Annotated in this window: 56 protein-coding genes, 1 tRNA gene and 4 pseudogenes (1 of these 61 cut by a window edge); 38 read left to right on the top strand and 23 right to left on the bottom strand. The window is 66.6% G+C overall.

Annotated features, from left to right (window positions below):
* Window positions 1-687 carry the 3' portion of an SGNH/GDSL hydrolase family protein gene (locus tag ADBZ6K_RS11095; RefSeq protein WP_526346471.1) on the top strand. 291 nt of this gene lie to the left of the window's left edge, so only the last 687 of its 978 coding nucleotides appear in the window; the start codon falls outside the window, past its left edge; its stop codon occupies window positions 685-687.
* A gap of 33 nt (window positions 688-720) precedes the next feature.
* On the top strand, window positions 721-1938 hold the full coding sequence (locus tag ADBZ6K_RS11090) for an acetyl-CoA C-acetyltransferase (protein WP_526346469.1): 1218 nt from the start codon (window positions 721-723) through the stop codon (window positions 1936-1938).
* Between the two features lie 64 nt (window positions 1939-2002).
* Here the strand turns inward: ADBZ6K_RS11090 and ADBZ6K_RS11085 are convergent, their stop codons facing one another.
* Window positions 2003-2770 carry a hypothetical protein gene (locus ADBZ6K_RS11085; protein WP_526346467.1) on the bottom strand — a complete coding sequence of 256 codons (768 nt, stop codon included), beginning with the start codon at window positions 2768-2770 and terminating at the stop codon, window positions 2003-2005.
* A gap of 115 nt (window positions 2771-2885) precedes the next feature.
* Window positions 2886-3731 (bottom strand): Bax inhibitor-1/YccA family protein, encoded by an 846-nt coding sequence (locus ADBZ6K_RS11080; RefSeq protein WP_526346465.1) that lies wholly within the window; start codon window positions 3729-3731, stop codon window positions 2886-2888.
* Window positions 3732-3905: 174 nt separating this feature from the next.
* Between ADBZ6K_RS11080 and ADBZ6K_RS11075 the strand changes: the two genes are divergently transcribed.
* The 3 genes from ADBZ6K_RS11075 (at window position 3906) to ADBZ6K_RS11065 (ending at window position 7492) form a co-directional block, all read left to right on the top strand.
* On the top strand, window positions 3906-4961 hold the full coding sequence (locus tag ADBZ6K_RS11075; RefSeq protein WP_526346463.1) for a 3-hydroxyisobutyryl-CoA hydrolase: 1056 nt from the start codon (window positions 3906-3908) through the stop codon (window positions 4959-4961).
* Window positions 4958-5734: an enoyl-CoA hydratase gene (locus ADBZ6K_RS11070; RefSeq protein ID WP_526346461.1), complete on the top strand. Its 777-nt coding sequence runs from the start codon at window positions 4958-4960 to the stop codon at window positions 5732-5734. Before ADBZ6K_RS11075 ends, ADBZ6K_RS11070 begins: the two co-directional genes overlap by 4 nt.
* A gap of 75 nt (window positions 5735-5809) precedes the next feature.
* Entirely contained in the window at window positions 5810-7492 is a 1683-nt protein-coding gene (locus ADBZ6K_RS11065; RefSeq protein ID WP_526346805.1) for an alpha/beta hydrolase, read from the top strand.
* A gap of 23 nt (window positions 7493-7515) precedes the next feature.
* On the opposite strand, the gene ADBZ6K_RS11060 is transcribed toward ADBZ6K_RS11065, so the two are convergent.
* The 3 genes and pseudogenes from ADBZ6K_RS11060 to ADBZ6K_RS11050 form a co-directional block, all read right to left on the bottom strand.
* Window positions 7516-7899, bottom strand: coding sequence for a rhodanese-like domain-containing protein (locus tag ADBZ6K_RS11060; RefSeq protein WP_526346459.1), 384 nt, complete (start codon window positions 7897-7899; stop codon window positions 7516-7518).
* The gene (locus ADBZ6K_RS11055; RefSeq protein ID WP_526346457.1) at window positions 7899-8450 is read right to left on the bottom strand and encodes a cysteine dioxygenase; all 552 of its coding nucleotides are present in this window, start codon (window positions 8448-8450) and stop codon (window positions 7899-7901) included. The genes ADBZ6K_RS11060 and ADBZ6K_RS11055 overlap by 1 nt, the downstream gene beginning before the upstream one ends.
* A gap of 263 nt (window positions 8451-8713) precedes the next feature.
* Window positions 8714-9320 (bottom strand): annotated as a pseudogene (locus ADBZ6K_RS11050) (Gfo/Idh/MocA family protein); the annotation flags it as partial.
* Between the two features lie 493 nt (window positions 9321-9813).
* On the opposite strand from ADBZ6K_RS11050, the gene lpqV reads away from it, so the two are divergent.
* On the top strand, window positions 9814-10239 hold the full coding sequence (lpqV, locus tag ADBZ6K_RS11045; RefSeq protein ID WP_526346455.1) for a lipoprotein LpqV: 426 nt from the start codon (window positions 9814-9816) through the stop codon (window positions 10237-10239).
* Between the two features lie 204 nt (window positions 10240-10443).
* Entirely contained in the window at window positions 10444-11406 is a 963-nt protein-coding gene (locus ADBZ6K_RS11040) for a patatin-like phospholipase family protein (RefSeq protein WP_526346453.1), read from the top strand.
* A gap of 130 nt (window positions 11407-11536) precedes the next feature.
* On the opposite strand, the gene ADBZ6K_RS11035 is transcribed toward ADBZ6K_RS11040, so the two are convergent.
* Together ADBZ6K_RS11035 and ADBZ6K_RS11030 are read right to left on the bottom strand one after the other, a co-directional pair.
* A complete protein-coding gene (locus tag ADBZ6K_RS11035; protein ID WP_526346451.1) occupies window positions 11537-12397 on the bottom strand; it encodes a class II glutamine amidotransferase in 861 nt (286 codons plus the stop codon).
* Window positions 12397-12870, bottom strand: coding sequence for an SRPBCC family protein (locus ADBZ6K_RS11030; RefSeq protein ID WP_526346449.1), 474 nt, complete (start codon window positions 12868-12870; stop codon window positions 12397-12399). Before ADBZ6K_RS11030 ends, ADBZ6K_RS11035 begins: the two co-directional genes overlap by 1 nt.
* Window positions 12871-13135: 265 nt before the next feature.
* Here ADBZ6K_RS11030 and ADBZ6K_RS11025 point away from each other — a divergent pair, with 265 nt between their 5' ends.
* The gene (locus ADBZ6K_RS11025) at window positions 13136-13468 is read left to right on the top strand and encodes a hypothetical protein (protein WP_526346447.1); all 333 of its coding nucleotides are present in this window, start codon (window positions 13136-13138) and stop codon (window positions 13466-13468) included.
* Between the two features lie 56 nt (window positions 13469-13524).
* Window positions 13525-13830, top strand: coding sequence for a hypothetical protein (locus ADBZ6K_RS11020; RefSeq protein WP_526346445.1), 306 nt, complete (start codon window positions 13525-13527; stop codon window positions 13828-13830).
* A gap of 189 nt (window positions 13831-14019) precedes the next feature.
* On the opposite strand, the gene ADBZ6K_RS11015 is transcribed toward ADBZ6K_RS11020, so the two are convergent.
* The gene (locus ADBZ6K_RS11015) at window positions 14020-15411 is read right to left on the bottom strand and encodes a dicarboxylate/amino acid:cation symporter (RefSeq protein ID WP_526346443.1); all 1392 of its coding nucleotides are present in this window, start codon (window positions 15409-15411) and stop codon (window positions 14020-14022) included.
* Window positions 15412-15551: 140 nt separating this feature from the next.
* Between ADBZ6K_RS11015 and ADBZ6K_RS11010 the strand changes: the two genes are divergently transcribed.
* Both ADBZ6K_RS11010 and ADBZ6K_RS11005 read left to right on the top strand, forming a co-directional pair.
* Window positions 15552-17135 (top strand): ATP-binding protein, encoded by a 1584-nt coding sequence (locus ADBZ6K_RS11010; RefSeq protein ID WP_526346441.1) that lies wholly within the window; start codon window positions 15552-15554, stop codon window positions 17133-17135.
* On the top strand, window positions 17132-17821 hold the full coding sequence (locus ADBZ6K_RS11005; RefSeq protein WP_526346439.1) for a response regulator: 690 nt from the start codon (window positions 17132-17134) through the stop codon (window positions 17819-17821). Before ADBZ6K_RS11010 ends, ADBZ6K_RS11005 begins: the two co-directional genes overlap by 4 nt.
* 20 nt (window positions 17822-17841) lie before the next feature.
* Here ADBZ6K_RS11005 and ADBZ6K_RS11000 read toward each other — a convergent pair whose 3' ends face one another.
* Entirely contained in the window at window positions 17842-18918 is a 1077-nt protein-coding gene (locus ADBZ6K_RS11000) for an MmpL3/TtfA transport complex stabilizer (protein ID WP_526346437.1), read from the bottom strand.
* Window positions 18919-19296: 378 nt separating this feature from the next.
* Complete coding sequence (locus ADBZ6K_RS10995; protein ID WP_526346435.1) at window positions 19297-20193, bottom strand: peptidoglycan recognition protein family protein; 897 nt, start codon at window positions 20191-20193, stop codon at window positions 19297-19299.
* 75 nt (window positions 20194-20268) lie between these two features.
* Between ADBZ6K_RS10995 and ADBZ6K_RS10990 the strand changes: the two genes are divergently transcribed.
* The 7 genes from ADBZ6K_RS10990 to ADBZ6K_RS10960 all read left to right on the top strand — a co-directional run bounded on the left by ADBZ6K_RS10990 (window position 20269) and on the right by ADBZ6K_RS10960 (window position 26349).
* Complete coding sequence (locus ADBZ6K_RS10990) at window positions 20269-20478, top strand: hypothetical protein (protein WP_526346433.1); 210 nt, start codon at window positions 20269-20271, stop codon at window positions 20476-20478.
* A 64-nt stretch (window positions 20479-20542) separates the two neighbouring features.
* Window positions 20543-21376, top strand: a complete 834-nt coding sequence (locus tag ADBZ6K_RS10985; RefSeq protein WP_526346431.1) for an acyl-CoA dehydrogenase family protein — start codon at window positions 20543-20545, stop codon at window positions 21374-21376.
* Window positions 21377-21505: 129 nt separating this feature from the next.
* Entirely contained in the window at window positions 21506-21862 is a 357-nt protein-coding gene (locus tag ADBZ6K_RS10980) for a hypothetical protein (RefSeq protein ID WP_526346429.1), read from the top strand.
* 133 nt (window positions 21863-21995) lie between these two features.
* The gene (locus tag ADBZ6K_RS10975; protein WP_526346427.1) at window positions 21996-22277 is read left to right on the top strand and encodes a hypothetical protein; all 282 of its coding nucleotides are present in this window, start codon (window positions 21996-21998) and stop codon (window positions 22275-22277) included.
* A 170-nt stretch (window positions 22278-22447) separates the two neighbouring features.
* Window positions 22448-23914 carry an amino acid ABC transporter substrate-binding protein/permease gene (locus tag ADBZ6K_RS10970; RefSeq protein WP_526346425.1) on the top strand — a complete coding sequence of 489 codons (1467 nt, stop codon included), beginning with the start codon at window positions 22448-22450 and terminating at the stop codon, window positions 23912-23914.
* The gene (locus tag ADBZ6K_RS10965; RefSeq protein WP_526346423.1) at window positions 23911-24684 is read left to right on the top strand and encodes an amino acid ABC transporter ATP-binding protein; all 774 of its coding nucleotides are present in this window, start codon (window positions 23911-23913) and stop codon (window positions 24682-24684) included. Before ADBZ6K_RS10970 ends, ADBZ6K_RS10965 begins: the two co-directional genes overlap by 4 nt.
* A 129-nt stretch (window positions 24685-24813) precedes the next feature.
* Window positions 24814-26349 (top strand): amino acid permease, encoded by a 1536-nt coding sequence (locus ADBZ6K_RS10960; RefSeq protein ID WP_526346421.1) that lies wholly within the window; start codon window positions 24814-24816, stop codon window positions 26347-26349.
* A gap of 15 nt (window positions 26350-26364) precedes the next feature.
* Here the strand turns inward: ADBZ6K_RS10960 and ADBZ6K_RS10955 are convergent, their stop codons facing one another.
* The 3 genes and pseudogenes from ADBZ6K_RS10955 to ADBZ6K_RS10945 form a co-directional block, all read right to left on the bottom strand.
* The gene (locus ADBZ6K_RS10955; RefSeq protein ID WP_526346839.1) at window positions 26365-26586 is read right to left on the bottom strand and encodes a hypothetical protein; all 222 of its coding nucleotides are present in this window, start codon (window positions 26584-26586) and stop codon (window positions 26365-26367) included.
* Window positions 26585-27812, bottom strand: a pseudogene (locus tag ADBZ6K_RS10950) (MMPL family transporter); the annotation flags it as partial. The pseudogene ADBZ6K_RS10950 and the gene ADBZ6K_RS10955, both read right to left, overlap by 2 nt.
* A gap of 23 nt (window positions 27813-27835) precedes the next feature.
* Entirely contained in the window at window positions 27836-28528 is a 693-nt protein-coding gene (locus tag ADBZ6K_RS10945) for a FadR/GntR family transcriptional regulator (RefSeq protein ID WP_526346419.1), read from the bottom strand.
* Window positions 28529-28665: 137 nt separating this feature from the next.
* On the opposite strand from ADBZ6K_RS10945, the gene ADBZ6K_RS10940 reads away from it, so the two are divergent.
* Window positions 28666-29040, top strand: coding sequence for an FCD domain-containing protein (locus tag ADBZ6K_RS10940; RefSeq protein ID WP_526346417.1), 375 nt, complete (start codon window positions 28666-28668; stop codon window positions 29038-29040).
* 21 nt (window positions 29041-29061) lie between these two features.
* Here the strand turns inward: ADBZ6K_RS10940 and ADBZ6K_RS10935 are convergent, their stop codons facing one another.
* Window positions 29062-29640 (bottom strand): helix-turn-helix domain-containing protein, encoded by a 579-nt coding sequence (locus tag ADBZ6K_RS10935; protein ID WP_526346415.1) that lies wholly within the window; start codon window positions 29638-29640, stop codon window positions 29062-29064.
* A gap of 153 nt (window positions 29641-29793) precedes the next feature.
* On the opposite strand from ADBZ6K_RS10935, the gene ADBZ6K_RS10930 reads away from it, so the two are divergent.
* The 12 genes from ADBZ6K_RS10930 (at window position 29794) to ADBZ6K_RS10875 (ending at window position 41615) form a co-directional block, all read left to right on the top strand.
* Window positions 29794-31314 carry an amino acid permease gene (locus tag ADBZ6K_RS10930; RefSeq protein ID WP_526346413.1) on the top strand — a complete coding sequence of 507 codons (1521 nt, stop codon included), beginning with the start codon at window positions 29794-29796 and terminating at the stop codon, window positions 31312-31314.
* A gap of 83 nt (window positions 31315-31397) precedes the next feature.
* On the top strand, window positions 31398-32195 hold the full coding sequence (locus ADBZ6K_RS10925) for a serine/threonine-protein kinase (RefSeq protein ID WP_526346803.1): 798 nt from the start codon (window positions 31398-31400) through the stop codon (window positions 32193-32195).
* Complete coding sequence (locus ADBZ6K_RS10920) at window positions 32195-32515, top strand: hypothetical protein (RefSeq protein ID WP_526346411.1); 321 nt, start codon at window positions 32195-32197, stop codon at window positions 32513-32515. The genes ADBZ6K_RS10925 and ADBZ6K_RS10920 overlap by 1 nt, the downstream gene beginning before the upstream one ends.
* A 786-nt stretch (window positions 32516-33301) precedes the next feature.
* A complete protein-coding gene (locus tag ADBZ6K_RS10915) occupies window positions 33302-34681 on the top strand; it encodes a PE-PPE domain-containing protein (protein WP_526346409.1) in 1380 nt (459 codons plus the stop codon).
* A gap of 91 nt (window positions 34682-34772) precedes the next feature.
* A complete protein-coding gene (locus ADBZ6K_RS10910) occupies window positions 34773-35252 on the top strand; it encodes a nitroreductase family deazaflavin-dependent oxidoreductase (protein WP_526346407.1) in 480 nt (159 codons plus the stop codon).
* An 18-nt stretch (window positions 35253-35270) separates the two neighbouring features.
* A complete protein-coding gene (locus ADBZ6K_RS10905) occupies window positions 35271-35801 on the top strand; it encodes an AMIN-like domain-containing (lipo)protein (RefSeq protein WP_526346405.1) in 531 nt (176 codons plus the stop codon).
* Between the two features lie 275 nt (window positions 35802-36076).
* Entirely contained in the window at window positions 36077-36637 is a 561-nt protein-coding gene (locus tag ADBZ6K_RS10900) for an OsmC family protein (protein ID WP_526346403.1), read from the top strand.
* A 26-nt stretch (window positions 36638-36663) separates the two neighbouring features.
* A complete protein-coding gene (locus tag ADBZ6K_RS10895) occupies window positions 36664-37896 on the top strand; it encodes an NAD(P)-binding domain-containing protein (RefSeq protein WP_526346401.1) in 1233 nt (410 codons plus the stop codon).
* A gap of 11 nt (window positions 37897-37907) precedes the next feature.
* Entirely contained in the window at window positions 37908-39074 is a 1167-nt protein-coding gene (locus tag ADBZ6K_RS10890; protein WP_526346399.1) for an NAD(P)/FAD-dependent oxidoreductase, read from the top strand.
* Between the two features lie 11 nt (window positions 39075-39085).
* Window positions 39086-40357, top strand: coding sequence for an MFS transporter (locus ADBZ6K_RS10885; protein ID WP_526346397.1), 1272 nt, complete (start codon window positions 39086-39088; stop codon window positions 40355-40357).
* Window positions 40287-40721 (top strand): MaoC family dehydratase, encoded by a 435-nt coding sequence (locus ADBZ6K_RS10880; protein ID WP_526346395.1) that lies wholly within the window; start codon window positions 40287-40289, stop codon window positions 40719-40721. Before ADBZ6K_RS10885 ends, ADBZ6K_RS10880 begins: the two co-directional genes overlap by 71 nt.
* Before the next feature lie 81 nt (window positions 40722-40802).
* Complete coding sequence (locus tag ADBZ6K_RS10875) at window positions 40803-41615, top strand: glycoside hydrolase family 16 protein (RefSeq protein ID WP_526346393.1); 813 nt, start codon at window positions 40803-40805, stop codon at window positions 41613-41615.
* A 21-nt stretch (window positions 41616-41636) separates the two neighbouring features.
* Here ADBZ6K_RS10875 and ADBZ6K_RS10870 read toward each other — a convergent pair whose 3' ends face one another.
* Complete coding sequence (locus ADBZ6K_RS10870; protein ID WP_526346391.1) at window positions 41637-42953, bottom strand: MFS transporter; 1317 nt, start codon at window positions 42951-42953, stop codon at window positions 41637-41639.
* A gap of 148 nt (window positions 42954-43101) precedes the next feature.
* Here ADBZ6K_RS10870 and ADBZ6K_RS10865 point away from each other — a divergent pair, with 148 nt between their 5' ends.
* Complete coding sequence (locus tag ADBZ6K_RS10865; RefSeq protein WP_526346389.1) at window positions 43102-43248, top strand: hypothetical protein; 147 nt, start codon at window positions 43102-43104, stop codon at window positions 43246-43248.
* Here ADBZ6K_RS10865 and ADBZ6K_RS10860 read toward each other — a convergent pair.
* Window positions 43238-44128: an LLM class flavin-dependent oxidoreductase gene (locus ADBZ6K_RS10860; protein ID WP_526346387.1), complete on the bottom strand. Its 891-nt coding sequence runs from the start codon at window positions 44126-44128 to the stop codon at window positions 43238-43240. The genes ADBZ6K_RS10865 and ADBZ6K_RS10860 overlap by 11 nt on opposite strands.
* 33 nt (window positions 44129-44161) lie before the next feature.
* Window positions 44162-45301 carry a zinc-binding dehydrogenase gene (locus ADBZ6K_RS10855; protein ID WP_526346385.1) on the bottom strand — a complete coding sequence of 380 codons (1140 nt, stop codon included), beginning with the start codon at window positions 45299-45301 and terminating at the stop codon, window positions 44162-44164.
* Between the two features lie 490 nt (window positions 45302-45791).
* Here ADBZ6K_RS10855 and ADBZ6K_RS10850 point away from each other — a divergent pair, with 490 nt between their 5' ends.
* Window positions 45792-46676, top strand: a complete 885-nt coding sequence (locus ADBZ6K_RS10850; RefSeq protein ID WP_526346383.1) for an AIM24 family protein — start codon at window positions 45792-45794, stop codon at window positions 46674-46676.
* Here ADBZ6K_RS10850 and ADBZ6K_RS10845 read toward each other — a convergent pair.
* From ADBZ6K_RS10845 to ADBZ6K_RS10820, 6 genes are all read right to left on the bottom strand, one after another.
* Complete coding sequence (locus tag ADBZ6K_RS10845) at window positions 46673-47059, bottom strand: hypothetical protein (RefSeq protein ID WP_526346381.1); 387 nt, start codon at window positions 47057-47059, stop codon at window positions 46673-46675. The genes ADBZ6K_RS10850 and ADBZ6K_RS10845 overlap by 4 nt on opposite strands.
* Complete coding sequence (locus tag ADBZ6K_RS10840) at window positions 47056-47763, bottom strand: hypothetical protein (protein WP_526346379.1); 708 nt, start codon at window positions 47761-47763, stop codon at window positions 47056-47058. The genes ADBZ6K_RS10845 and ADBZ6K_RS10840 overlap by 4 nt, the downstream gene beginning before the upstream one ends.
* A 51-nt stretch (window positions 47764-47814) precedes the next feature.
* Window positions 47815-48912 carry a serine hydrolase domain-containing protein gene (locus ADBZ6K_RS10835; protein ID WP_526346801.1) on the bottom strand — a complete coding sequence of 366 codons (1098 nt, stop codon included), beginning with the start codon at window positions 48910-48912 and terminating at the stop codon, window positions 47815-47817.
* A gap of 43 nt (window positions 48913-48955) precedes the next feature.
* Window positions 48956-49078 (bottom strand): hypothetical protein, encoded by a 123-nt coding sequence (locus tag ADBZ6K_RS10830; protein WP_526346377.1) that lies wholly within the window; start codon window positions 49076-49078, stop codon window positions 48956-48958.
* Window positions 49079-49657: 579 nt separating this feature from the next.
* A tRNA-Leu gene (locus ADBZ6K_RS10825) sits at window positions 49658-49731 on the bottom strand.
* 20 nt (window positions 49732-49751) lie between these two features.
* Window positions 49752-50963, bottom strand: coding sequence for a site-specific integrase (locus tag ADBZ6K_RS10820; RefSeq protein WP_526346375.1), 1212 nt, complete (start codon window positions 50961-50963; stop codon window positions 49752-49754).
* 182 nt (window positions 50964-51145) lie between these two features.
* On the opposite strand from ADBZ6K_RS10820, the pseudogene ADBZ6K_RS10815 reads away from it, so the two are divergent.
* The 5 genes and pseudogenes from ADBZ6K_RS10815 to ADBZ6K_RS10795 all read left to right on the top strand — a co-directional run.
* A pseudogene (locus ADBZ6K_RS10815) lies at window positions 51146-51247 on the top strand (helix-turn-helix transcriptional regulator); the annotation flags it as partial.
* Window positions 51248-51381: 134 nt separating this feature from the next.
* Window positions 51382-52689 (top strand): AICE element replication initiation protein, encoded by a 1308-nt coding sequence (locus ADBZ6K_RS10810; RefSeq protein WP_526346373.1) that lies wholly within the window; start codon window positions 51382-51384, stop codon window positions 52687-52689.
* 22 nt (window positions 52690-52711) lie between these two features.
* Window positions 52712-54085 (top strand): annotated as a pseudogene (locus ADBZ6K_RS10805) (ISL3 family transposase).
* Window positions 54022-54426: an AICE-type RepA C-terminal domain-containing protein gene (locus ADBZ6K_RS10800; RefSeq protein WP_526346371.1), complete on the top strand. Its 405-nt coding sequence runs from the start codon at window positions 54022-54024 to the stop codon at window positions 54424-54426. The pseudogene ADBZ6K_RS10805 and the gene ADBZ6K_RS10800 overlap by 64 nt, the downstream one beginning before the upstream one ends.
* A 437-nt stretch (window positions 54427-54863) precedes the next feature.
* Window positions 54864-55523: a hypothetical protein gene (locus tag ADBZ6K_RS10795; RefSeq protein ID WP_526346369.1), complete on the top strand. Its 660-nt coding sequence runs from the start codon at window positions 54864-54866 to the stop codon at window positions 55521-55523.
* Window positions 55524-55597 lie beyond the last annotated feature (74 nt).

Here is a 55597-nt window from a genome sequence, read left to right as displayed (position 1 = left end):
GCCGACGAGGTCCCCGGGGTGCTGATCGCGCGTGGCCTCGCCGAAGCATCCGGCAAGCGAATCCGGTTGAGCACCAAGGCAATCGTCGGAGCGTCCTCGAAGGGGCTGTCGGGTCAGATCGACGCCATGTTCGTGGCGGGGCCGCCGCCGGGCGCGGCGGTCATCATGATCGGGGCCAACGACGTGACCAAACCCAACGGTGTCGGGCCATCGGCGCGGCGCCTCGGCGCGGCGGTCCGTCGACTTCGTGCCGCCGGCGCCGTGGTGGTCGTCGGGACCTGCCCCGACTTCGGCGTGATCACCGCGATTCCGCAGCCGCTGCGGTGGGTGGCACGCGGCAGGGGGCTGCGGCTGGCCCGCGCGCAGGCGGCGGCGGTGCGCGCGTCCGACGGGGTCCCCGTGCCCCTGGCCGACCTGCTGACTCCCGATTTCCGCAAGGCGCCCGAGCTGCTGTTCTCCCAGGACATGTTCCATCCGTCGGCGGCCGGCTACGCGCTGGCCGCCACGCAGCTGCTGCCCGTGCTGTGCCGCACGCTGCAGGATCGACTGGGCTGCACCGTCCCCGAACCGCCGCTGCGGTCGCGGACCGCCGAGGAGTCGACGCTGCTCGCGCGGCTGGGCGGGGTCAGCCGGTTGTGGCGGCGCACGACGGGGGTGCCCGCGCCGGTCGTCGCGCCCGCAGGCTAGCTTCGGTGCAGTCCGCCCAGCCAAGGAGCCGCCATGCCCGAAGCCGTGATCGTGTCGACCGCCCGCTCCCCGATCGGCCGGGCCATCAAGGGATCGCTGGCCAGCATGCGGCCCGACGACCTGGCCGTGCAGATGATCCGCGCCGCGCTGGACAAGGTGCCCGCACTGGACCCCCACGACGTCGATGACCTGATGCTGGGATGCGGCTCACCCGCAGGTGAGGCGGGCTTCAACATGGGCCGCGCGGTCGCCGTCGAGCTGGGCTATGACTTCCTGCCCGGCACCACCGTCAACCGCTACTGCTCGTCGTCGCTGCAGACCACGCGGATGGCCTTCCACGCGATTAAGGCCGGCGAAGGCAACGCGTTCATCTCCGCGGGTGTCGAAACGGTGTCGCGGTTCGTCAGGGGCAGCGCCGACGGCTGGCCCGACACGAGGAACCCGCTGTTCGCCGAGGCGCAGCAACGCTCCGCGGAGGCCGCAGCTGGCGCGACGGAATGGTACGACCCGCGCCGCGACGGCGCGCTGCCCGACGTCTACCTCGCCATGGGACAGACCGCCGAGAACGTCGCCCTGTACACAGGCATCAGCCGCGAGGAGCAGGACCACTGGGGCGTACGCAGCCAGAACCGCGCCGAGGAGGCGATCGAACGCGGCTTCTTCGAACGGGAGATCGTGCCGGTGACGCTGCCGGACGGCACGGTCGTCAACAAGGACGACGGTCCGCGCGCGGGTACCACCTACGAGGCGATCAGCCAGCTCAAGCCGGTGTTCCGGCCGAACGGCACGGTGACGGCGGGCAACGCGTGCCCGCTGAACGACGGCGCCGCGGCGGTGGTGATCACGTCGGACGCCAAGGCCGCGGCGCTCGGGCTCACGCCGCTTGCGCGCATCGTCGCCACGGGTGTGTCCGGCCTGTCGCCGGAGATCATGGGCCTCGGCCCGATCGAGGCGACCAAGAAGGCGCTGGCCAGCGCGGGGATGTCGATCAACGACCTCGACCTGTACGAGATCAACGAGGCGTTCGCCGTCCAGGTGCTCGGTTCGGCCCGCGCGCTGGGGATCGACGAGGACAAGCTCAACGTGTCGGGCGGCGCCATCGCGCTGGGCCACCCGTTCGGAATGACCGGCGCGCGGATCACCGCGACGCTGCTGAACAATCTGCAGACCTACGACAAAACCCTCGGGCTGGAGACGATGTGCGTCGGCGGCGGCCAGGGCATGGCGATGATCGTGGAGCGGCTCTCCTGAATTCGTCGGGTCCGCGATGCGTCCACAGTGCGTAGGGATCGCATTTGCGGCCTGATCGACGATCTCAGCGCACTCTCGAGGACCATGCGTGACGCACGCGTCGGATGATGTTGGCCGGATGGTTCCGCTTGACCACCCTGATCCGCAGCCAGCCGAGTTCGGCGAGGTCTTCGGCCCGCTCGATGTCGTAGGCGTACAGCGCCGGGTCCACGCGATGTTGGTCGCCGTCGTATTCGACGGCGACCATCACGTCTTCCCACCCCATGTCGAGGTAGTACTGCCGCCGCCCGTCGGCGCTCACCACCGGGATCTGGGTGCGCGGACGTGGGAAACCGGCGTCCATCAGCAACAGCCGCAGCCACGTCTCTCTTGGCGACTGGGCTCCGGAGTCGTGCAGGTCGAGCGCCTGCGCCAACCGCCGGAGGTGTCGCGCACCGCGATGCCTGCGGGCGACGGCCATGACATCGCCGACATCGAGGAGGGCGGCGTTGCCCAGGGCATCGAGTCTGGCCACCGCGTCACCCCGCTGCAGCCTGCGCCCCAGATCGAAAGCGGTTCGGGCGCGCGACGTGACGGCCATCCCCGCGATCATCGTGACTTCGCCGCCGGCCAACGAGTCGCGATGGGTGACGATGCCCTCCGGAGCTCGAAGATTCGACCAGATCAGCTCGATCGGGACATCGTCGCCGACCCATTTGGCGCCGTGCAGTGCCGACGCCGCCCGCCCGGAGATGACGCCCTGGCGATGCGACCACGGCCACGCAGCCAACGTCCGCCGCCCCAGATTGGGGCGCACCCCGATCGGCAGGTAGACATCGGGGAAGAGCGCCACATAGCACTCCGATCGCGATCTGTGGACAGATGGCGATCTGTGCACACTCTCGGCCGGGGCGCAGGCAAAGAGAAAGCCCGGCACCGCCTATGCCGGGCTTTCGGGGGGAAGGCTGCTAGTCGTTCTGGAAGTAACTAAGCAGCCGCAGGATCTCGAGGTACAGCCAGACCAGGGTGACGGTGAGGCCAAGGGCGATGCCCCATGCCGCCTTCTCCGGCGCACCGGCGCGGATCAGCTGGTCGGCACTGTCGAAGTCGGTCAAGAAGAAGAACGCCGCGAGGCCGATCATCACCAGCGAGAACAGGATGGCCAGCGGGCCGCCGTCACGAAGCGGTCCGGCACCGCCGGAGACCATGCCGATCACCAGGTTGACGAGCATCAGCACCACCGCGCCGAAACCGGCGGCGACGAGGAAGCGGGTCAGCTTCGGCGTCACCCGGATGGCGCCGGTCTTGTACACGACGAGCATCCCGAAGAACACACCGAAGGTGCCGACGATGGCCTGGCTGATCAGCGCACCGGCGCTGACACCGGACACCATGAAATTGGCGACCACGAACGAGAATGAGCCGACGAGCATGCCCTCGAAGACGGCGTAGCCCAGCACGATCGCGGGGTTGTCCTGCTTACGCCCGAAGAGGGCGATCAGCAGGAGCACCGTGCCGCCGATCATGCCGCCCCACAGGAACGGCATGGCCAGTCCGAGGTTCTGGGCGATCATGAAATAGGTGGCGACGGCGACGGCAGCAAGAACCGCCAGCGTGATGCCGGTCTTCATGACGACGTCGTCGATGGTCAGCGGCCGGGAGACACCGGTCTGCCGCTGATCGGGGTACTGCGTTACGTAGGGCTCGGCGTGCGCCTGCTGGGCACCGTAGCCCGCGGCGCCGGTACCGAACGACGCATACCCACCCTCGTTCTTGGGCAGGGAGCGAAATACCGGATTGCTGGTCTCGCGCACCGTCGGGTTCCTCTCGTGTGCTGTGGTTCGTCTGCTGACGAATACCGGATCAACGAACGCGGCTCAGGCTGGGTTCCCGGCCACAGAAATGTTTCTGGGAACTTCCTGTACGCATCTGAGCGAAACCTTACCCGCGGTGACTCCGGCAGGTGCGGCGATCTAGATTGCATTACCGTGACAGAAAACGAGGATATCCTACTAAGCGTCGACAACGGCGTCGGCCTCGTAACCCTGAACCGTCCACGGGCGCTCAATTCGCTCACCCACCCGATGGCCAGCACCCTGGCGGCGACGCTGCAGAGGTGGGCCGACGACGACGCGGTGCACACCGTCTTGATCAGGGGGGCCGGCGACCGTGGCCTGTGCGCCGGCGGAGACATCGTGGCGATTTACCACAGCGCCAGGACCGACGGCGGCACCGAGGCGCGCGAGTTCTGGCGCGACGAGTACCGGCTCAACGCCTTCATCGGCGGCTACCCCAAGCCGTACGTGGCGTTGATGGACGGCATCGTGATGGGCGGTGGCGTCGGCGTCAGCGCGCACGGCCGGGTCAGGATCGTCACCGAGACCACGAAGATGGCCATGCCGGAGGTGGGCATCGGGTTCGTCCCCGACGTCGGGGGCACCTACGTGCTGTCCAGGGCACCGGGCCGGCTCGGCCTGCACCCCGCGCTGACCGGGGCGCCCTTCACCGGCGCCGACGCCATCGCGCTCGGGTTCGCCGACCATTTCGTGCCGCACGACGCGCTCGGCGGCTTCACCCGCGATCTCATCGCCGACGGCGTCGACGCCGCGCTCGCGGCGCACGCGGTCGAGCCGCCCGCGAGTCAGCTTCTGGCACAACGTGATTGGATCGACGAGTGTTACGCAGGCCCGACGGTGATCGACATCGTCGCGGCGCTGCGCGGACACGGCGCCGGGCCGGCCAACGACGCCGCGAACGTCATCCTCTCCCGCTCCCCCATCGCCGTGTCGGTGGCGCTGGAAGCGCTGCGCCGCGCCGCCGACCTCGGGACACTGGAAGACGTGCTGCGGCAGGAGTACCGGACGGCGTGCGGCGCCTTGCGCTCGCCTGACCTGGTCGAGGGCATCCGCGCCCAGATCATCGACAAGGACCGCAATCCGGCGTGGTCACCCACGTCGCTGGCCGCGGTCACCCCCGGTGACGTCGAGGCCTACTTCGCCCCCGCCGAGCCGGACCTGACGTTTCCAGATGAGGAGCAGCCATGACCAGCTACGAGACCATTCTCGTCACCCGCGACGAACGCGTCGGCACCATCACGCTGAATCGGCCCAAGGCGCTCAACGCGCTCAACAGCCAGGTGATGAAGGAGGTCACCGCCGCCGCGGCCGAATTCGACGATGACGCGGGCATCGGTGCAATCATCGTCACCGGCAACGAAAAGGCATTTGCGGCGGGCGCCGACATCAAGGAGATGGCCGCCCTGTCCTACGCCGAAGTCTTCGGCGCCGATTTCTTCGCGCCGTGGGCCGATTTCGCGGCGACCCGGACGCCGACGATCGCCGCGGTCGCCGGCTACGCCCTCGGCGGCGGCTGCGAACTGGCCATGATGTGCGACGTGCTGATCGCCGCGGACACCGCGAAATTCGGGCAGCCGGAGATCAAGCTGGGTGTGCTGCCCGGCATGGGCGGTAGCCAGCGGCTCACCCGCGCGGTCGGTAAGGCCAAGGCGATGGATCTGATCCTCACCGGCCGCACCATCGACGCGCAGGAGGCCGACCGCGCCGGGCTGGTGTCGCGGGTGGTGCCCGCCGACCGGTTGCTCGACGAGGCCAGGAAGGTGGCGACGACGATCTCGCAGATGTCGCTGCCCGCGGCGCGGATGGCCAAGGAGGCCGTCAACCGTGCCTTCGAAGCCACCCTCGCCGAAGGGCTGCTGTACGAACGGCGGCTGTTCCATTCGGCCTTTGCCACCGACGACCAGACCGAGGGCATGGCGGCCTTCACCGAGAAACGGGCCCCCAACTTCACACACCGCTAAGGTTCACTCGTGACAGAACCCGCCGCAGCAAAGCCGAGCGAGGACGAGCCAGACTTGACTGCGGGTGCCGCCGCGATCGCCACCAAGGAGCGCGAAGCCGAGCCCGAAACCGCCCCGGAGGTCAGGCCTCCCCTGTGGTTGCGGCATTACACGTTCTTCGGCACCTTCGTCGGGTTGATCTTCGTCTTCCTGTCACTGACCCCGTCGCTGCTGCCGCGCGGTCCGCTGTTCCAGGGTCTGGTCAGCGGCGCCGCCGGCGCCATCGGCTACATGATCGGCGTTTTCGGCGTCTGGCTGGTGCGCTACATGCGCGGCAAGGACACCAGCCCGCCCGCGCCACGATGGGCGTGGATCGGACTCACCGTGTTCGGGCTGATCGGCATGGTGGTCATGCAGTTCGCGTTCCGCCGCTGGCAGGACGACGTGCGCGATCTGATGGGAGTCCCCCACCTCAAGTGGTTCAACTACCCACAGGCGGCGATCATCGCGGTCGTCGTGCTGTTCGTGTTCGTCGAGATCGGCCAGCTGGTCCGCAAAGTGGTGCTGTTCCTGATGCGCCAGCTGGAGCGCATCGCGCCGCCGAGGGTGTCGGGGGTGGTGGCCGTCGGGCTGCTCCTGGCGTTGACGATCGCCCTGCTCAACGGCGTGGTCGTGCGGGCTGCGATGGACTGGCTCAACCAGACTTTCGAGTCGGTGAACAACGAAGACTCGCCCGACCGGTCGGCCCCGACGACCTCGCTGCGGTCGGGTGGCCCGGAGTCACTGGTGTCCTGGGCGTCGCTGGGCCATCAGGGCCGGATCTTCATCTCCGGAGGACCGACGGTCGAGGAGTTGACGACGTTCAACGGCGCACCGGCCACCGAGCCGATCCGCGCCTACGCCGGTATGGATGCAGGCGACGACATCCGCGCCACCGCGGAGATGGCCGCCCGAGAATTGCTGCGTACCGGCGGTCTGCAACGCGATCTCGTCGCGGTGGCCACCACCACCGGCACCGGCTGGATCAACGAGGCCGAGGCGTCGGCGCTGGAGTACATGTACAACGGCAACACCGCGATCGTCTCCATGCAGTACTCCTTCCTGCCCAGCTGGATCTCGTTCATCGTCGACAAGGAGAACGCCCGCCAGGCCGGCCAGGCGCTGTTCGAGGCGGTCGACGAACTCATCCGCACGATGCCCGAAGCCGACCGGCCCCAGCTGGTGGTGTTCGGTGAGAGCCTGGGCTCCTTCGGCGGCGAAGCCCCATTCCTGAGCCTGAACAATCTCGTCGCCCGCACCAACGGGGCGCTGTTCTCCGGCCCGACGTTCAACAACACCATCTGGACCGACCTGACCAGCAACCGCGACCCGGGATCGCCGATGTGGCTGCCGATCTACGAGGACGGTGAGAGCGTGCGATTCGTCGCGCGCCCCGAGGACCTCGGCCGCCCCGATGCGCCGTGGAGCGCCCCGCGGGTCGTCTATCTGCAGCACGCGTCGGATCCCATCGCCTGGTGGACGCCGGATCTGCTGTTCCGGGAACCGGATTGGTTGCGCGAGCCGCGCGGGTACGACGTCTCACCGAGGATGAACTGGATTCCGGTGGTGACGTTCCTTCAGGTGTCCGCCGATATGGCGGTGGCTGTCGACGTGCCCGACGGGCACGGACACCGTTACGTGCGCGACGTCGTCAACGGCTGGGCCGCGGTGTTGGAGCCGCCGGGCTGGACCTCGGAGAAGACGGAACGGCTGCGGCCCGTCATGCACTCCGACGAATAGCGCGGGCGCGATCAGGCACGCGATCACAGGAGTGCGGCGAGCACCCCGTCGGCGACCAGAGCGCGGTAACCGCCGATGACGTCGGTGGCCCGGTGCAGGCCGAGGTCCTGCAGTGCGGCGGCGGCCAGGCTGGAGGTGTAACCCTCCGAGCACAGCACCACCCACTCCACATCGTCGCCGACGGCCTGCGGCAGCCGGGCATCGCTGGTGGGGTCGCATCGCCACTCCAGCACGTTGCGTTCGATGACCAGCGCTGCGGGCACCTCACCCTCGAGCTCGCGCTGGGCCTCCGGCCGGATGTCGACGAGCAGAGCGCCGCGCCGCAGCGCGGCGGGCACCTCCGCGGCCGACAGCCTGTGCAATCGGGCGCGGGCGTCGTCGAGCAGGCTGTCGATGCGGCTTCCCATCAACCCTCCGGCGCGTCGGTGAGCTCGGTGCGGCGGCGGCGCAACGTATTTCGGCCGGTCACCTCGTAATACGACATCGCGGTCAGCGGCGGTGAGTAGGCATGCACGCTGAGCGTGGCGGCCCCGGGACCCCCGTCGGGCGCCGGAGCCCACACGACGTCGTGCACCCAGCCGAGCGGAAACGCCGCCTGGTCACCGGCATTCAACCGCCGGGAGCGCAAAGCCTCGCCGTCCCAACGGGTTTCATACAGCGCTCCGGACAGCACGGTCAGCGCGCCGAGCGACCCGCCGTGATCGTGCAGTTCGGTCGAGCGATCGGGTACCCAGCTGATCAGCCAGACGTCGAGTTCGTCGTCGCCGCGCAGGCGGGTGTACCAGCGGTCCTCCCGCGGGATCCCGGCCGCGGGCAGCAGGTGGTCGTATCGGCCGCTGAGCACGTCGTCGGCCGCGAGGTCGGTGGCACGCAGCAGGTCGGGTAGGCGCAGCCGGGTGGGTGCGGACACCGCGGGTGGCACGGCTGAGCGAAGGGCAATGGACGGTGCGGTGGGCATGCGAAGGGCTCCAGGAATGACGTGCGGTTGGGAGGGCGTTGGGAAGGGCCCATGGGGACGGCATGGTGAATCACCAAGCCCGACAACACTCCCGAGATCCGCACTGCTCCGTCACGGCCGCCAGTGTGACACAGTTTTCCGGCCCGCTCCAGACCGTCCGCCTTAACCTCACGATGATTCTGGAAAACCCCAGCCCGTCAGTTGTTCTCCGGCAGCCCGCTTCAGCGGTGTTTGGTGAGGTAGTCGGTGATGGCTTTGAGTTGGTGGCCGTAGGTGACGCCGACCGGGACGGGACGCTGGTTGACCAGGGTGGCGAACGCGGCGCCACCCACCTCGACGATCGGCCCGCATACGAACTCGCTCAGATCGATCAAGTGACTGCCGACATCGGCCGGTGCGCCGGTGCCGGGTCCTCCGCGATAACGCCAGGTGATCGGCGACGTGGGATCCAGGGCGTAGTCGCACCAGTAGTGCCCGTTGAAGTGGATCAACTCTTCGATGGTTCCTGCGGCCAGTTCCCGGCGGATCTGCTCGACCGCCGGCGAGCGGCGGTAGGTGTAGCCCACCGCACTGAGCCGGTCAGACCCCTCGGCGGCGGCGAGCATCGCCTGGGCATCGGCCAGCGACCCGGCCAACGGCTTTTCACACAGAACGTGCTTGCCCGCCGCCAGCAGGCCCTCGACGATCTCGCGGTGCAGGTGGTTGGCCATCCGCAACAGCTTCCACACCGAGATCGCCGAGAACATCGTCGCGGCGGCCGACCGGGCCGGCTACGAAGTCGTGCTCGGCGCGGTCACCCCCACCCACGACGAAGCCCACGTCATCGACACGCTGATGGACTTCCGCTGCGAGGGCCTGCTGCTCATCGGGCCCGAGTTGTCAACCGAAGCGCTCGCTACCCTGGGCAAGCGGTTGCCGTCGTGGATTACCTTGTCGGCCTTGGCCTCAGGACATCGTCCACGTCTCCGGTGGTCCGGGGGTCATCGCCGCGGATCGCTGCAACGGATACCTGCCGACGATGCGCCGACACGGCTTTGCAGCAAACGCTGAAGTGTTCGACGGCGACTTCAACGAGTCCGCGGGGATCACCTCGGCCCGACGGATGCTGGCCGGCCACTTGCCCACCGCCGTGGTGTGCGTATGACGACAGCATGCTGGCGCGCCTCGGCCACATCGACCTGACCACCGTCAGCCAACAACCAGCCAGCAGGCAGACCAGGCGGTGGGCGCCGTCGTCGAGCGCCTCGACGGTGGGCGCACGCGATCCAAGTCGGCCGTACTGACACCAGAACTCGTCGTGCGATCGACTACCGCGCCGCCGCGTTCACCGTGAGCCCACCGGCAGCGTCGGGCACCCTCTAGATTGGCTGTCGTGCCCGTCAACCGCACCGCCGCGGTGCTGTGCGCCGCCGCGCTGTTGGGTGCCGGATGCGCATCAAAGCCCGCAGGCCCCACCGAACCGTCCCATTCGCCACCGGCCGGCCCGTCCACGCCGACACCCGGGCCGGAGCGAAAAGGCGTCTCGCCGGGCGGCGTGACGACGTCGCTGACCGCACCCGCCGAGTCCACCGAGGAGCAGTACTTCCAGGCCTGCAACGCCGCCCGGGTATGGATGGAGCAACAGGGCGGAGATCCGAAGGCCCAGATCGAGCCGTACCTGGCGATGGTGCAGTCCGCCGACGCGCCGGGTCCCGGCACATTCGGCAGCCCATGGTCGGAGTTGCGGCCCGGCCAGCAGGCCGCCGTCATCGTCGCCGTCAACGCGGCAGCCGACGCGCTGTGCGGTTGACCTCGGAGCCCGCCTGAGCACGGCCAGCCGTTGAAGATGAGTCCGCACACCGTGCTCTCCGTACCGAAGCCGGCGATGGCGTTGATTGGCGTCTTCGAGCACCCGCAGGTGCTTACTCACCGACTGACGGGCCATGGCGAGTCCGGCACAGGGTTCGGCGGCCGCCACCCGGCACCGTCCGGCACCAGGCGGGAGAATGCGCACATGCGTGTTGCGCTGGCACTCGGCAGCGGAGGTGCCCGCGGCTACGCCCACATCGGGGTGATCCACGAACTGCTCGACCGCGGCCACGACATCGCGGGCGTCGCCGGCTCGTCGATGGGTGCGCTCGTCGGCGGTCTGCACGCCGCGGGCAAGCTCGACGAGTATGCGGAATGGGCCGGTGCGCTGACCCAACGCGCGGTCCTGCGGCTACTCGACCCGTCGATCACCGCGGCGGGTGTGCTGCGGGCGGAGAAGATCCTCGACGCGGTCCGGGAGATCCTCGGCGAGGTCACCATCGAAGAACTGCCCATCCCCTACACGGCGGTCAGCACGGACCTCATCTCGGGCCGGTCGGTGTGGTTGCAACGCGGCCCCGTCGACGCGGCGATCCGCGCGTCGATCGCCATCCCCGGCGTCATCACACCGCACGTCCTCGACGGCAGGCTGCTCGCCGACGGCGGCATTCTCGACCCGCTTCCGATGGCTCCGATCGCCGCCGTGATCGCCGACATGACGATCGCGGTCAGCCTCGCCGGGGAGGATCCCGAATCGCGCAGGGCCGACGACGATCCGCGCCCGCCACCCGACTGGCTCAACCGCATGTGGCGGCGGACCTCCGCGCTGCTGGATACCAAGACGGCACGCACCCTGCTGGACACGCCGTCCGCGCGATCGGTGCTGTCCCGGTTCAACACAGTCGGCGACGACGAGGGCGACCCCGCGCTCGACGAGCCGGCGGTGCCGAAGCTGGGCAGCTTCGAGGTGATGAACCGGACCATCGACATCGCCCAGGCGGCGCTGGCGCGCCACACTATGGCCGCCTATCCTCCCGACCTGTTGATCGAGGTGCCGCGCACGGTGTGCCGAAGCCTGGACTTCCACCGCGCGGACGAGGTCATCGAGATCGGGCGCGAACTGGCCGCCACCGCACTCGACAACGCGCAGGTGCCGCACGACGATTGAGTCAGCCGCGCGACGCGCTGCCGCTGCTCAACTGGGCGGCGACCCACCGAACCGGCCCACGTGCCCACCAGCCCGGCGAGCACCGGAGCACGTGTGGTCACGGTCGCCAGTGCGCCAGGCGCACAACCGACTACATCGGATGCTGGGACGCGGCCGCCTTCGCGCTCAGGTCGGAGCGGCTCAGCTGGTGGCGCGGCGGATCGGGGAACGCGACCCGCCGGGCGATGTCGAGGTCGGCGTTGACGTGGACCAGTTCGCCCGGCGCCATGAGGGACCACCCGGCGTTGTCATCCATCGGTTCGCTGGCGATGACCACCGACGGCTGTTCGGCGAGGTGACGCGACTCGGCGCTGATGCGCGGACTGCGCAGCCGCAGCCCGGATTGCCGGTCGTCCCGGCGATCCAGGAGGTAGAGCTCGTGGGTGTCCGGGTAGCGCAGCGCCCACAGGTCGGTCGCGGTGCTCAGCACCAGATTCAGCGCGTACACACCGACATTGGCCGCCAGCCACGCGACCGCGTCTACCAGACCCGCGCCGACGTCGCCCGCGTGGTCCCGCGTCGCCGCGGTGATCAGGGCGAAGGCCCGTTCGGAGTCGGTCTGGCCCGCCACCAGGCCGTCGGCGCCCACCTCCCGCAGCCGCTCGTCGAGGACACCGAGCCCCTCCAGCACCCCGTTGTGCGCGAAGATACGGCCGTCCTGCAGAAACGGATGCGTGTTCAGCACGTCCAGGGATCCGGTGGACGCGTACCGCACATGCGCGATGAACGTCGTGCCGGTCATTTCGTGGGCCTCGCTGGCGAACGCCGAATCATGCCATGCCGCAACGGGTTCCTTGTGCACGACGGGGTGTCCGCCCGCGTCGAACACACCCAGCCCGGTGCCGTCCGGATTGTGCCTGCTCTGCTCCTCGAGGTTGTCAGGCGCGTCGAGCAGCCAGAACGTCGCCGTCACCGCGCGCCGCCCGCCGTGCAGCCCGAACAGCCGGCACATCACCCCACCAGCTGGTCGGAAAGCTCCTTCAGCGTTTGCTCCGCATACCCCCGCCAGAGCCGCCCCAGCACCGGCAACAGTGGTGCGGCCAGCGCCGTCTTCGGGACGATCGTCCAGCGCCAGCTGACCCGGGTTCCGGTGCCCGCAGGCTGGAATCGCCAGTCGGCATCGACCCGGGATATGAGCGGCGCCAGCGGGCCGGTGATGCGGGTCAGCCTGTAGTCGAACGCATTCGGCGGGTCATAGCCGGTGAGCTCCTCGAACATCGTTCCCGCACCAGTCAGCACCACGGTCCTGGTCTGGCCCGCACGATCCCAATCACCGGTCTGGTCGCGGACTTCCCGCACCGGCGGGATCGGACCGTACCAACGGCGGAACAGGCTCGGCAATTGCATGGGCGCCGTTTTTCGAAAGGCCTCCGCGGGATCGACGGGAATGGTCCTCGACTGCTCGACGGTCAGCGACCCTGCCATGACGGCGATCGTAGCCGTCCGCGTAGCCCTCGCGCCGCGCGTCGGCTGACCAACGGCAGCTCCAGAGATGTCGCCGTACCGGGTGCGTCGGCGCACACCACCTGCACTGCCACCCAGCTCCCCCGTCCAGAAATAGAACACGTTCCAGTCGGGTCTACGCCGAACGCCACGGCGGCTGCAACGAATCCGGCCGCAGCGGCGATATAGCCGATGTCGCGGGGGACACAACAGCAAGGCAACCAAGGCAATTCAAAAGGGGGCGCCCATGCGTCCATCGATATTCGCCGCAGCCGCCGTGGCCGGCTGCGCGGTGCTGGCAGGACCTGCGACGGCTGCCGCCGGAGACCCGTTGTCGCCGCAGCAGACGATCGGTCAACTCGAGGCCGCGGGCTACACCGTCAACGTCGACCGGGTCGGCAGCGCTCCGCTCGGGGACTGCGTGGTCACCAGCGTCCGCAATCCCCAGACCGTGACCGAATGGATCCGGGTGTGGGACGGCGACGGGAAGGGCCGCCACGGCGACGGGGGCGGCGACTGGGATCTGGTGCCGATCGTGGTCAGTCGCTCGATCTCGGTGTCGCTGGACTGCACCCGCTGAACAGGCCGTCGCGGGGTAAGTTGAGAGCGGGTCGGCAAGTGACGGGAGAAGTGTCCATGCGCGTTGGTTGGGCAGTGGCGGCGGCGGTCTGCGCCGCGATCGGCGCGCCTGCCGGGCTCGCGTCGGCCGACGACGACCGATCTCCCCAGCAGGTCATCAGCGACCTGCAGTCCAAGGGCTACACCGTCACGATCGACAAGGTCGGCACCGCCCCGATGAACGAGTGCGTGGTGACCAGCGTGCGCAACCCGCAGACGACGGGCCAGCTGGTGCCCTACGTCGGGCCGGGAACCGGAACGGAGTCGATCCTGGTGCCCTATGTGAACCAGACCATCTCCGTCTCGCTGGTCTGCCCCCGGTAGTCGTACCGGCGCGTCGCGCCGAGGGTAACGCCGTGGCGGGACATCCGCGGATTCTCCGCCCTCACGTTCCTGTCGGCGCGGCGGGCGCGTAACGCCGGGCGCCGGGTGGGTAAGAACGCGAGAAGACCACCACGACAACGAAAAGACCCGGCCGGGAGGGGTTCCGGCCGGGCCTTTCCTTCACACGCCCTACACCGCCGCAGGGGCCTTCGCCTGCGCCGGCTCTTCGGCGCGCGGGTGATGGGGATGGTCGTCGACCATCGTCAACTCGTCGAAGGGATCGTCACCGCGCAACACCTTGTTGACCTGGTCCTTGTCGACGGTCTTGGTCCACGAACCCACCAGCAGAGTGGCCACCGCGTTGCCGGAGAAGTTCGTCACCGCACGCGCTTCGGACATGAACCGGTCGATACCGACGATCAGGCCGACGCCGTCGAGCAGGTCGGGGCGGTGGCTCTGCAGGCCGCCGGCCAGCACTGCCAGGCCCGCACCCGTGACACCCGCGGCGCCCTTGGACGCGATCATCATGAACACCAGCAGGCTGATCTGCTCGCCGAGCGAGAGCGGGTCGCCCATTGCGTCGGCGATGAACAGCGAGGCCATGGTCAGGTAGATCGCGGTCCCGTCCAGGTTGAACGAGTAACCCGTGGGCACCACCACACCGACCGTGCTTTGTTGAACGCCCAGGTGCTCCATCTTCGCGATCAAGCGCGGCAGGGCGGACTCGGACGATGACGTCGCGAAGATCAGCAGATACTCGCGGGCCAGGTACTTGACCAGCTTGAAGATCGACACGCCCGAGACGACGCGGAGCAGCGCACCCAGCACGCCGAAGACGAAGATCGCACAGGTGATGTAGAAGCCCAGCATCAACGTCAGCAGCTGGGTCACGGCCGCCCAGCCGGTCTGTGCGACAACGTTGGCGATCGCACCGAAGGCTCCGATCGGGGCCAGCCACAGGATCATGACGAGCACCCGGAATACCACCTTCTGCAAGTGCTCGATACCGCGCAGCACCGGCTCGGCGGTCGAGCCCATGGCCTGCAGGGCGAAGCCTACGAGCAGGGCGACGAACAGCGCCTGCAGCACACTACCCGCGGTCAGCGACGAGAACAGGGTCGTCGGAATGATGCCCTGGATGAAGTCCATCAGTCCGCCGGACTCGTGCGCCTTTTCGGCCAGTTCGGCGCCCTTGCCTGAAGAACTCTCGATGTTCAGTCCGGTGCCGGGTTTGAGCAGGTTCCCGACGACCAAGCCGATCCCGAGCGCAAAAGTGGACATCGCCAGGAAGTAGAGGAAGGCAAGGCCGCCGACCTTGCCCACCGTGGCGGCCTTTCGTACCGATCCGATGCCAAGCACGATCGTGCAGAAGATGATCGGGGCGATCATCATCTTGATCAGCGCGACGAACATCGTGCCGAGGATGCCGACGCTCTTGCCGACCTCGGGGGCCAGGATGCCGACGCCGACACCGGCGAACACCGCAACGATGACCGCGATGTAGAGCCAGTGGGTGCGGTCTTTCTTCTGCTTCGGAGCCGGCGGCTCCGTCGCGGAGTGTTGGTCATTTTTCGTGGGCATCGTTCCTCCTGATCGGCGGTGAACTGTCAATGTGTTCTGTAAGGATGGTGCGGGTACTCGTGAGGCAGGTCACGCTTTAGTTCATTACGTTCAAACAAGGTGCGGAACAATCGCCACGTGACGTCAGCTCGGAGGGCGGCTTGAGCAGGTGGTTGCCGCGGTCGCTGGCCGGTCAGGCGATCGCACTTCAGGTCGCCGTGATCGCGGTGGTCGTGGTGGCAGGCAGCGTGCTGGCGATGATCGACGCCCGGCGTGACGGCGACGAGGCGGCCCGCCAACAGGTCATCGGCATCGCGACGTCGCTGGCCGACTCACCATCGACGGCCGAGGCGATCAGTTCCGGCCAGGCCACTGCGATCCTGCAGCCCGTCACCGAGGCGGTCCGTCGCGACACCGGGGTCGCGTTCATCACGATCATGGCGCCCGACGGCACCCGGTTCACCCACACCGATCCGCGCCAGATCGGCGGCAAGTATCTGGGCAACATCGCGCCGGCGCTGCAGGGGCAGGTGTTCAGCGAGGTCTACACCGGCACGCTGGGTCCGTCGATCCGCGCGGTTGCGCCCATCCGCGACGCCTCCGGTGAGATCGTCGGTTTGGTGTCGACGGGCATCACCCAGCAGACCCTGGTGCAGCGGTGGCGGTCGCAGATCCCGGTGATCTTGGCGATCGCTGCGACGGCGCTGGCCGCCTCGATGGCGGGCGTGTGGGCGATCCGCCGACGGTTGCTGCGCCAGACGCACGGGTTGCGGCCCGACGAATTGCGGGTCATGTACGAACACCATGACGCGATCCTGCATTCGGTGTCCGAGGGGCTGATCGTGCTGGACCGCGACGGCGTGGTGCTCGCCAACGACGAAGCCCGCCGACTGCTGGCGTTGCCCCCCGGCCCGGTCCACCGTGACGACCTGCCGGAGTTCCTGCAGACCTACGGCGCGGGGGCCCGCGACGAACTCCACCTCACCGACGAACGGGTGCTGGTGGTGAACCGGTCACCCGTGGAAGGACGTTCAGTGCGCGATGGCCGCGACTCCGAAGTGGTCACCATCAGGGACCGCACCGAGTTGCAGGGCGCCCTCGGCGAGCTGAGTTCGCTGCAGGTGCTCACCGATTCGCTGCGCTCCCAGGCCCACGAGGCAGCCAACAAGCTGCACACCGTCATCACGATGGTCGAGATGGGCAGGCCCGAGGCGGCCGTCAGATTCGCCACCAACGAGCTGGAGCTCTCCCAGCGGCTGGTCGACCGACTCTCACAATCCCTTGGCGATCCCGCGCTCGTCGCATTGCTGCTCGGCAAGACCGCGCAGGCCGACGAGCGGGGCATCACGATGACGATCACCGAGGACACCTACCTGCCCGGCGCCGACGAGGTGGGAGCCGACGTACCGCTGACCGCCCAGGAGATGGTCACGGTGCTCGGGAACCTGATCGACAATGCGATGGATGCCTGCGACCGCGACGACCCATGGGTGGAGGTGACGGTGACGCTCGACGACGACGCGCTGTTGATCCGGGTGGCCGACAGCGGGATGGGCATGGACGACGAGACCTTCGGGCGGGCCATGCAGCGCGGCTACTCGACGAAGTCGGGCCCCGACGCCGTCCAGCACGGACTGGGTCTTGCGTTGGTGGCGCAGGTGATCAAGCGCCACGACGGGACGCTGACCGCCGGCGTCACCTACGGCTCGGTGGTTGAGGCGACGGTGAAGCGGGTGCCACTGTGATCACGGTGCTGGTGGTCGAGGACGAGCCGCTGATCGCCGAGGCCCATACTGCCTATCTCGCTCGGCTGCAAGGCTTTTCGGTGGTGGGGGTGGCCAACACCGCGCGGGACGCGATGCGGCTGGCGTCCACCGCCGCCGCCTCGGAGCACCCGATCGATCTGGTGCTGCTCGACATCGGACTGCCCGACGCGAACGGCATCGCACTGGCGTCGGCGCTATCCGGGCTGCGGCCCGCTCCCGACATCATCACCATCACGTCCGAACGCGACCTGGAGATGGTGCGCGCCGCCGTCTCGCACGGCGCGCTGGCGTATTTGCTCAAACCGTTCACCTTTGCGGCTTTCCGCGATCGGATGGAGCGTTACCGGCGCTACCGCACCGCGTTGCCGGCCGGGACAGAAGCCGCCAGCCAGGCCGAGGTGGACCGCGCACTTGCCGAATTGCGGATTGCGACCGACCGCTCCGTGACGCCGAAGGGCGCGGCGCCGGGGACGACCGACGAGATCGCGCGGGCGGTGCGGGACCGGCCCGACGGCATCACCGCCGACGAGGTCGCCAAAGAGGTCGGCGTGTCCCGGGTGACGGCCTGGCGCTACCTCGAGCGGCTCGCCGACGAGGGCACGGTCAACCGCCAGACGAACTACGGCAAGGCCGGGCGCCCGAAAACGCGCTACCAGTGGCGCTAAGCGGTGCCCAGCATGGGCGATCAGGCAGTAGCCCGCTCGAGCGCACGGTGCCGGGGCGGCAGTGCCTGCCGGCCGGTTCCCGCGTGCGAACGGCGAAGCGCCCTGGTCACCGTCAGCGCGAACTCCGTGACCTCGCCCGCGTAGTCGGCGACGACGAGCTTGCCTCCGTCGGCGCTCACCGCGACGGATGAGGGCCGCGCACCCACGGTGATGGTGCCGACGACCTCGTTGGTCCGCACGGACAGCTCCGCCACGTGGTCGTAGTCCACGATGTAGAGCCGCGTGCCGTCCGGGGTGATCGCCATCTGTGTCGGCGCGCCACCGATCGCGATGGCGCCCGCGACCGCCTTGGCTGCCACGTCGACGGCGATGATCGCGCCCCCGCGCACGCGGTCGGAGGTCAGCAGGTATGCGGTGCCGTCGGGGCCGATCGCCAGATCCCGGATCGGCGCGTCGATGCGCAGTGCCGATTCGACGCGCGCGGTCTCGGCATTGACCAGCAGCAGCCGGCCGCCGCGCACATCGGAGGTGGCGACGTAGAGCCGCTTGCCGGTTGCGTCGACGCGCAACGCGTCGATGGTCAGCGCGGGGCCGTCGGCGATGTCGATGGTGCCGACCCGCTCGGCGGTGGTGTCGATGACGGCGATGTCGACGGTGTCGTTGCCGGAGCGGCCGGCGAACACCCGCTTGCCGTCGGGGCCGACCGCCAACGCGGTGATGGAGAAGGCCAGCGGATAGGTCGCGGTGACCGCCTTGGCGGCGGTATCGACCACCGTGACGGTGTCGTAGCCGGCCGAGGAGGTGGCGACATAGGCCAGGTCGTTGGCGATGCACGCCGCGACGGGTTCACCGCCGACCGCGACACTCTCGACGGACGGGACGGCCGGCTGGATGACCGAGACTGTCTCGTCGCCGTAGTTGGTGACGACAACGGTGCCGCTGTCCGGGTCGACGCCGACGTCACCGATCGGCCCACGCCAGGCGCCGAACGTGCCTGCGACCTCATGGTCATGCGAGGCAGCCACGGTCGGCTCCGGTGCGGTCGGTTTCTTGCGCGTGATGATATTCATCAGCTCGTTGGCCAGCTTGTACGCCATGGTCGTCGGCACCTCCGCCGGCGCATGCGTCCAACCGGCCTAGTTCGATGTCAGTGTTGCGGTGTGTCGGCGCCACGGTGGCGCGGTTCCGGTCGAGTCTAGTGACGAAAAGTCCGATCAAAATCCCGCGCGGCGCGGATTCGAGCCTCGGCGCCGGACGGCTCTCAGATGTCGCTTAAGAAGATCTTCGTTACGACATTGTTATGTTTACAAAGCTATGGCAAATATGCACCGTGACGTGGATGTTTAGCGCATGTGGCGAATTCATCACGAGCCACAGGGGTCACAGCGTGCATTTCGTCTTCTTACCTGCCGATTCGAAAATGAGCTCCAAATCACATCGCGACACATCAGCAAACTTCGTCACTGCACGGCGTGTCACGGCCCGATGGTTTCGGGGCGGGCGGTGAGCAACACCTGGGCCGGCGGGATCACCCGCAGCCTCAGCGCCGCGGCCGTCTGCGGTCCTACGATGCCGTCCACCTGCAACCCCGGCGTACGTCGCTGGAACTCCCGCACCGCGGCCTCGGTGCTGGGCCCGAACATGCCGTCGATCACGAGATTGCCCGCGTATGAACTGTAGGAGTACTTGAGCCGGCGCTGCAGCTCGGCCACCTGCGGGCCCTCCGAACCGCGGAACAGCAGGATGTCCGCGTACTCGCCGACCGGGACCGGCGGCCGAGGCGTGGGCGCAGGATCGGGGATCGTGCCGATCTGGAGCTGGATGTCCCCGCGCAGGATATCCATGTTGATGGCGCCGGGATCCCACTTACCCTGTGCGCGGCCGGCGTACTCCTTATGGCCGATCGTGCGGCTCGAGTTCTGCGCCAGCCTGCGGTTGATCGCGGCGCAGGACCGCACCAGGGCGGTGTACTGCGCATCGGGCCAGTTGGTTCGGTGCGGCGCAGTCGGGCTGGTGCCGCTGTTGGCGCATTCGATGCCGATCATGTGCCAGTTGCCCATGTTGGTGGGCAGCCACGGATACTGGCCGACCCCGGCGTGCCACGCCACGCCGACCGCCACGACGGTGACCGTGCCGTCACGGGCGATATGCAGTTGCGACAGCGGTCCCGGCAGGTCCGGCCTGCCCTCGGCGATGGACGCGGCGCTGGCGTAGTCGGAACCCGTGTGGTGGACCATCACCCCGCGGATGTCCTTGAAGTCGCCGTGGCCGCGGGTCCGCCAGCCCGGATACTCGACCGGCCTGAGGCCCTCGGCCCGCAGCACGTCGACCAACCACACCGGGTCGCCGGTCCAGGGCCCTGTCTGTGGCACGACACGTCTCCTTCCGGCCGGATCCCCGGCACCGTTGCCGACAGATCCCGCGCGAGACAAGCCTAGGCTGAAGGGGTGTCGGACAAGCGGCTGATGCTCGCGGCGGCGGCGTTCGGTGTGCTGGCGCTGGGCGCGGGTGGCCTGCAGTTGTGGGCGTACGTGCTCTCGGCGCAGCCGCAGCATCTGATCCTGGCCGTGTTCGCCCTCACGGTCGGCGGGTGCGTGCTTACCGCGACCGGTGCGGCACTACGCCGCGTGCGCCGCCGTCACCGGACCGGTGGATAGCTAATCCGGCTGGGCCACAATCGCTTTGCTGCCATCCCCGACGAACACCCGCTAACGTCGGGCCGTGACCACGAGCCTGATCGACAGCGCGCACCGCATCGCCGACACCGTCCTGTTCCCGGCGGCGCTCGAGGTGGACCGGACGGGCAGCGTGCCCGAGACCCACTGGAACGCGCTCGCGGACGCCGGGCTGTACAGCATCGCGGCGCCGGTGGAGTTCGGTGGCCCCGGGTTGCCGTTCGGTGGCCTCATCGAGATCCTCGAGATCCTGGCGGGCGGCTGGCGGCTGGCGGGTCACGCGCCGTTCGTCAGCGGCTGGGGCGTCGTCGATGTCATCCAGTTCTCCGCGGGCGACGTCGAGACCGGTGACATCGTCGCCGGCCTCGTCGCCGCGCGGGATCAGCCGGGGTTCACCGTGATCCGGCCGCAGGACCTGTTCGTCGCCGACGCGTCGCGAACCGTATCCCTCGACGTCGACGGCCTCGTGATCGCCGACGAGCGCATTGTGTCCCGGGTGTCGCGCGCCGAGTTCATGGCCACCCAGAACGTCGGCTCCCGCCTCAACGCCACGCTGCCCATCGGCGTCGCCGGCCGCTGCGTGCGCGTACTCGACGAGGCGGGCGAAAGCGATGCCGCCGCCGCGCTGCGAGCGACCGCCGACGACGTCAGCGCCCGGCTCGACGCCGGCCTGGCCGACGCCGCGACCCTGCTCCAGGCGCGCGCGGACGGCTGCGAACTGGCGGTGCGCGCGGCGTCGGCAGTCGTGGCAGTATGCGGCGGTCCGGCGCTGCTGCGCTCTGCCTACCCCCAGCTGCTGGCGCGTTGGGCCGCGTTCACCTTGGTGGCGGCCAGCCGGCCCGATCTGAAGCGGGCACTGGTCGGCCGCCTGTCGCGATGACGGCCTGCCGACGTTCTCCCCCAGATCTCCACACGGACTCCAAGCACCGACCCTCCCACCCCCGGCAACATCGAGACCGTCAACAAACACCGAGAAGCCCATCGGCTCTCCGGCACAGGGGGTTTCACCATGACTGCGACGCTCGATTCGACGGCACCGGCGGCGCGGGGGACGACGCTGCGCGCCGCACTGCTCACTCTGTTCGCGATGGCCGCGGGCGCGGTGGGTGTGCTGCTGACACCAGCAGCCGTCGCGGAGGCCCAGGCCCAGTCGGCGGTGGTCACGATCGGCCAGCTCGAGGCCCAGGGCTTCGACGTCCGGGTCGACCGGATCGGCAGCGCGCCGCTGGACCAATGTGTGGTCACCAGCGTGCGCAATCCCAACGAACGGACCCAGCTCGTCGAGGTGGAGCGGCGCGGCCGCGACATCCTGGTCCCCATCGTCGTGGCGCGCACCATCACCGTCTCGCTGGACTGCTCGCGCTGATCGGCGCCCCGGCAGGGCTGATGCGCCCGGGGCCGACGCGTCGCGCCCGGGTCGCGGCCCGGCAAAGCAGGATCATAGAGATTCCATAGCGGGCGCTTGGAACCTCCTCAGTTTGCCGGCGCACTGTGGAATCATGACCGGGCCCACTCAGACACCGCCGCGACGCCGCGGCATCCATCATGGTGAGCGGACGCACGGCATACCGCCCGTACGCATCGCACTGGCAGGCGGTTTCTGGGTACTGCTGCTCGCCGTGATGCTGACCGGCCCGCAGTGGGCCCAGTGGACCGCCACGCTGGCGGCATTCGCCACGGCGTTCGTGCTGATCGTCCTCGGCGAAGTGGGCTGGGAGCGCACGGTGGCCAGCGCACGACGCGCGGGCTTGGTCGCCCCGCCCTCCGACGCCATGCGCTAACGAGGCCGCGGCCGGAGGATTTTCACCGCCGGCCGTAGATCACGCCACGCATCCATTTGGTAACTAGTGAGTTTCCTCGGCCGCCTTCGCCCGACAGGCCGGCTCCCATCGCATTAGCGTCGGATCCCCGCGTCATGCATCCCCGCGTAATGCCCAGATGGGAGGCCGCCATGCCAGCCGAGTGTCCACAGCGCCCCGACGGCACGCAGTCGCGACGATTAGCGATTCTGGTCGCGGCGCTGCTCGTCACCCTGTTCGGCACCGGAATCCTGGCCCCCGCCAACGCTTCCGCGCAGGATGAGACTTACCTCATCGCCACCGACATCACCTTCGCCCCATTCGAGTTCCAGGACGAGAGCGGCCAATTCGTCGGCATCGACATCGATCTCATCAACGCGATCGCCCAGGACCAGAATTTCAAGATCACGATCAAACCGCTTGGCTTCGACGCTGCCCTGCAGGCGGTGCAGGCCAATCAGGCCGACGGTGTCATCGCAGGCATGTCCATCACCGACGAACGCAAGAAGGTGTTCGACTTCTCCGAGCCCTATTTCGAGTCCGGTGTCCAGATGGCGGTGCTGGCGACGAACAACGAGATCAAGTCCTACGACGATCTGCGCGGCAAGCGGGTGGCGGTCAAGAACGGTACCGAGGGCGCAGATTTCGCCGAGTCGATCAAGGACAAGTACGGGTTCAATACGGTGTACTTCGCCGACTCCGCCTCGATGTACGACGAGGTGCGTACGGGCAACTCCCAGGCCATCTTCGACGACTACCCGGTGCTGCAGTACGGCATCGCCCAGGGCAACGGCTTCAAGACGGTGACGCCGAAAGAGAAGGGCTCCAGCTACGGCTTCGCCGTCAACAAGGGCCGAAATGCCGAACTGCTGCAGAAGTTCAACACCGGTCTGAACAACCTTCGCGAATCCGGCCGCTACGACGAGATCATCAACAGCTATCTCGGCGAAGGCGCTGCCGAGACCGACAATTCGTTCCTCGGCCTGTTGAAGAGCACCTTCCCGTTGTTGATGGAAGGCCTCAAGATGACCCTCGTCTTGACGGTCGTCTCCATCGCCATCGCACTGGTGCTCGGCATCATCTTCGGGCTCCTGCGGGTATCACGCTCCATCTGGCTACGCGCCATCGGCACCACCTACGTCGACATCTTCCGCGGGACACCGCTGCTGGTGCAGGCGTTCTTCATCTACTTCGGCATCCCGGCAGCGCTCGGTTTCCAAATGTCGGCACTGACCGCGGGCATCATCACGCTGTCGCTCAACGCGGGCGCCTACATGACCGAAATCGTCCGCGGCGGAATCCAGTCGGTGGACAAGGGACAAATGGAGGCGTCGCGCAGCCTGGGCATCGGCTACCTACCGACCATGCGCAGAGTGATTCTGCCTCAAGCGATCCGGACGATGATCCCGTCGTACATCAACCAGTTCGTCATCACCCTCAAGGACACCTCGATCCTGTCGGTGATCGGCATCGCCGAGCTGACCCAGACCGGGCGGATCATCATCGCCCGCAACTTCCAGTCGTTCAACATGTGGTTGATCATCGGCATCATCTATTTCATCGTCATCATGGCGCTCACCAAGCTGTCGGACCGCCTCGAGAAAAGGATCGTGAAATGAACGATTTGGTACCCGAGTCCGCCGCGGCCGAACCACCGGGCACGGTGAAGATCCGCATCGAGGGACTGAAGAAGGCGTTCGGTGACCTGGTGGTGCTCAACGGTATCGACACCACGATCAGCCAGGGCGAGGTCGTCTGCGTGATCGGCCCGTCCGGCTCGGGGAAGTCGACCTTCCTGCGCTGCCTGAACAAGCTGGAGGACATCACCGCGGGCAAAGTCACGGTCGACGAGTTCGACCTGACGAACCCGAAAGTGGATCTCGACAAGGTACGCCAGCACATCGGGATGGTGTTCCAGCACTTCAACCTGTTCCCGCATATGACGGTCATCGACAACGTCACTCTCGCTCCGCTGCTGACCAAGAAGATGGACAAGGCGGCGGCGCAGAAGCGAGCGATGGAGTTGCTCGGTCAGGTCGGGCTGGCGGAGAAGGCGCAAGTGAAGCCTGCGACGCTGTCGGGCGGCCAGAAGCAGCGGGTCGCCATCGCCCGTGCCCTCGCGATGAACCCCGACATCATGCTGTTCGACGAGGCGACCAGCGCGCTGGACCCGGAGATGGTCGGCGACGTCCTGGAGGTGCTGCGCGAACTCGCCGAGGGCGGCATGACCATGGTGGTGGTCACCCACGAGATGGGCTTTGCGCGCGAGGTGTCGTCGCGGGTGATATTCATGGCCGACGGCAACATCGTCGAGGACGACAGCCCTGAGGAGGTCTTCGGCAATCCCAAACACCCACGTCTGCAGGAGTTTCTGTCGAAGGTGCTGTAACCGTCGCGTCACACCGTGCCCGTCGCGGTTGCGCGCTTCCAGCGAATTCCCGCACGCCCGAAACCGTCGGTGACCGCACCGAAAAGTCGCTAGCATCAGGTGCCTACCGCACAGACCTGGGAGGTCCCCATGCAGATAGAAGCGCACGACCCCCATCACCTTCCCGAGAAGGACCTCCAGGACAAGGGACTCTCGCACAACTCGGTTGGCCTGCTCGGCGGTACGGTGCTCGGCATCTCGTCGGTGGCCCCGGCGTACGCCCTGACGGCCACCATCGGCATCCTGGTCGCCGAGGCAGGCTCGAAGATGGCCGTCGTCATCATCGCCGGATTCCTGCCGATGTTCTTCGCCGCCTACGCCTACCGCGAGTTCAACAAGGTCGCACCGGACTGCGGGACGTCATTCACGTGGACCACCAAGGCATTCGGGCCCTACATCGGCTGGCTCGGCGGCTGGGCGGCGGTGCTCGCGACGGTGATCGTGCTGTCCAATCTGGCCGGCGTCGCCGTGCAGTTCTTCTACCAGTTCATCGGCGACCTGTTCGGCAGTGAGCAGATCGCCGGACTATGGGAGAACCGCCTGGTCAACGTGGTCACCTGTTTGGTCTTCCTGGCGGCGGCCACCTCCGTGGCCTACCGCGGGATCACCACGACGGAGAAGGTGCAGTTCGTCCTGGTGGGTTTCCAGATGGTGGTCTTGCTGGTGTTCGCGGGAGTCGCGATCGCCAAATCCGACAGCTCGGAGACCGGGATCCCGTTCAGCCTCGACTGGTTCAGTCCCGCCGGCCTGACGCTGTCGGCGTTCATCGCGGGCCTGTCCGGGTCGATCTTCGCGTTCTGGGGGTGGGACACCGCGCTGACCGTGAACGAGGAATCCAAGGATTCAGACAAGACACCGGGGCGCGCGGCGCTGCTGTGCGTCGTGTCGATCCTGCTGACCTATCTGCTGGTGGCCTGTGCCACCCAGATGTATGCCGGGGTCGGCACCGACGGACTCGGTCTGGGCAACGAGGAGATCGCCGACAACGTGTTCGGGGCCCTTGCCGAACCCGTGCTGGGCGGGCCGCTGCACCTGTTCCTGTTCCTGGCTGTGCTGGCGTCCAGCGCCGCCAGCCTGATCACCACCTTCCTGCCGACGTCGCGAACGATGCTGGCGATGGGGACCTATAAGGCGTTCCCGTCCAAGTTCGCGACCGTGCATCCCCGGTTCCTCACCCCGTCCTTCGCGACGGTAGCGGCCGGCGTCGGATCGGCGATCTTCTACACGACGCTGACCGTCTTCAGCGAGAAGGTGCTCACCGACACGATCTACTCGCTGGGCATCATGATCTGCTTCTACTACGGCCTGACCGCGTTCGCGTGCATCTGGTACTTCCGCAACGAGCTGTTCTCGAGCTTCAGCAGCTTCATCTTCAAGCTCCTGTTCCCGCTGCTGGGCGGGTTGGGTCTGCTAGGAGTGTTCGTCCAGACGCTCATCGACAGCGCCTCGCCCGACTACGGCAGCGGTGCGAGCATCGGCGGTGTCGGGCTGGTGCTCATCCTCGGGCTCGGGCTGATCCTGATCGGGCTGATCTTCATGTTCGCGATGCGGGCAAGTCAGCCGGAGTTCTTCCGCGGCGAGACGCTGAGGAAGGACACCCCCGTGCTCGTCGTCGACGAACCCTGACACACCCGTGCCCGTTCAGGCCGTCAACCGGGCGACGTCGGCGACGAACGCGTCGACGTCTTCGGGCTGGGTGTCGAAGCTGCACACCCACCGCACCTCGCCGGTGGACGCGTCCCAGTCGTAGAAGCCGAAACACTCCCGCAACCGGTCGGCGACTCCGGGCGGCAGCACGGCGAAGACGGCGTTGGACTGGGTCGGCTGGGTGAACTCGACACCGCGTACGGCGGGGTCGTGCAAGACCGGCGGGCAGTTCCTCCTTGAACCGGGCCACCAGCATCAGGTTGTAGTCGGCCCCGACGGCAAGCAGGATCATGATCGCCATCGGCATCACCATCCAGTGCAGCGGAAGGCCGACGACGTACTGCCACAGCAGAACCGAGAGACCGAACGACACGCCGAGCGACAGCAAGACGGTGCCGACGATCACGATCGCGGCGACCAGGCTCCGCGTGATGAGCAGCATGACGGCGACAATCAGGCAGACCGTGGCGATTCCGCGATGCCCAGGTCGTAGCGCGATCCCTGCGCAAGGTCATGGTAGGTGGCGGCGGTGCCGCCCAGCGACACCTTGGCGTCCTCCAGCGGGGTGCCCTTGAGCGCCTCGATCGCCGCCAGCTGGATCGGTTCGACGCGAGACAGCCCTTCGCCCGACGCCGGGTCGTCGCGGTGGGAGATGATCTTCCGCAGCGACTTTCCGTCCGGGGAGATGAAAAAGGTCCATGGCGCGCCGGAAGTCGGGATTGTCGAACACCTCCGGTGGCAGATAGCGTTGATGCCGTCGCGCGAGTCGAACATCGAGCGGACCGACCAGCACAGCGGGATGTTGTAGCAGTGCGGTTCCCAGTGCAGGTAGTTGCGCAGCGGCCGGAAGAAGTCGTCGAAATCGGCCATACCGTCCCGCAGTTCGCGCCCGTGGCCTGCATCTCGGCCGTGCCGACGACGAGATCGTCGGTGATTCCCGCCATCCGGGATATGAGGGCGTACATCCGGTTCATGATCGCCACCGTGTTGCCCAGATCCTCGGCCTGGGCCTTCATATCGTCGAGGCGGTCGAACATCAGCTTCATGTTCTGTTGCTGGCCGACGCCCTGCATGCTGATGCGGAACGGGATCGAGGTGTTCTCGATCGGCGTGTCCTTCGGCCGGGTTACCGTCTGTACCCGTGCCACGCCCGGCACCCGGAACACGGCCTTGGCCAGTTTGTCGATCACCAGGAAATCCGCCGGGTTTCGCAGATCGCGGTCCGTCTCGATCAGCATGACCTCCGGGTTCATCCGGGCCGCGGAGAAGTGCCGATCCGCCGCGACATAACCCTCGTTCGCCGGGATGTCAGCGGGGATGAACCGGCGGTCGTCGTAGCTGGGTTGATAGATGGGCACCGCCGTCAGCCCCACCAGCGCCGCGGCCAACGACGCCAGCAGGATCGGCACGGGCCAGCGCACCACCGACGTGCCGATCCGGCGTGTCGGCCCGGCCCGGTGGGTGATCAGCTCATCAGGCGTGTGACGGCCTCGTCGACGATCTTCAGATGGTCGGCCATCGCCGCGGATGCACGATCGGCCGCTCCGGCGGCGATCGCGTCGATGATGGCCCGATGCTCGACGCCGTTGCGCTCCCGCCGCATGGGCAGTGTGTTGATCATTTTGGATTGCTCGGCGAGCGCCTCCCGGATGTCGTCGACGACGGACGCGAACACCGGATTGCCGCTGGACTGCGCGATGCAGAGGTGGAATTCGCCGTCCAGCCGGACCCATTCGGACGGATCCTCGACGACGTCCATCGCGCTGACGAGCGTGCGCATCCGCTCCAGCTGCTCGTCGGTGCGTCGGTGGGCGGCCAGACCCGCCGCGGGCACTTCGATATGAGGCCGCGCTTCGCGCAGCGCCTGCGCCGTGTAGCGCCCGAGCGACTCCACCCGGACCCGGTCCGCGACCACGAATGTGCCGCGGCCGGTGTGCGTTTCCGTCAAGCCCAGCGCGGTCGTGGACCGCAGCGCCTCGCGGATGACGGACCGACTGACGCCGTACCGGCCGGCCAGGGTCGCCTCGGCGGGGAGCTTGGCCCCGACAGGCAGGTCGCGTTCTTCGATGGATGCCCGCAGATCCGCCAGGACCGCCTCTGCCGCGCTCATCCGCGACATGCGTGGCTGTCGATCGGTCCAGCTATCAGACAGGTTCATGAGTGTGACTATACCCACTGATCGGACGCTATATCTCGCTTCATGTTGACAGCCTGGCCACAGTGCTCAACGATATTCGTATGAACCTGTCAGACAGCAGGGCAGCCAGTTATCCGGATAGTTGGCTAGAAGATGTCATGTCGGCGTGGGCATTGATCACCACCCAGTCGGCAGCCGACGCCGCCCGGCACGCGTCGGCGGAGGAGATCCACGGCCTCCGGACGCTGGTCGACACGATGGCGACACAGTCCGCATCCGACCAATGGTCCGATGTTGCGAGCGCGGTGTACTTCGGCATCGGCGAGGCCAGCGGCAACGCGGTCTTCGAGAGCCTCGTCTATGACCTCTGGCTCGTACTGGCGGGGTCGGGGGGCCGATGGGATGTCGCGGCGCGGCTGTGGCCGTCACGGCCCAGTGCGGAACGCTCACTTCAGGCGGTGATCACGGCGATCGCCGACGCCAGGCCCGAATCGGCCGCGGCGGCGATGCACAGCCATATCAACGGCAGGTGACGTGGCCGGACTTCCGCGGGCTTACTGCCGCGACAACGTCGCACGGTCGTTGCCGAGGACCGCGATGAGCACAGCCTCGCCACCGTCGGCGTGCCACCGGTAGGCGACGCCACTCCCGCACCTCATCCGGCCACCCGCGCCGAGTGCGTAATCCGTGTCCTCCCCGAACTGCGAGACGGTGACGACCACCCGCCCGCGGACGACGTAGAGCACGACCGGATAGAGATGAGCCTGCCAATCCTGACCTTCTCCGTCGGGCCTGGTCAGCTCGAGCACCTCGATCTGACCCTGCAGCCGGCCGAGAGAGCGGTCGGGTGCGTCTGCACTCGCCGGCTCGACGTCGACGACGCAGTCGGCCTCGGCGGCGCGCATGATGTCGACCGTGTTGGCGCCCAGCGCGGCCGCGATGGCGCTCAACGACTGCAGCGACGGACTCGCCCGGTTGTTCTCGACCTGCGACAGAAAGGGAATGGAGAGACCGCTCTGCTCGCTGAGTCGCGCGAGTGTCATCCCCCGCTGACGCCGCAGTGCGCGCACCGCGCGCCCGAGCGGCTGGCTCACGGACACCCGCTCGCCGGACTCACCGATGGTCTTACCCATTGTTTACATTGCCCGCTTTCGCCGGAGCCCCGGCTGGGATAACTTGCAAAAGTCTAACTGGATCAAATGTTTGATGCCATCGACGGAGCGGTCGAGCGGTTTGCATTGATCCGATCACCGCATCCACTTCACCGCATCCACTGAGGAATATCGATGAGCGCAATCCCTGCATCGAATACGGGGTATGACAACTCCGCGCTGAGCCAAGAAGATGAGGGCTACCACAAGGCCCTCAAGCCCCGCCAGATCCAGATGATCGCGATCGGCGGCGCGATCGGCACCGGCCTCTTCATGGGGGCCGGCAGCCGCCTCCACAACGCCGGGCCGGGTTTGTTCCTGGTCTACGCCTTCTGCGGCGTGTTCGTCTTCTTCATCCTTCGCGCGCTGGGCGAACTCGTGCTGCACCGCCCCTCCTCCGGGTCGTTCGTGTCCTACGCACGCGAATTCTTCGGCGAGAAGACCGCATTCGTCACCGGATGGATGTACTTCTTCAACTGGGCGATGACCGCAATCGTCGACGTCACGGCGATCGCGCTGTACTGCCACTACTGGGGCATGTTCAAGGCGATACCGCAGTGGTTGATCGCGCTGGTAGCGCTCGCCGTGGTGCTGGCATTCAACATGATCTCGGTCAAGCTGTTCGGAGAGCTGGAATTCTGGGCAGCGCTGATCAAGGTCCTGGCGCTGGTCACCTTCCTGGTCGTCGGCACGGTGTTCCTGGCAGGGAGATTCGAGATCGAGGGCGCCACTACGGGGTTCTCGGTGATCAGCGACAACGGGGGCATGTTCCCCCAGGGCCTGTTCGCGCTGGTCATCGTGACCTCTGGAGTGATCTTCGCCTACGCCGCGGTCGAGCTCGTCGGCATCGCGGCAGGTGAGACCGAGAATCCGGCCGCGATCATGCCGCGCGCGATCAACTCGGTGATCGTCCGCATCGCGGTGTTCTACGTGGGCTCGCTCATCCTGCTGGCCCTGTTGCTGCCCTACACCACCTACAAGGCCGGGGAGAGCCCGTTCGTGACGTTCTTCTCCAGGATCGGGGTCCCGGCCGCCGGCGGCATCATGAACCTGGTGGTGTTCACCGCGGCGCTGTCGAGCCTGAACGCCGGGTTGTACTCGACGGGACGGATCCTGCGGTCGCTGGCGCTCAACGGCAGCGCGCCGGCCTTCACCGGCAAGATGAACCGCAACGGCGTGCCCTTCGGCGGTATCGCGCTGACCGGCCTGCTCACCCTGGCCGGCGTCGGACTGAACCTGGTGGTTCCCTCCGAGGCGTTCAACATCGCGCTCGACCTGTCGGCGCTCGGCATCATCTCGACGTGGGGCATGATCGTGCTCTGCCAGTTGCAGCTGTACCGCTGGGAGAAGAAGGGTCTGGTGACACGGCCGTCCTTCCGGCTGCCCGGCGCGCCCTACACGAGCTATGCCACGTTGATCTTCCTCGGGGCGGTCACGGCCCTGATGTGCTACGAGAACTACTGGAACCTGGTGGCTCTCCTGGTCATCGTGCCTGCGCTGATCGGCGGCTGGTTCGCCGTTCGCCCCAAGGTGATGGCGATGGCGCAGAGCCGGATCGGCTACACCGGCGAGTACCCCGTCGTGCCGCCGATCGTCCCGCCCATCCCCTACCCCGAGCACGAGCATAAGGACAAGACGGACAAAGCCGACGACTGATACGGGACTGTCGTCGGGTGCCCGGCCGCACATGCGGCCGGGCACCATCCGTTTGCCTCCAATAGGATGTGACCGTGTCGGTGATGCCGCCAGGAGCGCGCATCCAGGACTTCATCGTCGAACGGGTCCTCGGCCGAGGCGGGCACGCCGCCGTCTACCGGGCACATCATGCCGCCAGGCCTGAGCTCGTCGTCGCCCTCAAGGTGCTCGACGAAAATCATCGCGGAACCGTCGAACTGGAGCGACTGCAAAGAGAATTCGCGTTCGCACGGCAACTCGATCATCCCCATGTCGTCACGGTGTACGAATGCGGCCGGCACTGGCTGGCCATGGAGCTGCTATCCGGCGGAATCGTCGCGGACGCACCATCGCTTTCCGTCCGCCTGACCGCGCTGGAACAGATCGCCGACGCGCTGGACTACGCCCATCGCAGCGGGATCGTGCACTGCGACGTCAAACCGTCCAACATTCTCCTGTCGGCGGACTTCGACCGGTTCGGCGCGAAGCTGATCGACTTCGGCGTCGCCCGGTCTGCTGCCGATGCGGAGCCTGCGGCACGTACCACCCACCTCGCCGGAACATTGCCCTACGCCGCACCGGAACTGCTGCGAGGCGGCCCACCGACGCCGGCCAGCGACGAGTACGCGTTGGCGTGCACTCTTGTCGAAGTCCTCACCGGCACACCACCGTTCCGGTCGACGAACGCGATGGCACTGGTGGACGCACACCTGCACGCCGACCCGCCACGGATCTCCCGCCACATCGTGTGGATCCCCCACGCGGTTGACTCGATCCTGGCCAAGGCAATGGCCAAGGACCCGAGCCAGCGGTACGGCTCGTGTGCGCGGTTGGTCGCGCTGATCTCACGAGCGGTGAGATGATGACCCGTATGGGAGCCAGGTTGCCGTCCGCTCGTCGGCTGATCATCGCTGGTGCCTTGGTGGCCGCGGCGGCGGCCCCGGCGCTCACATTCGTCGCCGCAGCGCCGGCAGACGCGCCCGCCCGACTCGCGGACTGCCCCATCGGCGAAGAGGGGGATCTCTTCACCGATTCATGCATCCCTTATCTCGCGCCGAACTCTCCCGCAGCGCCTGAGATGGGTGGCACTCAGATCAGCCCGCCCGGGCCCCAGATGCCGGGGCCCGTTCAGCCCGGGCAGCCCGAAGAAGAGCTTCAGGACATCAGCACGCCCGACTACTGAGCGCCGCATCGCGTTCTGGGTCTACCGCTCGAACGACAACACTCGCCAGGCCCCTTCACACGCATCGCGCCCCGCCGCGAGAACGTGGGCACAATGCATGCGACATTCCAGCTACATCGAACAAATTTGACGGTCGCGGTGTCGGCTCCCGTTGTGCACATGCGCCCCCTGGCAGCGTCTCGGACAATATCCGTGCCCGTCGACGTACAAAGACCGTACAAACTTCGACGTGCCGGGAACGACCGGGCGATCACCCTTCACGGATACGTGAGAAGTTCGCTGCCCAGCCGACAGCGAATTTCTCGGGCCAATTGCTCGGCAGGTGAACAGCGAACAGATTCTTTGCGCACTCATAGATCAATGGCGGCACCGGGACAGGCGGGCAGCCAAAGCCACAGGTGTAACGAGAGCATTGAAATGCCGCAAATCAAGGTCCGGGAAATCTGGAGTAACCCAGCGACCGATGGTCGTACACAGAGCCTGCACTAGCCTGCTTACCTGGGATTTTGCGCTTAACCCTTAGTTCATATTTCAATGCACGCAGCCGTGCAGCAACTGAACTGCGCCTCGAAAGCGGCTCGGGTAAATGTGCGCTTCGCGTCACATTAGACGATTCGAGAGAAGGTTGCACACCGCAGGGCGACGGCATGGTCGCAAATATTACGGAATCCCGTCGTGGGGCCTTCTTCCTCTGCGCAGACCGTTCGGATGCCTCACGATGCTTCTTGTGTCTGCTCACATTGCACGCCCTCAATTGCGTGACTGCATAAATCCGGCCCTCGCATGATGGCCGCCATCCGCGCGGCGATCGTCGCCCTGATCGCCGTTGCGGCTGCGGTACTGGCGGCGGTCACGTCCATGACATCGGCAATTGCCTCTACAGCCCTGTTCGTCCCCGGGTTGTTCTCGCCCACGATCCCCGATCTGCTGATGCGCAACGTGCTGCGCGGGGAGTTCGCCGACGACACCAGGGAAAGTGTCTTCTGGCCTGCGCAGTCGGGTCCCTTTTTCGGGGTTATCACCATGGGCCAGTCGGTCGCCATCGGCGTCCCATTCCTGCACAACGCGATCGACGAGGCCGTCGAAAGCGACGACCACGTCACCGTGATAGGCATCTCCGCCGGGTCCTTGGTGGTCGATGACGTCCTGCGGGGATTCGCCGACGATCCCTCGGCCCCCGACCCTGACAAGGTCAGCTTCTTGCTGATCGGTGACGGAAGCCGCCAGATGCTGCGAATGGGCCAGGGCGGGATCTACAACGGGCTTCTCGACTACACCGTTCAGCCCCTTCCGGACACCCCGTACGACGTGGTCATCGTCAACGGGGAGTACGACGGGTACGTCGATTTCCCCGACCGGCCGTGGAACCTGACCGCAGCCGCCAATGCCCTCGCGGGTGGCATCTTCATGCACCTCAATTCGGCGTACGCGGATCTGTCGGCGGTCCCGCCGGAGAACGTGACGCGGACCGTCAACTCGAAGGGCGGTGTGACAACCACCTATCTCGTCCCGGCGAAGAACCTTCCGCTGGTCCAGCTGGTCCCCGTGCTGGCCCCGTATGAAGACGAGTTGAAGGAGATCGTCGACGCCGGCTACAGCAGGAATGACCCGACCGAAGCGGCGACGACGGCTGCCGCCGAACCGACCAGCACGCAGCCGGTGGTTCAGCGGTCCGCGCCCACCGTGGCTTCGGTGCTCGCCCCCGTGACGGACGTCCAGGACGACGTGAAGCCCGCCGCACAGCCGGCGGTCGCAGACCTCCCCGCGGCAGACACACCTGACGCAGACGCGGATGAGGACGTCGCCAAGCCAACCCTCAAGGGGTTGACCCAGCGCGTGGTCAGCGATCTCACCGATCTCACCGAGGAGATCGACCTGTCAATCCGCAAGGCGCCGAATGGATTCGGCGCCACCGCCAAGCCCCATCCGACGCTCCTCGCGGACCTGGCCGGGGGCAACAAGTTCTCCCCCTTGACGGCATCGGATCGACGCGCACGTCTCGCGGGTGACCAGGCCGCCGCCGCGGTCGGCGCCGTGACGGAACCGCTTCGCCGGCTGTTCTCCGGCCAGACCACATCGACGAAGACGACGGAGGCCCCCGCGGGGGGCACCCCGGCGGCGTCCACCAAGAAATCGCCGTCCTCGGACGCCGACACCGCGGGATAGACCCTCGCTGCGTCGAACGTGCCGGAGACCTGGGTAGCCTCGACTGGGAGGCCGTCGCAGCCGACGTCGGCACGGTGGTGACAGGAGACCCATGAGACAACCGGTCAAGGCGGCGGCAATCCTGGTGGCGGTCGCGGTAGCCGTCGTCGCGACGCTCGCGGCCTCCGTGCGTTGGCAGATCACACCCCTGCTGACGGCCATCCGTAAGTTCAATCGCGTCGTCACCAACCCAGGCGCGCTGCGCACCGCAGGATCCGATTCGAGTGGCACCGCTGTCATCCATCACGTCGGCAGGCGCAGCGGCCGGAGTTACCGGACGCCGGTGACCGCCGAGCGCGTCGGGACCGGCTTCGTCATCGGGCTGCCCTACGGCACCACCGCGGACTGGGTGCGCAACGTCTTGGCCAGCGGCGGGGCGTTGCTCGAAACCGATGGGCGCCAAGTGATGACGCGCAATGCGGTGATCGTGCCCACGGGTGACGTGAGCGCGGAGCTGCCGCGCGCCCAGCGGCAGGCGTTGCGGCTGTTCGGAGTGTCGCAGTGCCTGCGACTGGACGTCGTCACGCCATAGCCGTCCGGGTGCGAGAACATGCGAGCCCTGATCGTTGCTGTGTGTGTCGCACTGACAATGCTGTTGTCGGCCTGCGGAAACGCGGCAGTCTCCTCGCCATCCCCGCCGCCGACCACCGCCTCGACAGCAGACGTCAGCGGGGAAGGAACCGGCGGCACCGGGCATCTTGCTGCCGTCCGGCTTGCGCCCAGAGACGGCTACGACCGGCTTGTCCTCGAATTCACTGACACGGTGCCCAGTTACACCATCGGCTACCGACCGCTTCCGGCGCACGCCGACGGATCGGGCGACGAGATCCCGCTGCCCGGCGCAAGCACTTTCGTACAGGTGACACTCATCGGGGCGACGGGTGGCGGCTGGGGCGGCGTCGAGCGCACGTACTTCGGACCGTCGACCCTGACTGCCGATACCGCGGTCGTCACCGAAACCACGCGGGCCGGCGACTTCGAGGCCGTGCTGACATGGGTTGTGGGCATGCGCTCCGAGGTGCCGTTCCTCGTCTCCGAACTCGACGGGCCACCCCGCCTCGTCATCGATTTCCAGCACTAGAGGGCTTGGTCTGGCGGACGGAATTCTGGCCGACCTCGAAGTGCACCGGGGCGATAAGCCAATCCCCATCCCGCGTGTCGACAACGTCGAGTGGATGCTCTGATCCCACGCCTGAGCACCACGAGATGGGCGGGTGGTGCGGACCCCAAAATAGGGGCAAATGCCCCATGCGCTACCCAGCGGTGGTGGCCGAGCATTGCGGCAAGGGCGACATCAGCGCCCCGGCAAATCCCGAACGGTCCGCAGCGCCGATCACGACAGATGGAGAATTTTCAATGACCACGATGCACAGTGCGGTCGACAACGGTGTCAACGTCGAGGCCCTGCTCGGCGCCCGCGAGGCCATGTCCGATTCGCCGGAGATCGCCGAGTTTCAATGGCGCGCAAAGGTTTCGTGGGTCAGTGGCACCCACAGCCGCTCGACGGTGGACACCTTCTACGGATTCGGCGCGGAACAGCAGCACAAGCGCACGTTCACTTACGACGCCGACCACCCCCTCGCGTTCGCCGCTCAGGACAACGGCGTCACGCCGGTCGAATACGTGCTGGTCGCCCTGGGCGGCTGCCTCACCGCAGGTGTCGCCTCGATCGCGCAGCAGCGACAGATCCAGTTGCACTCGGTGCAGGCCGACATCGAAGCCGAGCACGACCTGCACGGGATTCTGGGTGCCGACCCGCAGATCCGCAACGGGTTCAGCGGCGTCAAGGTGACCTACCGGATCGACGCGGACGCGACTCCCGAGCAGATCAGGGCCGTGGTCGCACAGTCGCAGAAGCGTTCGGCTGTCTACGACATGCTCGCCAATCCGACCCACGTCACCGTCGAAGTGTCCTGACCCGCAGCGTGTGACAGGGAGCCGTCATGCTCAAGACAACCACCCTTGTGGTGGGTGCCGGGCACAGCGGGCTCGCCATGAGTCGCTGCCTCACCGATCGGTCCATCGACCACGTCGTCGTGGAACGCGGTGAGGTGGCGCACTCGTGGCGCACCCAGAGGTGGGATTCGTTGCGGCTGCTCACGCCGAACTGGATGACCCGGCTGCCGGGTCACATCTACCGCGGTGACGATCCCGACGGATATCTGACCGCCGCCGAAGTCGTCGAACTGATCGCCGGATACGCCAAGGATTCCGACGCTCCCGTGCGTGCCAACACCACCGTGACCTCGGTACGCCGGTGCGACGGCGGATATGTGGTGCACACCGATCAGGACGTGTGGCACACCCGCTCGGTCGTACTCGCGCCTGGCGCCGCCGCTATCGCCAAAGTTCCTGCGGCGCAACAGGGTCTGCCTGCCGGGATCACCGAGATCACGCCACTGGACTACCGCAACCCCGACCAGCTGCCCGACGGCGGAGTGCTCGTCGTCGGAGCCTCGGCAAGCGGCATTCAGATCGCCTGCGAACTGCAGCATTCCGGTCGCCAGGTCACCCTGGCGGTCGGCGAGCATGTGCGGATGCCGCGCGTCTACCGGGGCAAGGACATCCTGTGGTGGATGGACGCCGTGGGAATGCTCGACGAGCGCTATGACCAGATTCCCGACCTGATGCGCGCGCGCCACCTGCCGTCGATGCAACTCGTGGGCTCACCGGAGCGACGCACCCTCGACTTGAACGCACTCCGTGCGCTCGGAGTCGTGCTGGTCGGGCGGTTGGCCGGCGTCCAGGACGGCATCGCGCAGTTTTCCGGCTCGCTGCCGAACATGCTGGCACTGGCGGACCTCAAGCTTGGCCGGCTGCTCGACAACATCGACTCATGGGTTGCGGCAACGGGATTGGACGGCATTGATCCGCCGGAACGCTTCGCACCGACCGCGATCGCCGGAACTCCGTCGCTGTCGCTGGACCTTCGCCGCGGAGCGATCCGCACCATCGTCTGGGCCACCGGCCTTGGCCCGGATCTGTCATGGGTCGACGTCGAGGTGTTCGACCGGTTCGGTCGCGTGCGCCACGACGGCGGTGTCACCACCAGCCCCGGCCTGTACCTGATGGGAATGCCGTTCCTGCGTCGGCGCAAGTCGACACTGATCGACGGAGCGGCTGCCGACGCCGCAGATCTCAGCGCACACCTTGCGCGCCACCTCGATTTCACGTGAGGACACCTCCAATGGACGACCACTATGACGCGATCATCGTCGGCGGCCGGTGCGCCGGTGCGGCAACGGCGTTGCTGCTGGCCCGCGGTGGGATGCGGGTGCTGGTCCTGGAAGCGTCGCGGGCCGGGACCGACACGTTGTCGACCCATGCGTTGATGCGTGGCGGCGTCCTCCAGTTGCACCGGTGGGGTCTGCTCGACGCCGTCATCGACGCCGGTACGCCGGCCATTCGCGCAACCGAGTTCGCTTACGGCGATGACGTCACGACGGTGGACATCCGGCCGGGTGACGGCATCTCCGCGCTGTACGCCCCACGCAGAACCGTTCTCGATCCGGTACTGCTCGCTGCGGCCCGCGACGCCGGCGCCGAGGTTCGGACGGGGGTCCGGGTGACGCGGGTACTCAACGACGGCGGAAGGGTTTTCGGCGTCGAGGGGATCGAGCGTGGAACCGGGGCGGGTTTCCGCGCGACCGCCCCGCTGACCATCGGTGCCGATGGCAGGAACTCGACGGTCGCCATGGCGGTCAACGCCCCATTCCGCCGCCGCGGCACCGAGTGCACCGCGATTCTCTTCGGCTACTTCGCCGGCCTGCCGAGCGACCGCTACCACTGGGCATACCGGCCCGGCTCGGCCGCGGGCGTGGTGCCGACGGGCGACGGGCTGGCCTGCGTCTGGGCCGGCACAGCGGGCGGCAGATTCGCCAGGCGGCGGTCGGGGGACCTGAGGAGCGACTACGACGGGTTGCTCGCCGAGGCCGCCCCGCACGTGGCCGCCGCCATCGGCTCCGCGCCGTCCGTCGGTGCGCTGCGCGGCTTTCCGGGCACGCCCGGCTGGATCCGCGCGTGTGCGGGAGCGGGCTGGGCTCTGGTGGGCGACGCAGGCTATTTCAAGGACCCGATCACCGCCCACGGCATCACCGATGCCTTGCGCGACGCGGAACTGCTGGCCCGGGCGGTGTTGGCTGCGCCACGCGGCCGACGTGGCCAGCGCGAGGCACTCGCCGACTACGAACGGACCAGGGACCGGCTGTCGGAGCCGTTGTTCGACATCACCGAACGCATCGCCGCCTTTCGCTGGGATCTCGACGAACTACGCGGCCGGCTTCACGAGCTGAGCGCGGCGATGCGGCCCGAGGTCGACACATTGCTGGCGATCGATGAAATGCCAGCGGCCTGAAGGGAATTCGCGTGCTGAAGACCTCCTCAGCCCAGCGCATGCTGATTGCAGTGGTCGAGGTACTGGGCCTGAGCGTCTGGTTCTCGGCGACGGCGGTGCTGCCCAGCCTGCGTTCGGAGTGGAACATCTCGTCAACGGGTGCGGTGTGGCTGACCGCATCGGTGCAGATCGGATTCGTCTGCGGCGCTGTGGCTTCGGCTGCTCTCAACCTCGCCGACCGCTTTGTGCCGCAGCGGCTGTTGGCCGCATGTGCGCTGGGCGCCGCGACCTGCACGGCGGCTCCGGCACTGTTCGACACGGGATTCGGTGCCGCCGTCGCGATGAGATCCCTCACGGGGATGCTTCTCGCCGGGGTTTATCCGGTGGGGATGAAGCTGACCGCGTCGTGGGCCGCTTCGGGCAATCGCGGTCGGACGTTCGGTGTACTGCTCGCGGCGTTGACCATCGGCTCGGCGCTTCCCCATTTCATCGGCGGGCTGGGATCGTTGCCATGGAGAGGCGTCATGCTGACGGCGGCCACGCTGGCCGCGGCCGGCGCCGTCATCGCGTTGGCCGTGGTCAGGCCAGGCCCACACCTCGATATCCGCGCGGTCAGCATGCATCCGCGCCACGCGTTGGCGATATTCGTCGAACGTGGGCCGAGATTGGTGATGCTGGGTTACCTCGGCCACATGTGGGAGCTCTACGCCCTGTGGACGTGGCTGGCGATGTTCATCGTCGCCGGACGGCGCGAGCGTGGCGAGGCAGCCGCCGTGTCCGCGGAGTTGCTCACCTTCATGGCGATCGGGATCGCGGGCGCCGTTGGATGCCTCGTCGGCGGCTGGGCCGCCGACAGATTCGGGCGTCCCCCGATCGCGGGCGTCGCGCTGGTGATCAGTGGATCGTGTTGTCTGGTATCGCCGCTGGTCTTCACCGCTCCGACCGTCATTCTGGCCGTTTTCGTCATGGTGTGGGGTGCCGCGGTCATCGCCGATTCGGGCGTGTTCTCCACCGCGCTCAGCGAGACGACGGATCCGCGCTACGTCGGCACCGCACTGACTGCGCAGACCGCTACCGGGTTCCTGCTGACCGTCGTCACCATCCAGACCGTGCCGCTCGTCGCCGACCTGATCGGCTGGCGATATGCATTCCTGCTGCTCGCACCGGGCCCCGTGCTGGGTGCAGCGGCGATGTCCGCCCTGATCGCCCATCAACACCACCAGGAGGAAAATGATGACCACCCCAACCCGCCGCGCACTGCCCTTCGTCGGTCAGACGGCGCAGCTCTCCCGCACCGTCAGTGACCGCGACATCCTGCTGTTCACCGAAATCAGCGGCGACCGCAACCCACTGCACTACGACGAGGCCGCGGCCAAGGCCTCACGGTTCGGGGAGATCGTCGTTCAGGGCGGCGTGACCAGCGCCATCCTCAACGCCGTCGTCGCAGAGGAGCTACCGGGGCCGGGGTCGGTGTTCCTGAACGTCAACTGGTCGTTCAAGGCACCGGTGCGTTGCGGTGACACGATCACCGGACGCGTCGAAGTCACCTCGGTGCGCTCCGACAAGCCGATCACGGAGCTGAAGACCACGGTGACCCGCGACGACGGAACCGTCGTCCTGGACGGTACGGCAGTGTGCTACACGATGGACATCTCTGCCGCGACATGACGGGAACGCATGGCTGCGCACGGGCCTGATCGCGGTGGTCCGCGTGCACGGCGGTGGCGTCCATGCGGCTAGCGTGTCGGCATGGCCGACTTGAATCGACGACACGTGATGGCGTTGGCGGGGCTGGGCTTTCTAGGGGCCGCCGTCACGCCTCCGAATGCAGCGGCACTCCCGCTCGCGCCGCAGGCCCCTCCCGGTGGGTCCTACGTATTCGACGACGAGTTCGACGGGCCGGCCGGCTCGGCGCCCGACTATTCCAAGTGGACGGTGGCGACGGCACGCGAGACCATTCAGGACCCGACGTACTGGGAGCTTCCCGCGAACGTCGGGCAGTATCGCGACGACCGCAGGAACGTCTTCGTCGACGGGAAGTCGAACCTGGTCATCCGCGCCACCAAGGAGGGCGACACCTACTACGGCGCCAAGCTGGCGAGCGTCTGGGAAGGCGGCGCAGGCCATACCTGGGAAGCACGGGTCAAGTTCAACTGCCTGACCCCCGGCGCCTGGCCGGCGTTCTGGTTGGGAAGCCTCGGGCAGGGCGAAGTCGACATCGTCGAGTGGTACGGCAACGGCCACTGGGCATCGGGGACCACCGTGCACGCCAAGTCCAACGGAGGCGAATGGGAAACCCACGGCCTCATCGTGGACAGCGGGTGGCACACCTGGCGCACACACTGGGACGCCGACGGCGCGCAATTCTGGCGGGACTACACCGACGGGGCTCAGCCGTACTTCACGGTTTCAGCGGGCCAACTGCCGGACTGGCCGTTCAGCCAGCCCGGCTACACCATGTTCGTCGTGCTCAACCTCGCGGTCGCCGGGTCCGGCGGAGGCGATCCCTCCGGCGGGAGCTACCCCGCCGACATGCTCGTCGACTGGGTGCGCGTCTGGTAGCACACCGCAGGACGGCGCGGTTCATTCACTCTGCAGTGCAACGCCTTTCGTCTCCGGTAGCAGAATCGTCGATACGAGACTGACCAGGACGACCGTCGCCATCATGATGCCGATGGCAGGCACGCCCCACGCCGCCAACAGCGGTGCGGCGGCGATGGTCGGCACGGCGCCACCCACCAGGCCGGCGAGGTTGAGCGACAGGCCCGTGCCGCTGTAGCGATACCGTGTGCCGAAGATCTCCGGGATGAACGCCGCCATCGGGCCATACGCAGTGCCGGCGATCGCGTAGGTGACCACCATCGCCAGCGCGAAGAGCGCGGCCTTGCCCGTGTCGATCAACGGAAGCACGACGAAGCACCACGGCGCACCGACGGCGAACGCGGCCATGATGACGCGGCGGCGGCCGAAGGTGTCACTCAGCACGGCGCTGAGCATGTTGAACACCACCACGACGACGCCGCCCACCAGCCCGACCACCAAGATCAGCGTCGGCGAGAAGCCCACGTGCGTATGGGCGTAGCTCATGAAGTACGCGTTGGCCATGTAGCCCAAGGTGAAGAACCCGATCATGCTGCCCGCGGCGAGAACCACTTCGCGCCGCTGGGTGGCGAACAGCGCGGCCAGCGGTGTCACCGCCGTCGTGTCATGTGAGGTCGTCGCGCGAGCCTTCTGCGCGGCGAAGACCGGAGTCTCGGCCACGTTGAGCCGCACGTAGAGGGCGATCGCGATCAGCACCGCGCTGAAGAGGAACGGGATTCGCCAACCCCAATCGAGGAACGCCTGACTGTTCTCGCCGATCGTCTGGTTCACCGCCAGGAACAGCAGGCTACTCATGACAAGCCCACTGCCGACGCCCATCTGGGTGAACATTCCGTAGCGGCCCCGGGCTTCGGCCGGTGCGTTCTCGGCGGCCAGCAGGGCGGAGCCGGCCCATTCACCACCGACCGCGAACCCCTGCAGCAGGCGCAAAGACAGGAGGATCAGCGGTGCGGCGATTCCGATCGTCGCCACACCGGGTACCAGCCCCACCGCCAGAGTGGACAGCCCCATGATCAGCAGGGTCGCGATCAGGGTCGACTTGCGGCCGAGGCGGTCGCCGAAGTGCCCGAAGAACGCCGCTCCGACGGGGCGGGACACGAACGCCGCGGCGAAGGTCGCCATCGACGCGAGGACCGCCATCGTCGGCCCCAGGTGCGGGAAGAACACCTTGGGGAACACCAGCGCGGCCGCCGTTCCGTAGATGTAAAAGTCGTAGTACTCGATCGCGGACCCGACGAAGCTCGCCCACGCGACGCGCCGCATCGAAGTGCCCTGCGGTTCGGCCAGTTGCGTTGCCATTGTCGCTCCTCGGTCGCTGAATTCCGTCCGAAGCTATGTCGCCATGGGGCGACGAAGCGCGGTTGTGTGCGCTACTGGACCTATCCAGCGATCTTCACGTTCTGCGCATTGTGCTCACGGTTGTCGCGCATACACCTAGTCACCGCCGGTGAGGATCAATGTCGGCGTCGGCTTCGGCGATCTCGCCAGTTGGAGCGACGAACGGATCGCCTTCCAGCACAACGAGATCCGCCAAGTTGCCGCCGTTTCGATGCGACCCACGTTGGCAACAACAGCGACCCTGCCTACGCGTTGAACGTGCCGAAGACTCGTTCACCGGTGGTGTGGATGTAATCTGAGCTGGCGACGTACGGGATCGTGAACAAGAACGTGTCGATTCCAGACTCGCGGTACTCGTTGATTCGCTCGATGCATTTCTGCGGTGACCCGACGATCAGGCCGGATTCGGGAATGGAGGCGAATTCCCTGCGGACCTGCTCCTCCTGCTCGGCGGAGTCGGTGGGTGCAAGCAACGTCGTCACCGACAGTCGCAGTGTGGCGGGGTCACGCCCCACCGCGGCACACGACTCGGCCAGGTATTGCGTTCTGTCTCTTACCTTCTCGGGTGACCACCAGCGGATGTTGATGCCCTGGGCAGAACGGGCCGCCATCCTCTGCACGCGGAGCCCTTCGCCCCCCACCCACAGCGGTGGATGTGGCTGCTGCAGCGGTGGTGGGTCGCAGTCGAATTCACGCTGGAACCAGCCGGCCCCCAAACCCAGTTCGAGTCTCCCCTCGGAAATGACGTCCAACGTGGCCGCCATCTTGGCCAGCACCGCGGGATGGCGATACGAGTTGCACAGGACGCTGGTGCCCAGACGGATGCGCGTGGTGTCTCGAGCCAGCGCGGTGAGCGCCGTCCATCCCTCCAACAGAGCCATCGACGTCGGGGGCGTACCGGCAATCGCCTTCTGCGCGCCGGCCGGGGTGATGCCCGCGTCCTGAACGTAATCTTCCGGGCTCGTGGTGAGGAAGTGATCGCACAGCCAAATCGAGTCGAAGCCATAGCTTTCGGCGATGTTGGATACCCGGACCATCTCGGGATAGTGGCTGACCGCCAGGCCGTTGATCGTCAGAGCCAGAATCAATCCGAAGTGGAGCCTGCCGGGATTCGACTCGCCGACGTCGTCCACCATCGCGGTCCACCTTCGGGTCCTGGTCATCAGGGGCTAGGCCTGTGGAGTCACCAGAAACTTCTCGCCGGTTGCCCGCTTGACGTAGGCATTGAAAGCGTCCGGCCTGAGCATGCCAGCGAGGGATACCTCCCGGGTGTAGGAGCTTGCGAATGTCGTGGTGAGCTCGGCAGCCACCCTGGCCCGAAGCCGCGCGACGGCCTCGGCCCCCGCCTTCTGCAGGAAAGGGGTCAGCAGCCATCCGCCGATACCCCACGCCATGCCGTAATCCCTGGTCAGGGTCGTCGGAGACGTATCGAGTGCGCCGTAGATGTACACCTGCTTGTGAACCGTGGACCCGTAGCGCGAATACTCCGCCGTCGTCGTGCTGGCCGCCGCCTCCATACCACTGAGAATCTGACTGGCGAGTGTGCCACCGCCGGTGGCGTCGAATGCGAGCGTCGCGGACGTCGCCTTGAGCGCCTCGACGAGATCGGTCGCGAACGACGGCGAGGACGAGTTGCAGACGTGGAGTGCGCCGAGCGACCTCAGCAATTCCTCCTGATCGGGTTTGCGGACGATGTTGACCAGCGGGACGCTATCCTTTCGGCAGATCTTGACGAGCATCTGGCCGAGATTCGATGCGGCCGCCGTGTGCACCAGTGCTGAATGGCCTTCGCGGCGCATGGTTTCCAGCATTCCCAGAGCCGTGAGCGGGTTGACGAACGACGATGCGCCGTCCTTGGCCGTCGCTCCCTCGGGCAACACCAGGCACATCGCGGCGTCGACGGCTCGGTACTGCGAATACATTGCGCCACCGGCAATCCCCACTGTTTTCCCGAGCAGGGCCTGGGCGGCCGCCGACGACCCCGCCGCCACGACGGTGCCCGCGCCTTCGTTACCCACCGGAAGGGATTGCTCCAGGCGCGCGGAAAGCCGTTTCAGCGCACCCGCCGGCAACGACGCGGTGACGATTGGGCGCTCCGGCGTCCCCGCCACCGTCGCAGTCGACATGTCGGCGCCCGCAGTCAGCAGACCCAGGTCGGACGGGTTGATGGGCGAAGCCTCCACCCGGACCACCACGCCATTGGCGGCGGGGGTCGGTACCGGAACGTCGTGAAGTGAGAGCTCGAGCGTCCCGTTCGACGACACCTGCGAGCGCAGTTCCAACGCGGTGTCGGGCACATCTGCGGTCATCGTGCGCCTCGTTCCTGTTGTGCTCACGAGCACTCCAAACCCGGACGGCACGAATACTAGTCCCGGCCGTCAACCGCGACGATGCGGTGACCCCCGCGCGGAGACGGGCAACGCGAACACCGGATCACACGTGTGTCGTCAGAACGGGCAGAAGACGGCACCCGTCAAGCTACTGTTGCCGGGGTGCGACCATTCGTGGTGCTGGTAAGTGCAGCTGCCATGGGACTGGCGTGCGCTCCGGCAGCGCACGCGGCTCCCATACCGCAGCAGCGAGTCTCCGACTGCGACTCCAATTACGAGGGCGCCTGCGTGCCGATAGCCAGTGACGTTGACTGCGCCGGCGGTAGCGGTAACGGTCCGGAGTACGTGTCGGGCCCTGTTTACGTCGTCGGAGACGACATCTATGAACTCGATCAAGACGGCGATGGGGTTGCGTGCGAAAACTGACGGCGGTCCTGCATCTGGATAGCAGACCTGTGGAAGAACACCCGTGACAGGATCCAACGCCGGCAGTTGGCAGCCCGATCCCGAAGGCCGATACCAGTTCCGGTGGTGGGACGGTCGGCAGTGGACCGACCAGGTGTCACACCAGGGACAGGTGGGACGGGCGCCGCTGGGCGCGCCGCCGGCCGAGGCGGCGGCCCCCCAGGCACAGTCCGCCGCTCCCCAGGCGCAGGCGATGAGTGGCCCGCCGATGGGCGACGGATTCGCGGGGATCACAGGCGATCTGGTCGACGGACGGTTCAGCGAGAAGGAAGCGAAGCCGATCGGCAATCAGAATTCGAAGATGTTGCGGGTGCACCTCGGTGAGCCGTTCATGGCGCGTCAGGGTTCGATGGTGGCCTACCAGGGCAACGTCAACTTCGCCTTCGAGGGCGGCGGCGCATCGAGGTTCCTCAAGAAGGCGCTGACAGGAGAAGGTTTGCCGTTGATGCGCTGCCAGGGCCAAGGCGATGTGTTTCTCGCTGACCGGGCCACCGATGTGCATCTGCTCCACCTGACGAACGCGGGTCTGTCGATCAGTGGGCGCAACGTGCTCGCCTTCTCCTCAAGCCTCGACTGGAACATCGAGCGCGTCAAAGGCGGGAGCGTCGCCACCGGCGGGCTGTTCAACACGACATTGCGCGGCAACGGCTGGGCGGCACTGACCACCGACGGCCCGCCGGTTGTCCTCGATGCCGCGGAAGCCCCGACGTTTGCCGACACCAATGCGGTCGTGGCCTGGTCTGCGAATCTACAGACGCACCTCACCTTCAGCTTCAAGGCGGGCGCGCTGATCGGGCGGGGCTCCGGCGAGGCGATGCAGGTGTCGTTCGAAGGGCGCGGGTTCGTGATCGTTCAGCCCTCGGAGGGCATCCAGCTTCCCGCCGGCTAGCCCGTCCCGCTCGGCTCGACGTGATACGAGATCGGTTCCCGAACGACCAATTCGACACTGTCACCGACATCGACGATCACAGGGTCTTCGCTCGGCCGTGGCGTGAAGGAGATTTGGAGCAGACCGTAGAAGTCGTCGGTCATGACGAATGTTTGCGCGCGGGCGAACAATGGCTGGGTGTCGAACACCCTCACCCGTAGCTTCTCGCGGTTCAGTCTCCCCAGCTCCCTGCCGGATTCGGGATCGGTGATCACGGGCCCCGTGCGGGAACTGACCGCGAAGACCATGCCTGCCACCACGCCCGCTTCGGCACCTCGGTTGATGACCAGCGTGTGGTCATCCTCGATATGGGCGACCTGTCCGGTGATGACCTTTCCTGTCACGACGCCGCCAACGAATTGCTTTCTCGCAGTGCCGATGCTGATCCGACCCCGGCCCGGATCCGGGGTCGTAGGTCGCCCGCGCCAACCGGCACGCTGAAGTCACCCGCATCGTCCTGCTCGGTTCCCAGGGTGAGCTCGACGGCCGTCTTCGCTTGGAAAAGCGCGATCACCGCCTGTTGGTGATGTTCGGTGCCCAACGAGGTGAGGGCCAGCGCGAGCTTCCTGTCGACGTACTGGACCGATCGCTGCAGTTCCGACGTGTCCGGTTGCGCTGGTTGCGGATTGGTGTGCTGCGCGGCTTCGCCGCCGAGACCGCTGTACCAGCGGTATCCGAGAACTCCCAGGACCGCCGAGCACACCGGCACCACGACGACGATGCAGACCAGGCCGACGGTGGTCTGCAGGGTGATCGCGCCCACGACCCCGAAAAGCATGAGCAGGCCCGCGCACACGAACAGTCGCAGGGCTGGCGGCACTGCCCCGGCGGCGCGCCCCGCCTTCGTGACAGCGCGCGTGCCGAATCGTGCACTGTCGGCGACGACCATGGAGATGGATTTGACGGCCTTCACGGCGGCACGACTCATACCGTCGACACGCTCGTGGGTGACCGGGGATTTCGGCATCGACCACGCCCGCTTCTGCGCCGAGGAGTCGGCCGCCGCCTCGGTTTCCGGCGCCTCAGCCGTCGGCTCTGCTTTAGTCACACTCGCATCAACAACCACGGGTGGGTGGGCAGGCATTCATACCGCCCCAATTCATCTGGTGGTAGTCGGCGTTGGAGAGGGCGCGACGGAAAGGCCGGCATAGATCTCGTCGAGCAGAGCCAGCATAATCGCGTTCGCGGTAATCTCCCCGTCTGGAGCCCTGGTCAAGTTGGCCCAAATGACGATCGTCACATCGTTGTCAGGGTCGTATCCCATGAACGAATTGAAGCCAGGAAGCTCACCGCCGTGGAAGTACATCGCGGCAGTCGGGCTGAAACGCTGGTAGGCGATGCCCCACCCATAGCTCTGTCCGTCCGGTTGATCCGGATCCTCCGCCTGCAAGCTGGATAACCATTGCTGGTGGTAGTCGGCATTGAAGACCCTGCCCGAGACGAGCGCCTGCACCCATACGGCCAGGTTGTCGGCTGTGGAGATAGCGCCCCCGGCGGCGTTTGCATAGGACGGGTTCTGGTTGGTGTAGTCGCGGGGTTGAAGTGTTCCGTTCTCTGCCGCGGATTGCACGTCGGCGGGGTAGGGGTCATCCCCGAGCGCGTAGTAGGTTCCGCCGTAAAGGTAGCCATGTGAGTACGGCGCGGGCATCGCGGAGTCGTCGATGGCAGGAAGGGACGTCTGTCCGAGGCCCAGCGGACCAAACAGCCGGTCGCGGAACTGCTCGGCGAGCGGCCGCCCGCCGACCTTCTCGGCGATGAGGCCCAGCAGGACGTAGTTGGTGTTGCTGTACTCATAGGACGTGTCCGCAGCGAACTGCGGCGGGTGCCGGAACGCGATGGCCAATACGTCCCGCGGTGTAAAGACCTTGGCCGGGTCGGCATCCAGAGCGGCCGACAACTCGGGATCGTCGGTGTAATTGAAGAGGCCGCTGCGCATCTTCAATAGATCTTCGATGGTGATCGTCGGCCCGTTGGGCACATCCGGTACGTAGGCGGATACCGGGTCGCTCAACTTCAATTTGCCGTCCTGGGCGAGCAGCACGATCACCGCCGCAGTCATGGTTTTTGTATTGGATCCGATCCGGAAGTGAGTGTTCGCATCCGGCGGCGTCTGCGCACCAAGTTCGGTGGTGCCGACGGCCGTGTCGACCGTCCCCTGCGGCGTGCGCAGCACCACCATCGCCCCGGGGATCTTCATCTTCTTCACCGCTGCATCGACGACGGCCCGAAAGGCGTCCTGATCAATAGGTTTCAGGGCGCTCCCTGGTGGTGGGGCGGTAGTTGTAGCCGTCGTCACGGGTCCCGTGGATGCTGTGGGTGTCTCGGCAGTGGTCGCGCAGCTCGGGATCAGCAGCAGGAGGCACGCGAGGATCCCGACGACCCGAAGGGGTGGGCGCGTCTCGTAATAGTCGATCATCGCGGTCACCACCGTCTCGGCTATGGCCGCACGCAGTCCTGATCTCGGGGCTACGCCGGGCCGACTTCGAATCCGTATGGAGAAGCGTAGCCCCCTCGAAGCCATCGACTGAATCATCCGGGCCGGTCCGTGAGATCCTCCAGCACACGGGCGCCCGTATCATTTCACTGCAGCGATTTTCAGCACGAGACCAATGTGTCGCGGACACTTCGACGTGACCGCAAACGCATTGCAGCGCTTCGCATCACCGCTGGACCGCGCTGATACGCCGACCGGCATCGGCCTGTCCCTGCGAACGCAGCGCAGCCGATCGCGGGCATGAGTCAGACAAATCCCATTGGAGCCAGGCAAGCCGGTATACGGCCATCCAGGGGAACGGGCATGACGCCCTACGCTAAGCCGCCCCAACACCAAGTTAGCTACGGGCGCAACTCCCGCGCCGCGATCCCGCCGCGGCGACGCCGGGGTGCGCGACGTTGCGAAGCCTTTTCGAAGCCCACAAGACGCCTCTCCCAGGCATATCCGGTGCCCCCAGTCGGACTCGAACCGACACTGTGCGGATTTTAAGTCCGCTGCCTCTGCCAATTGGGCTATGGGGGCTATGCAGCTCAGAGCATACTTCAGGCCGTTTCAGTCCCATTCTGACGTCTCGAATACCGCAGTGATACCGCAGTGTTATCGATGGCCTTGCCCAGCGCAGCTGCCACACCGCTCAAATCGTCGTTAAGCAGGTGCCCATAACGGTCGAGCGTCATGGCCGCCGTTGCATGGCCTAGGAGTCTCTGCACGACCTTGACGTTAGCGCCTGCACTGATCGCCAGTGACGCCGTGGTGTGTCTCAGGCCGTGAGGTACGAGCCCGTCAATCCCGACGTCTTCGCACGCGTTGTCGAATGCCCAGCGGTACTCACCGAGTGGTAGGAACCCGCCCTTCCGGCTGGGAAACACCAGCGCGTTCGGGTCGGCGGGCAACTCCGCCTTGAGTTTCTTCCAGACAGGTTCAGGCACTGGCACGTGGCGATCCCGCTTCGTCTTGGTCGTTGATTCCACGATGCCCTTGCCGGTGACCGCGGTTGCGGACGAGCGCACCGTCAGCACCCGATCCCCCACATGCCGGCGTCTTAGTGCGACTGCCTCCCCGAACCGAAGGCCGCAATAGCCCAGCACCAACGTCAGCGTCTCGAAACGATCTGCAGCCTTGGCGAGCATCAGAAGCTCGGCATGGCTCAGGTAGCGCCGCTCACGCTCGGCTTGTTCGGGAAGATCTTCATCCCGCTTGATCTCGAGTGCCACATTCTTCGCGACCCTGCCGGTCCGTTGGGCGTACTTGAGGACAGCGCCCACCAGCTGATGCGCCTGCGTAATCCGACTTGCCGATAGACCGGTTCCGCGTTGCCCACCGTCGACCGAGAGCGCCCCCAGCCAGGTTGAATAGGACTCATAGTCAAGCCGTTTGAGCGGAACACTTTCCCACTTCGGCAGCACCACGGTGTCAAGCAACGAACGGTAGCCTGCAACGGTTTTCGGCTTACGGTGCTGTTTGGTGGCGAACCACTGCTCGGCGACCGATCCGAACGTCTCCGCGCTCTTCCGCGGATCGACATACTCACCACGCTGGAGATCAGCGGTCAGCCCGTTGAGGTATGCCTGCGCATCCGGCTTGCGCTGGAAACTCTTGGTGCGTTCAGCGCCCGTGCTGTCGACCCACCTGACACGCCATCGCGAAACCTTGCCGTATACCGCAGACCGCTCCGTGCGCATGGTCCCGTCTGATTCCTTGACGCGCTTGTGCCAGCGGTCATCGATCCCAGCTCGCTGATGCCTGGTAGTCACGCCCTGACGGTACCGCAGTGATCCGCTGTGCTCATCCGCCTTGTACGGGCTGTGCTGACGCAAGTCAGACCCGAGCTGAATCGACTGGAGGAAAGCAGATTGAGAACGGATACGACTGTGGTGGTGGACAAAGCACGATAGCCGTCAGCACTCTTGGATTGCAACGAGAAACGTGATTGAGGTTCACCTTGGGACGCCGCGTCGTGTATCGGCGCGACGAGGTTCTGCGCTGGATCTCAGAGCGGGAGAACGCCACTCGACGTGGAGGCGGCGACGCCGCATGACGGCCGCCCACAAAAAAGACCTCGGGGTCTAGCCGAGGTCTTTCGTTCGAACCACCCGATCACTCGACACGGAAGTTCGTCATGAGAATAGCCCGTCCACGCCGCCTGCAGAAGCACCATGGGCGGGAAAACCCATGAATGCCTACGCAGAGACCGACAAGAAGTCAGTAGCCGCGCGCCTTGTCGGCATGGCGCAAGAACGCTACCTCCTCGGAGTGTCCGAAGACGGCGAACCGTTCGGCGCCGACCGCACGCGCCCACACCTGGCGATGCTCCTCCGAGGCGGGCGGACCGGGCTGCGCGCCGACCTCGCCGCCCGCTACTTCACTGACACCGGCGCCGTCGCCGGAGGCCAGGCCCTCACGGACTCCACGCTGATCCTCGAGGGGCTGGCCGCCACACGGACGCCAGAGAGGCTGCACCTACGGGTGGCCGACCACGAAGGCACGATCTACATCGACACCGGACGTCCAGACGGTCAGGTCATTCGTATTGGGAACGGACGGTGGACCATGACCGGCACGGCGCCAGTGCGCTTCCTGCGAACCAAGCTGACCGGAGCGATGCCGGTGCCACCCGACGACGGCGACCTGACAACGCTCTGGGATTTCGTGAACGTCACCTCCGATGATCGACCGGTGCTCCTAGCGACACTCGTCGCGGCCCTGGTTCAGTGCGACGTCCCGCACCCGGTGCTGGCGCTCTTCGCCGAGCAAGGCAGCGCAAAGAGCACGACCACGCGCATGCTGGTCGATCTAATCGATCCTTCACCCGTGCCCCTTCGCCAGGCGCCACGCGACACCGACTCATGGGTGACCGCCGCGTCTGGGTCGTGGGTGGTCGCTCTCGACAACTTGTCGGCAATCCCACCCTGGCTGTCAGACTCGTTGTGCCGGGCCGCCACTGGCGACGGCAACGTGAAACGCGCTTTGTACACCGACTCAGATCTTGCTGTTCTCAAGTTCCGCCGCTGCGTCATCGTCAACGGGATCGACGTCGGTGCGGTCCGCCCCGACCTCGCGGAGCGGTTGGCGACAGTGGAACTTCGGCGCCTTGACCGGCACCGCCGCCAGCCCGAGGCCATGATGCGACACCAGTGGGAAAATGCCCTACCAGGGATTCTCGGCGGGTTGCTCTGGCTGGCCGCCGCTGTCCATCAGCGACTGGAAACCATCTCGATTAACCAGCCGCCACGAATGGCGGACTTTGGCCGCACTCTGGCGGCGGTGGACGAGGTGTTGGCCACTAAGGGCTTGCGGCGCTACATGTCCCGAGCGGATCAACTGTCCGAAGACAGCCTGTCCACTGACCCCTTCATCGAACGACTGCGCCTGCAGATACGAGAGTCGATCGTAGACCAGTCCGGTGGCGACTTACTGGCCATCACCGGCTCTTCCGACTTGATGGGGGTCTGGTGTGACCGATTGGGATCGTGTCGGTGACTGATTGAGGGCTCGCGCCCTTGTGAACTGGGTGTTCCTACGCATCCAGAAACAAGAGGCGCGAGCATGTCCCAGAGTAGTTCCCTGCTGCTCGGGCTCGACGGCATCACCGTGGAGTCCGTGGAGATCGCCGAGGATCGAATCCGCACAGTTTATGTCCTGACCGCCGCCGACCGGGTTGGTATGTGCCCTGGGTGCGCGATCCGGTCGTCGCGGTCGAAGGGCTGGGTGGCCACCCGGCCGCGTGATGTCAAGATCGGTTCGGATCGGCCGCGGATCGTATGGCGGAAGCGGAAGTGGTTGTGCACCAATAGCTTATGTCAACGGAAGTGTTTCACGGAGTCGGCGCCGTCGATCCCGCCGCGGGCTCGCATGACGGAACGGGCCAAGTCCGAAATGGCGCTGGGTGTGCTCGACGACGACCGGTCGGTCAAGGCGGTCGCCGCCGCCTACGGCTGCAGCTGGAACACCTGCCACGACGCGGTGATCTCGACCGCCGACCCGGTACTGGCCGCCGAACCCGAACCAGTGGCGGTGCTCGGGATCGACGAGACCCGGCGCGGAAAAGCCAAGTGGGAGACCTACTGCGCCGAGACCGGTGCCCGCCGGTGGGTGGACCGCTGGGACACCGGGCTGGTCGACATCACCGGCACCGGCGGGCTGCTGGTGCAGGTCAACGGGCGTGCCGCCAAACCGGTGACCGACTGGCTCGACAAGCGCGACCCGGCATGGAAGACCGGCATCGAATTTATCGCGATCGACATGTCGGCGACCTACGCGAAGGCCGCGCAGGAGGCGCTGCCGCACGCCCGGCTGATCGTTGATCGTTTCCACCTGGTCAAGAAGGCCAACGAGATGGTCGACGAGGTCCGACGGCGCACCACCGCGGCGCATCGCCTGCGCCGCGGACGCAAGACCGATCCGGAATGGATCAACCGGCGCCGGCTGCTGCGGGCCGCCGAACGACTCACCGACGACCAACGCACCCGGCTGTTCGAGCAGCTGACCTGGCGCCGACCCCAACGGAGACATCGCCGCCGCCTGGATCGCCAAGGAACTCCTGCGGGACGTATTGGCGTGCACCGCTCGTGGCGGCCTGCGCTACGAAATCACCGCCGCACTGTATCGGTTCTACGCGTTCTGCTCCGCCTGCTCGGTGCCAGAGATCGTCAGGCTCGCCGAAACAATCGAAACCTGGCAGGAGCCAATGATTCTCGCGATCCAGACCGGACTGTCCAACGCCCGCAGCGAAGGCTACAACAGGATTGTCAAACACGTCGGTCGCATCGCCTTCGGGTTCAGAACACCGGAAAACCAACGCCGCCGAGTACGGTGGGCCTGCACCCGCCAATCACGGCGAGCGCCATCCAGCACCAGACAGCTGCGCCCCTGCTAAATCGGAAGAGCCCCATCACCACACCCGTCGGCGACCACTGGCGACGCCCCAAAGAATGGCCGAAGAACGGCCGAGATGTCACCGCGATCCTGCGCCGGCATGCGCCGGCGCTTCGCAGCCTGGGGTGGGTCATCGAGGACGATGGCGCTCGGAACCACCGGAACGTGCTCCTGTGGACGATCTATCCGCCGCAGCAAGATTCGACGGCGGAACGAGCCTCGCAATCCTCGCGCCCCTCGCTCTCGCGGCTCGACGGCGGCACATCCAGTGCGCAGAGCAACGAATTGACGGCGGTTTCCGCGGCGTATGTCGAAGACGAACTCAGGGCCGAGGCCTTGTAAGCCCGCCGGGGACCGTTGTTGGGGATCCGATAACGGACAGTCTGAGCTGGTGACAGAAGGTCAGATGTCCGGTAGCAGAACCCTGCCGGTTACCCGATCCGGACAGTGGCGTTGCTTCGTGTCCGACACGGATAACTGGCACAGCTGGACTCTCACCAGCTGGGTAGCAGCCTTTGAGCTGCTCCCTCCCGCCACGGCTCACCGACGCCCGTTCACCACCAGCATTCGGCGCCACATCACCTGCCAGGCCCGAAACGGCTTGTTACGCGCGCGGTTCCGTGAAGGCCGATCAGGCCGAGCTGGCTGTCGGAAAACGTTAGGTATCACCCAGCGTCCGGAGGCTCGGTCCCGCTGGGCAGCCGTCACCTACCGCTGCAGCACCTCAACTAACGGTCCCTTTTCACCCGAGTCGGCCGGCCTGGTCGTACAGTTCATTCATGACGTCAAGCCATATCGCCTGGGAATTCCATGGCGGCTGGTCATTGCTGAACGCTCCAGGTCATGGCCTTGGCGCTTTCTTGGTGTCACCGGGCGCAGGTGGACTGGCGGCAGTCATTGCAGCGGTGATCGCGTTGATGGTAGCGCGTAGAACATCCAACGTAGACGGCGAAAAAGCCAGGCGCACGGAGAGATTGGAAGCAACGACTGCCGCGGTCGGGGTTCTCACCGATGCACTTCATAACGTGCGCCAGCGTCATATTCTTGTCTATAAGCAGCAGAGAAGCGGACAAGATCCCGCGGAGCGCAGCAAGTGGGAGGACGGGGCTTCCAAGCGTCACCGCACGGTTCCTGCAGCTATCGCACGAGTTCAGGCGGTCCGCGCGGACCCCGCGCTTTTCGTTGAGGCGCGAAAGGCAATCAACACCTATTCAAACTATTCATGGGCTCTGACAAATGGCAGGGAGGCCGAGGACGGGACTTGTCCAACGTCGGAAGATGTCAACGCCGCGGAGAGGAGGGCCAACTCGTCAATTGAAGCAATCAGCGAGAAGTTGCCAATACTCATCGAGCGGGAGGTTCCACTTCCCGGGGTGAAGAAGGCGTCGTGGTACAAGCCATGGACCTGGGTGCACAGCAGACGACAACATCCGCGATAAAGGCCTCGCAGAGGCGACAATTGCCACTGAAGGTCTCTTTGGGAGGAGATGACATCGAGTTCGAGAAGCGACAG

It is taken from the genome of Mycobacterium sp. (assembly GCF_044223235.1).
In the GTDB taxonomy this organism is placed as follows: domain Bacteria; phylum Actinomycetota; class Actinomycetes; order Mycobacteriales; family Mycobacteriaceae; genus Mycobacterium.
The sequence above is the reverse complement of the archived record's forward strand: the minus strand, read 5'-3'. Positions and strand labels throughout refer to the sequence as shown.

What these genes read in the sequence shown, in the direction of transcription:
- ADBZ6K_RS10940 (WP_526346417.1), top strand. Translation starts at nt 28,666, where the DNA reads ATGTCGGCGTGGGCATTGATCACCACCCAGTCGGCAGCCGACGCCGCC.
- ADBZ6K_RS10855 (WP_526346385.1), bottom strand. Translation starts at nt 45,301, where the DNA reads ATGACCGCAGATGTGCCCGACACCGCGTTGGAACTGCGCTCGCAGGTG.
- ADBZ6K_RS10960 (WP_526346421.1), top strand. Translation starts at nt 24,814, where the DNA reads ATGCAGATAGAAGCGCACGACCCCCATCACCTTCCCGAGAAGGACCTC.
- ADBZ6K_RS10795 (WP_526346369.1), top strand. Translation starts at nt 54,864, where the DNA reads ATGACGTCAAGCCATATCGCCTGGGAATTCCATGGCGGCTGGTCATTG.
- ADBZ6K_RS11030 (WP_526346449.1), bottom strand. Translation starts at nt 12,870, where the DNA reads ATGGCAGGGTCGCTGACCGTCGAGCAGTCGAGGACCATTCCCGTCGAT.
- ADBZ6K_RS10975 (WP_526346427.1), top strand. Translation starts at nt 21,996, where the DNA reads ATGACCGGGCCCACTCAGACACCGCCGCGACGCCGCGGCATCCATCAT.
- ADBZ6K_RS11040 (WP_526346453.1), top strand. Translation starts at nt 10,444, where the DNA reads ATGCGTGTTGCGCTGGCACTCGGCAGCGGAGGTGCCCGCGGCTACGCC.
- ADBZ6K_RS10835 (WP_526346801.1), bottom strand. Translation starts at nt 48,912, where the DNA reads ATGAAGATCCCCGGGGCGATGGTGGTGCTGCGCACGCCGCAGGGGACG.
- ADBZ6K_RS11090 (WP_526346469.1), top strand. Translation starts at nt 721, where the DNA reads ATGCCCGAAGCCGTGATCGTGTCGACCGCCCGCTCCCCGATCGGCCGG.
- ADBZ6K_RS10860 (WP_526346387.1), bottom strand. Translation starts at nt 44,128, where the DNA reads ATGGTGGACGACGTCGGCGAGTCGAATCCCGGCAGGCTCCACTTCGGA.
- ADBZ6K_RS10980 (WP_526346429.1), top strand. Translation starts at nt 21,506, where the DNA reads ATGACTGCGACGCTCGATTCGACGGCACCGGCGGCGCGGGGGACGACG.
- ADBZ6K_RS11035 (WP_526346451.1), bottom strand. Translation starts at nt 12,397, where the DNA reads ATGTGCCGGCTGTTCGGGCTGCACGGCGGGCGGCGCGCGGTGACGGCG.
- ADBZ6K_RS10930 (WP_526346413.1), top strand. Translation starts at nt 29,794, where the DNA reads ATGAGCGCAATCCCTGCATCGAATACGGGGTATGACAACTCCGCGCTG.
- ADBZ6K_RS10870 (WP_526346391.1), bottom strand. Translation starts at nt 42,953, where the DNA reads ATGGCAACGCAACTGGCCGAACCGCAGGGCACTTCGATGCGGCGCGTC.
- ADBZ6K_RS10890 (WP_526346399.1), top strand. Translation starts at nt 37,908, where the DNA reads ATGGACGACCACTATGACGCGATCATCGTCGGCGGCCGGTGCGCCGGT.
- ADBZ6K_RS10965 (WP_526346423.1), top strand. Translation starts at nt 23,911, where the DNA reads ATGAACGATTTGGTACCCGAGTCCGCCGCGGCCGAACCACCGGGCACG.
- ADBZ6K_RS11000 (WP_526346437.1), bottom strand. Translation starts at nt 18,918, where the DNA reads ATGGCGTACAAGCTGGCCAACGAGCTGATGAATATCATCACGCGCAAG.
- ADBZ6K_RS10875 (WP_526346393.1), top strand. Translation starts at nt 40,803, where the DNA reads ATGGCCGACTTGAATCGACGACACGTGATGGCGTTGGCGGGGCTGGGC.
- ADBZ6K_RS10925 (WP_526346803.1), top strand. Translation starts at nt 31,398, where the DNA reads ATGCCGCCAGGAGCGCGCATCCAGGACTTCATCGTCGAACGGGTCCTC.
- ADBZ6K_RS10895 (WP_526346401.1), top strand. Translation starts at nt 36,664, where the DNA reads ATGCTCAAGACAACCACCCTTGTGGTGGGTGCCGGGCACAGCGGGCTC.
- ADBZ6K_RS10970 (WP_526346425.1), top strand. Translation starts at nt 22,448, where the DNA reads ATGCCAGCCGAGTGTCCACAGCGCCCCGACGGCACGCAGTCGCGACGA.
- ADBZ6K_RS10905 (WP_526346405.1), top strand. Translation starts at nt 35,271, where the DNA reads ATGCGAGCCCTGATCGTTGCTGTGTGTGTCGCACTGACAATGCTGTTG.
- ADBZ6K_RS11020 (WP_526346445.1), top strand. Translation starts at nt 13,525, where the DNA reads ATGCGCGTTGGTTGGGCAGTGGCGGCGGCGGTCTGCGCCGCGATCGGC.
- ADBZ6K_RS10810 (WP_526346373.1), top strand. Translation starts at nt 51,382, where the DNA reads ATGAATGCCTACGCAGAGACCGACAAGAAGTCAGTAGCCGCGCGCCTT.
- ADBZ6K_RS11060 (WP_526346459.1), bottom strand. Translation starts at nt 7,899, where the DNA reads ATGGGAAGCCGCATCGACAGCCTGCTCGACGACGCCCGCGCCCGATTG.
- ADBZ6K_RS11070 (WP_526346461.1), top strand. Translation starts at nt 4,958, where the DNA reads ATGACCAGCTACGAGACCATTCTCGTCACCCGCGACGAACGCGTCGGC.
- ADBZ6K_RS10915 (WP_526346409.1), top strand. Translation starts at nt 33,302, where the DNA reads ATGGCCGCCATCCGCGCGGCGATCGTCGCCCTGATCGCCGTTGCGGCT.
- ADBZ6K_RS10945 (WP_526346419.1), bottom strand. Translation starts at nt 28,528, where the DNA reads ATGAACCTGTCTGATAGCTGGACCGATCGACAGCCACGCATGTCGCGG.
- ADBZ6K_RS10920 (WP_526346411.1), top strand. Translation starts at nt 32,195, where the DNA reads ATGACCCGTATGGGAGCCAGGTTGCCGTCCGCTCGTCGGCTGATCATC.
- ADBZ6K_RS11015 (WP_526346443.1), bottom strand. Translation starts at nt 15,411, where the DNA reads ATGCCCACGAAAAATGACCAACACTCCGCGACGGAGCCGCCGGCTCCG.
- ADBZ6K_RS11055 (WP_526346457.1), bottom strand. Translation starts at nt 8,450, where the DNA reads ATGCCCACCGCACCGTCCATTGCCCTTCGCTCAGCCGTGCCACCCGCG.
- ADBZ6K_RS10935 (WP_526346415.1), bottom strand. Translation starts at nt 29,640, where the DNA reads ATGGGTAAGACCATCGGTGAGTCCGGCGAGCGGGTGTCCGTGAGCCAG.
- ADBZ6K_RS10880 (WP_526346395.1), top strand. Translation starts at nt 40,287, where the DNA reads ATGACCACCCCAACCCGCCGCGCACTGCCCTTCGTCGGTCAGACGGCG.
- ADBZ6K_RS10910 (WP_526346407.1), top strand. Translation starts at nt 34,773, where the DNA reads ATGAGACAACCGGTCAAGGCGGCGGCAATCCTGGTGGCGGTCGCGGTA.
- ADBZ6K_RS11025 (WP_526346447.1), top strand. Translation starts at nt 13,136, where the DNA reads ATGCGTCCATCGATATTCGCCGCAGCCGCCGTGGCCGGCTGCGCGGTG.
- ADBZ6K_RS10900 (WP_526346403.1), top strand. Translation starts at nt 36,077, where the DNA reads ATGACCACGATGCACAGTGCGGTCGACAACGGTGTCAACGTCGAGGCC.